Origin of the sequence: Stenotrophomonas sp. TWI819 (genome assembly GCF_039673075.1) — a bacterium.
GTDB lineage: Bacteria > Pseudomonadota > Gammaproteobacteria > Xanthomonadales > Xanthomonadaceae > Stenotrophomonas > Stenotrophomonas rhizophila_B.
On the sequence record NZ_JBDJKY010000016.1, the window covers coordinates 1 to 57,671 of the forward strand.

47 protein-coding genes and 1 tRNA gene (1 of these 48 running past the window's edge) are annotated in these 57,671 nt (G+C 66.1%); 18 read left to right on the forward strand and 30 right to left on the reverse strand.

Annotated features, from left to right (window positions below; genetic code table 11):
* Positions 1-247 precede the first annotated feature (247 nt).
* Complete coding sequence (gene sucD / locus ABE463_RS16860) at positions 248-1,123, reverse strand: succinate--CoA ligase subunit alpha (RefSeq protein ID WP_137190155.1); 876 nt, start codon at positions 1,121-1,123, stop codon at positions 248-250.
* 21 nt (positions 1,124-1,144) lie between these two features.
* The gene (gene sucC, locus ABE463_RS16865; protein WP_166923844.1) at positions 1,145-2,314 is read right to left on the reverse strand and encodes an ADP-forming succinate--CoA ligase subunit beta; all 1,170 of its coding nucleotides are present in this window, start codon (positions 2,312-2,314) and stop codon (positions 1,145-1,147) included.
* A 333-nt stretch (positions 2,315-2,647) separates the two neighbouring features.
* On the opposite strand from sucC, the gene ABE463_RS16870 reads away from it, so the two are divergent.
* Both ABE463_RS16870 and ABE463_RS16875 read left to right on the forward strand, forming a co-directional pair.
* Entirely contained in the window at positions 2,648-4,261 is a 1,614-nt protein-coding gene (locus ABE463_RS16870) for an ATP-binding protein (RefSeq protein WP_346468946.1), read from the forward strand.
* A gap of 72 nt (positions 4,262-4,333) precedes the next feature.
* Positions 4,334-5,722, forward strand: a complete 1,389-nt coding sequence (locus ABE463_RS16875; RefSeq protein WP_346468947.1) for a sigma-54 dependent transcriptional regulator — start codon at positions 4,334-4,336, stop codon at positions 5,720-5,722.
* Positions 5,723-5,813: 91 nt separating this feature from the next.
* Here the strand turns inward: ABE463_RS16875 and pilB are convergent, their stop codons facing one another.
* The 3 genes from pilB to ABE463_RS16890 form a co-directional block, all read right to left on the reverse strand.
* The gene (pilB, locus tag ABE463_RS16880) at positions 5,814-7,538 is read right to left on the reverse strand and encodes a type IV-A pilus assembly ATPase PilB (protein ID WP_346468948.1); all 1,725 of its coding nucleotides are present in this window, start codon (positions 7,536-7,538) and stop codon (positions 5,814-5,816) included.
* 14 nt (positions 7,539-7,552) lie between these two features.
* On the reverse strand, positions 7,553-10,672 hold the full coding sequence (locus ABE463_RS16885; protein ID WP_346468949.1) for a fused MFS/spermidine synthase: 3,120 nt from the start codon (positions 10,670-10,672) through the stop codon (positions 7,553-7,555).
* 220 nt (positions 10,673-10,892) lie between these two features.
* A complete protein-coding gene (locus tag ABE463_RS16890) occupies positions 10,893-11,333 on the reverse strand; it encodes a pilin (RefSeq protein ID WP_179460227.1) in 441 nt (146 codons plus the stop codon).
* 360 nt (positions 11,334-11,693) lie between these two features.
* Between ABE463_RS16890 and ABE463_RS16895 the strand changes: the two genes are divergently transcribed.
* From ABE463_RS16895 to coaE, 3 genes are read left to right on the forward strand one after another with little or no spacing between them, the layout of a single operon-like run.
* Positions 11,694-12,953 (forward strand): type II secretion system F family protein, encoded by a 1,260-nt coding sequence (locus ABE463_RS16895; protein WP_179460226.1) that lies wholly within the window; start codon positions 11,694-11,696, stop codon positions 12,951-12,953.
* Positions 12,954-12,960: 7 nt separating this feature from the next.
* Positions 12,961-13,824, forward strand: a complete 864-nt coding sequence (locus ABE463_RS16900; RefSeq protein WP_346468950.1) for an A24 family peptidase — start codon at positions 12,961-12,963, stop codon at positions 13,822-13,824.
* Positions 13,825-13,834: 10 nt separating this feature from the next.
* The gene (gene coaE / locus ABE463_RS16905; protein WP_346468951.1) at positions 13,835-14,446 is read left to right on the forward strand and encodes a dephospho-CoA kinase; all 612 of its coding nucleotides are present in this window, start codon (positions 13,835-13,837) and stop codon (positions 14,444-14,446) included.
* Between the two features lie 36 nt (positions 14,447-14,482).
* On the opposite strand, the gene ABE463_RS16910 is transcribed toward coaE, so the two are convergent.
* From ABE463_RS16910 to ABE463_RS16935, 6 genes are all read right to left on the reverse strand, one after another.
* Positions 14,483-15,805: a HAMP domain-containing sensor histidine kinase gene (locus ABE463_RS16910; RefSeq protein ID WP_346468952.1), complete on the reverse strand. Its 1,323-nt coding sequence runs from the start codon at positions 15,803-15,805 to the stop codon at positions 14,483-14,485.
* 4 nt (positions 15,806-15,809) lie between these two features.
* Positions 15,810-16,487 (reverse strand): response regulator transcription factor, encoded by a 678-nt coding sequence (locus ABE463_RS16915; protein WP_019183933.1) that lies wholly within the window; start codon positions 16,485-16,487, stop codon positions 15,810-15,812.
* Positions 16,488-16,495: 8 nt separating this feature from the next.
* A complete protein-coding gene (locus ABE463_RS16920; protein ID WP_346468953.1) occupies positions 16,496-16,969 on the reverse strand; it encodes a hypothetical protein in 474 nt (157 codons plus the stop codon).
* 227 nt (positions 16,970-17,196) lie between these two features.
* Complete coding sequence (rimK, locus tag ABE463_RS16925) at positions 17,197-18,090, reverse strand: 30S ribosomal protein S6--L-glutamate ligase (RefSeq protein ID WP_346468954.1); 894 nt, start codon at positions 18,088-18,090, stop codon at positions 17,197-17,199.
* A 149-nt stretch (positions 18,091-18,239) separates the two neighbouring features.
* Positions 18,240-18,313, reverse strand: a tRNA-Gly gene (locus ABE463_RS16930).
* A 124-nt stretch (positions 18,314-18,437) separates the two neighbouring features.
* Positions 18,438-20,267: an autotransporter domain-containing protein gene (locus tag ABE463_RS16935; RefSeq protein WP_346468955.1), complete on the reverse strand. Its 1,830-nt coding sequence runs from the start codon at positions 20,265-20,267 to the stop codon at positions 18,438-18,440.
* 205 nt (positions 20,268-20,472) lie between these two features.
* Here ABE463_RS16935 and thiS point away from each other — a divergent pair, with 205 nt between their 5' ends.
* The 4 genes from thiS to ABE463_RS16955 are packed head-to-tail and all read left to right on the forward strand — an operon-like array spanning position 20,473 to position 24,112.
* The gene (thiS, locus tag ABE463_RS16940; RefSeq protein ID WP_346468956.1) at positions 20,473-20,673 is read left to right on the forward strand and encodes a sulfur carrier protein ThiS; all 201 of its coding nucleotides are present in this window, start codon (positions 20,473-20,475) and stop codon (positions 20,671-20,673) included.
* Positions 20,674-20,711: 38 nt separating this feature from the next.
* Complete coding sequence (locus tag ABE463_RS16945) at positions 20,712-21,506, forward strand: thiazole synthase (RefSeq protein WP_121039307.1); 795 nt, start codon at positions 20,712-20,714, stop codon at positions 21,504-21,506.
* Positions 21,506-22,240 carry a tRNA (guanosine(46)-N7)-methyltransferase TrmB gene (gene trmB / locus ABE463_RS16950; protein ID WP_346468957.1) on the forward strand — a complete coding sequence of 245 codons (735 nt, stop codon included), beginning with the start codon at positions 21,506-21,508 and terminating at the stop codon, positions 22,238-22,240. Before ABE463_RS16945 ends, trmB begins: the two co-directional genes overlap by 1 nt.
* Before the next feature lie 24 nt (positions 22,241-22,264).
* Complete coding sequence (locus ABE463_RS16955) at positions 22,265-24,112, forward strand: SLC13 family permease (protein ID WP_346468958.1); 1,848 nt, start codon at positions 22,265-22,267, stop codon at positions 24,110-24,112.
* A gap of 120 nt (positions 24,113-24,232) precedes the next feature.
* On the opposite strand, the gene ABE463_RS16960 is transcribed toward ABE463_RS16955, so the two are convergent.
* A complete protein-coding gene (locus tag ABE463_RS16960; protein ID WP_346468959.1) occupies positions 24,233-24,580 on the reverse strand; it encodes a Rieske (2Fe-2S) protein in 348 nt (115 codons plus the stop codon).
* 177 nt (positions 24,581-24,757) lie between these two features.
* Between ABE463_RS16960 and ABE463_RS16965 the strand changes: the two genes are divergently transcribed.
* From ABE463_RS16965 to ABE463_RS16980, 4 genes are all read left to right on the forward strand, one after another.
* Positions 24,758-25,033 (forward strand): hypothetical protein, encoded by a 276-nt coding sequence (locus tag ABE463_RS16965; RefSeq protein ID WP_121039319.1) that lies wholly within the window; start codon positions 24,758-24,760, stop codon positions 25,031-25,033.
* A gap of 108 nt (positions 25,034-25,141) precedes the next feature.
* Positions 25,142-25,849, forward strand: coding sequence for a fumarylacetoacetate hydrolase family protein (locus ABE463_RS16970; protein WP_121039322.1), 708 nt, complete (start codon positions 25,142-25,144; stop codon positions 25,847-25,849).
* Positions 25,850-25,903: 54 nt separating this feature from the next.
* Positions 25,904-26,317, forward strand: coding sequence for a large-conductance mechanosensitive channel protein MscL (gene mscL / locus ABE463_RS16975; RefSeq protein WP_121039325.1), 414 nt, complete (start codon positions 25,904-25,906; stop codon positions 26,315-26,317).
* 146 nt (positions 26,318-26,463) lie between these two features.
* Positions 26,464-27,885: a M20/M25/M40 family metallo-hydrolase gene (locus ABE463_RS16980; RefSeq protein ID WP_346468960.1), complete on the forward strand. Its 1,422-nt coding sequence runs from the start codon at positions 26,464-26,466 to the stop codon at positions 27,883-27,885.
* Positions 27,886-28,209: 324 nt separating this feature from the next.
* On the opposite strand, the gene ABE463_RS16985 is transcribed toward ABE463_RS16980, so the two are convergent.
* The 7 genes from ABE463_RS16985 to ABE463_RS17015 form a co-directional block, all read right to left on the reverse strand.
* Positions 28,210-28,989 (reverse strand): TrmH family RNA methyltransferase, encoded by a 780-nt coding sequence (locus ABE463_RS16985; protein ID WP_346468981.1) that lies wholly within the window; start codon positions 28,987-28,989, stop codon positions 28,210-28,212.
* 52 nt (positions 28,990-29,041) lie between these two features.
* Positions 29,042-30,559, reverse strand: a complete 1,518-nt coding sequence (locus ABE463_RS16990) for an alanine/glycine:cation symporter family protein (protein WP_123730342.1) — start codon at positions 30,557-30,559, stop codon at positions 29,042-29,044.
* A gap of 129 nt (positions 30,560-30,688) precedes the next feature.
* A complete protein-coding gene (locus ABE463_RS16995; protein ID WP_346468961.1) occupies positions 30,689-33,814 on the reverse strand; it encodes an efflux RND transporter permease subunit in 3,126 nt (1,041 codons plus the stop codon).
* Positions 33,811-34,899, reverse strand: coding sequence for an efflux RND transporter periplasmic adaptor subunit (locus tag ABE463_RS17000; RefSeq protein ID WP_259259330.1), 1,089 nt, complete (start codon positions 34,897-34,899; stop codon positions 33,811-33,813). The genes ABE463_RS16995 and ABE463_RS17000 overlap by 4 nt, the downstream gene beginning before the upstream one ends.
* 245 nt (positions 34,900-35,144) lie before the next feature.
* Positions 35,145-37,202: a TonB-dependent copper receptor gene (locus tag ABE463_RS17005; RefSeq protein WP_346468962.1), complete on the reverse strand. Its 2,058-nt coding sequence runs from the start codon at positions 37,200-37,202 to the stop codon at positions 35,145-35,147.
* A gap of 70 nt (positions 37,203-37,272) precedes the next feature.
* A complete protein-coding gene (locus ABE463_RS17010) occupies positions 37,273-37,797 on the reverse strand; it encodes a hypothetical protein (RefSeq protein WP_346463999.1) in 525 nt (174 codons plus the stop codon).
* 184 nt (positions 37,798-37,981) lie between these two features.
* The gene (locus tag ABE463_RS17015) at positions 37,982-38,965 is read right to left on the reverse strand and encodes a LysR family transcriptional regulator (RefSeq protein ID WP_313219690.1); all 984 of its coding nucleotides are present in this window, start codon (positions 38,963-38,965) and stop codon (positions 37,982-37,984) included.
* A gap of 240 nt (positions 38,966-39,205) precedes the next feature.
* Between ABE463_RS17015 and cysK the strand changes: the two genes are divergently transcribed.
* Both cysK and ABE463_RS17025 read left to right on the forward strand, forming a co-directional pair.
* On the forward strand, positions 39,206-40,165 hold the full coding sequence (cysK, locus tag ABE463_RS17020; protein ID WP_121039348.1) for a cysteine synthase A: 960 nt from the start codon (positions 39,206-39,208) through the stop codon (positions 40,163-40,165).
* Positions 40,166-40,403: 238 nt separating this feature from the next.
* On the forward strand, positions 40,404-41,003 hold the full coding sequence (locus ABE463_RS17025; protein ID WP_346468963.1) for an O-acetyl-ADP-ribose deacetylase: 600 nt from the start codon (positions 40,404-40,406) through the stop codon (positions 41,001-41,003).
* Positions 41,004-41,007: 4 nt separating this feature from the next.
* On the opposite strand, the gene ABE463_RS17030 is transcribed toward ABE463_RS17025, so the two are convergent.
* The 8 genes from ABE463_RS17030 to gap form a co-directional block, all read right to left on the reverse strand.
* A complete protein-coding gene (locus ABE463_RS17030; protein ID WP_346468964.1) occupies positions 41,008-42,324 on the reverse strand; it encodes a M1 family metallopeptidase in 1,317 nt (438 codons plus the stop codon).
* 127 nt (positions 42,325-42,451) lie between these two features.
* The gene (locus tag ABE463_RS17035; RefSeq protein WP_088432708.1) at positions 42,452-43,456 is read right to left on the reverse strand and encodes a class I fructose-bisphosphate aldolase; all 1,005 of its coding nucleotides are present in this window, start codon (positions 43,454-43,456) and stop codon (positions 42,452-42,454) included.
* Positions 43,457-43,608: 152 nt separating this feature from the next.
* Positions 43,609-45,075 (reverse strand): pyruvate kinase, encoded by a 1,467-nt coding sequence (gene pyk, locus ABE463_RS17040; RefSeq protein WP_123730337.1) that lies wholly within the window; start codon positions 45,073-45,075, stop codon positions 43,609-43,611.
* Positions 45,076-45,288: 213 nt separating this feature from the next.
* On the reverse strand, positions 45,289-45,930 hold the full coding sequence (locus ABE463_RS17045) for an HAD-IA family hydrolase (protein WP_346468965.1): 642 nt from the start codon (positions 45,928-45,930) through the stop codon (positions 45,289-45,291).
* Positions 45,927-47,102 carry a phosphoglycerate kinase gene (locus ABE463_RS17050; RefSeq protein ID WP_346468966.1) on the reverse strand — a complete coding sequence of 392 codons (1,176 nt, stop codon included), beginning with the start codon at positions 47,100-47,102 and terminating at the stop codon, positions 45,927-45,929. The genes ABE463_RS17045 and ABE463_RS17050 overlap by 4 nt, the downstream gene beginning before the upstream one ends.
* A 146-nt stretch (positions 47,103-47,248) precedes the next feature.
* A complete protein-coding gene (locus ABE463_RS17055) occupies positions 47,249-48,667 on the reverse strand; it encodes a DUF3999 domain-containing protein (protein WP_346468967.1) in 1,419 nt (472 codons plus the stop codon).
* Positions 48,667-51,345 carry a DUF2339 domain-containing protein gene (locus tag ABE463_RS17060; protein ID WP_346468968.1) on the reverse strand — a complete coding sequence of 893 codons (2,679 nt, stop codon included), beginning with the start codon at positions 51,343-51,345 and terminating at the stop codon, positions 48,667-48,669. Before ABE463_RS17060 ends, ABE463_RS17055 begins: the two co-directional genes overlap by 1 nt.
* A gap of 179 nt (positions 51,346-51,524) precedes the next feature.
* A complete protein-coding gene (gap, locus tag ABE463_RS17065; protein WP_259259306.1) occupies positions 51,525-52,526 on the reverse strand; it encodes a type I glyceraldehyde-3-phosphate dehydrogenase in 1,002 nt (333 codons plus the stop codon).
* 200 nt (positions 52,527-52,726) lie between these two features.
* Here gap and ABE463_RS17070 point away from each other — a divergent pair, with 200 nt between their 5' ends.
* Positions 52,727-53,356 (forward strand): OmpW family outer membrane protein, encoded by a 630-nt coding sequence (locus ABE463_RS17070; RefSeq protein ID WP_265309077.1) that lies wholly within the window; start codon positions 52,727-52,729, stop codon positions 53,354-53,356.
* Between the two features lie 110 nt (positions 53,357-53,466).
* Here the strand turns inward: ABE463_RS17070 and ABE463_RS17075 are convergent, their stop codons facing one another.
* The gene (locus tag ABE463_RS17075) at positions 53,467-54,168 is read right to left on the reverse strand and encodes an aspartate/glutamate racemase family protein (RefSeq protein ID WP_346468969.1); all 702 of its coding nucleotides are present in this window, start codon (positions 54,166-54,168) and stop codon (positions 53,467-53,469) included.
* A 119-nt stretch (positions 54,169-54,287) separates the two neighbouring features.
* Here ABE463_RS17075 and ABE463_RS17080 point away from each other — a divergent pair, with 119 nt between their 5' ends.
* Positions 54,288-55,103, forward strand: coding sequence for a S1/P1 nuclease (locus ABE463_RS17080; RefSeq protein WP_346468970.1), 816 nt, complete (start codon positions 54,288-54,290; stop codon positions 55,101-55,103).
* A gap of 10 nt (positions 55,104-55,113) precedes the next feature.
* Positions 55,114-55,920: an MBL fold metallo-hydrolase gene (locus ABE463_RS17085; protein WP_346468971.1), complete on the forward strand. Its 807-nt coding sequence runs from the start codon at positions 55,114-55,116 to the stop codon at positions 55,918-55,920.
* Between the two features lie 58 nt (positions 55,921-55,978).
* Here ABE463_RS17085 and ABE463_RS17090 read toward each other — a convergent pair whose 3' ends face one another.
* Positions 55,979-56,548: a hypothetical protein gene (locus ABE463_RS17090; RefSeq protein WP_346468972.1), complete on the reverse strand. Its 570-nt coding sequence runs from the start codon at positions 56,546-56,548 to the stop codon at positions 55,979-55,981.
* On the reverse strand, positions 56,545-57,671 hold the 3' portion of the coding sequence (locus tag ABE463_RS17095; RefSeq protein WP_346468973.1) for a TonB family protein. It continues 85 nt past the right edge of the window; only the last 1,127 of its 1,212 coding nucleotides appear in the window; the start codon falls outside the window, past its right edge — the gene reads right to left on this strand; the stop codon is at positions 56,545-56,547. Before ABE463_RS17095 ends, ABE463_RS17090 begins: the two co-directional genes overlap by 4 nt.

Sequence of the window (57,671 nt, forward strand, 5' to 3'; positions counted from 1 at the left end):
TGCGTGTGGTGCCAAGAGGCTCTTTGTTGGCCGGGCGGGGGCCCGCCACCCACGCCTGCGGCGGCACCACGATGCGGCGCCGGCCCGCGCCCGGCACTACGTGGCGTGCTTGCCTTCCAGCGGCCGGGACCTACCGCTCCGGGTATCGCCTTGAACGCAGAAAGGCCGCCCGGAGGCGGCCTTTCTGTTTCGAGCAGCCGGTCAGCGGCCGGCTCTACAGACACGTGGCCGCTGCGCGGCCGCGGTCTTATTTCACCAGCTTGGCGATGGCAGCGCCCAGGTCGCCCGGCGAGCGGACGGTGACAACACCGGCAGCTTCCATGGCGGCGAACTTGCCCTCGGCGGTGCCCTTGCCGCCCGATGCGATCGCACCGGCGTGGCCCATGCGCTTGCCGGCCGGAGCCGAGGCGCCCGCGATGAAACCGACGACCGGCTTCTTCACGTGGTTCTTGATGTACTCGGCACCGGCTTCTTCAGCGTCGCCGCCGATTTCGCCGACCATGATGATGCCCAGGGTCTGCGGATCTTCGTTGAACAGCTTCAGGCAGTCGACGAAGTTCAGGCCGTTGATCGGGTCACCACCAATGCCGATGCAGGTGGACTGGCCCAGGCCGACTTCGGTGGTCTGCTTGACCGCTTCATAGGTCAGGGTGCCCGAGCGCGACACGATGCCGATCTTGCCCGGCATGTGGATGTGGCCCGGCATGATGCCGATCTTGCACTCGCCCGGGGTGATCACGCCGGGGCAGTTCGGGCCGACCAGCACGGTGTCCGGATGGGCACGGGTCAGCACGTTCTTGACGCGCAGCATGTCCAGCACCGGGATGCCTTCGGTGATGCACACGATGACCTGGATGCCGGCCGCAGCCGCTTCCAGGATCGCGTCAGCCGCGTACGGCGGCGGCACGTAGATGACCGACGCGTTGGCGCCGGTGCTCTGCACGGCGTCGGCAACGGTGTTGAAGACCGGCAGATCGATGTGGGTGGTGCCGCCCTTGCCGGGGGTCACGCCGCCAACAACCTGGGTGCCGTACTCGATCATCTGAGTGGCGTGGAAGGTGCCCTGCTGGCCGGTGAAGCCCTGCACGATCACCTTGGTGTTCTTGTTAATCAAAACAGACATTGGATTTCCTTCGGTGTCGGATCAGGCAGCGTTCTTGACAGCTTCGACGACCTTCTTGGCACCGTCGTTGATGTTGTCGGCCGGGATGATGGCCATGCCGCTGTCACGCAGCAGCTGCTTGCCTTCTTCCACGTTGGTGCCTTCCAGGCGCACCACGACCGGAACCTTGACGCCCACTTCCTTGACCGCGGCGATGATGCCTTCGGCAATCATGTCGCAGCGGACGATGCCGCCGAAGATGTTGACGAAGATGCCTTCGACCTTGTCCGAGGACAGGATCAGCTTGAACGCTTCGATGACGCGCTGCTTGTTCGCACCGCCGCCCACGTCCAGGAAGTTCGCCGGCTCGCCGCCGTTGAGCTTGATGACGTCCATGGTGGCCATGGCCAGACCGGCGCCGTTGACCATGCAGCCGATGTTGCCGTCCATGGTGACGTAGTTGATGTCCAGCTCCGAAGCGGTCACTTCGGTTTCGTCTTCCTGGGTCTTGTCGCGCATGGCAACCAGAGCCTTCTGACGGAACGCGGCGTTGTCGTCGCTGTCGAACTTGCCGTCCAGCGCGTACAGGTTGCCGTCGTCCAGGATGGCCAGCGGGTTGATTTCAACCAGGGCCAGGTCCTTTTCGTTGAACAGGCGGTACAGGTTCACCATGATGCTGGCGAACTGGCCGGCCTGCTTGGCGGTCAGGCCCAGCTTGAAGCCGAAATCACGGCCGTGGTAACCCTGCACGCCTTCAACGAAATCAACGTTGAGCGAGTGGATCAGCTCGGGGGTTTCAGCGGCGACCTGCTCGATCTCCACGCCGCCTTCCGAAGAGGCGATGTAGGTGATGGTCTTGGTGCCACGGTCAACCAGCACCGACAGGTACAGTTCCTTGACGATCTCACCGGCGGTGGTCACCAGCACCAGGTTGACCGGCAGTTCAACGCCAGCGGTCTGGTAGGTGGCCATCTTGGTGCCGAGCATCTTGGCCGCAGCGGCCTTCACGTCGTCGGTGGTCTTGCAGAACTTGACGCCGCCAGCCTTGCCGCGGCCGCCAGCGTGGATCTGCGCCTTGACCATCCAGGGGCCCTGGCCCAGAGCGTTGGCAGCGTCAACTGCTTCGTCCGGGGTCGCCGCGACCTTGCCGGCCGGAACGGGAATGCCGTACTCGGCAAGCAGCTGTTTTGACTGGTATTCGTGGAAATTCATGCGTCACCGTGGGAATAGGAACGACCGCACGCATCTCCAAGGCTCCCTCACGGGGGCGCCGGTAAGGACCGCGGCGGGCCCACTATTGTGGACGACCCGGCGCGCGCGCGCAAAGAAGTCAGTCCCAAGACACCCGCGCGGGGCCGTTTCCGGCGCAATTTCAGGCAGTTGCAGGCGGTGCCGGAAACAGCCGGCCGGCCCGCGCGGGGTTTCGCCGCGCAGGCGGTCCACCCGCTCGCCGGGCCCGGCCTTCACGCGCCCGGCCCCGGCCCGCCGCCCCCAAACCGGGCCGGACCCCCTACACTGGCCCGGTGCCAGAAGGGGAGTTCCGGCGTGTCACCCAGTGCTTCATTGATCGACCGCATCGAATCGATTCCGCGGCGCGAGCTGTATTTCTTCGCGCTGTACCGCCTGCTGATGGCCACCGTCATCGGCGCGCTGCTGTTCAGCCCGTTGAGCGGACTGGTCGGCGCCGCTGACCACCCCAAGCTGGCCACCATCGTGGCCAGTGGCTATCTGGTCGTGGCCGTGCTGGTGCTGCTGTTCGGCCGCAACGAGCGCTGGCTGCGCACCATCGTGGTGTGGAGCGTGGCCGCCGACATCATCGCCGCCACCCTGCTGGCGCATGCCCTGCCCGGTGCCAGCGCGGGCATCTCGATGTCGCTGCTGTTCAACATCGCTGCCGCGGCCACGCTGCTGCCGCTGAGCATGGGGCTGGGCCTGGCCGCTGCGGCCAGCGTCGCCACCGCCGGCGAATACATGTGGAAGCTGGTCGAAGGCGGTGATCCCACCCGCACCCTGGCCGAGCTGGCCATGTTCGTCACCAGCTACCTGGCCATTGCCTTCATCAGTTACCAGGTCGGCAACCGCGCCCGCATGAACCAGCAGCTGGCCAACCAGCGCGGCGACGAAGTGGCCAACCTGTTCCAGATCAACGAGCTGATCATCCGCCGCATGCGCACCGGCGTGATCGTCGTGGATGGTGCCAACCGCATCACCCTGGCCAACGAAGCGGCCTCCACCCTGCTCGGCGATGCCGACGGCAACAGTGGCAGCGGTCGGTTGGAGCTGGGCAGCGCCGCGCCCGAACTGAGCCGCCGCCTGCAACGCTGGCGCAACGGCTGGACCAACGAAGAACTGCCCCTGCAGCTTTCGCCGGACCAGCCCGAGGTGCAGCCGCGCTTTGCCCGCCTGCTCGCCGGGAGCGACCTGACCCTGGTGTTCCTGGACGACTCCACCGTGGTCTCGCGCCGCGCCGAATCGCTGACCCTCTCGGCGATGGGCCGCTTCTCGGCCAGCCTGGCCCATGAGATCCGCAACCCGCTCGCGGCGATCAACTACGCGGCCCAGCTACTGGAAGAATCGGCCGACATCGGTGATACCGACCGCCGTCTGCTGCAGATCATCGGCCAGCAGTGCCAGCGCACCAACGGCATCGTGGAAAGCGTGCTCGGCCTGGCCCGGCGCGAGCGCGCCAACCCGGAGAACGTGGACCTGGCCGCCTTCGTGCGCCGCTTCGTGCTGGAGTACAAGCAGGGCCTGTCGCTGGAAACCGACAGCGTGGAGCCGATCATCAGCGAGACTTCGGTGCATGCCCTGGTGGACCCGCGCCACCTGCACCAGATCCTGACCGTGCTGGTCCACAACGCGCTCAAGTACGGCCGCGTGGCCGAGGAGCCGGCGCGCGTGCGGCTGCGCGTGGCGCGCCAGGACCGCATCGCCATCATCGATGTGATGGACCGCGGCCCGGGCATTCCCGAGACCGTGGCCAGCCAGCTGTTCCGCCCGTTCTTCACCACCTCCGAGCACGGCACCGGGCTGGGGCTGTATATCGCCCGCGAGCTGTGCCGCGCCAACCAGGCCCGGCTGGAGTACGTCTCGGTGCCGGCCGGCGGCGCCTGCTTCCGGCTGATCCTGGCCGGCCCGCACACGATGATGCACGGATGAGGCGCGTGCACACCCGGCTGCCACCGTCAAACATTTGTCGCCAACGACCGCCCTCGGCTATCTTCCTTCCTTATGAATGACACCCGCAGCGCCCTCGTCGTCGACGACGAACGCGACATCCGCGAACTGCTGGTACTGACCTTGGGCCGGATGGGCCTGCGCATCAGCACCGCGGCCAACCTCGCCGAAGCCCGTGAGCTGCTGGCCAGCAATCCCTACGACCTGTGCATCACCGACATGCGGTTGCCCGACGGCAACGGCATCGAGCTGGTCACCGAGATCGCGCAGCACTTTCCGCGCACGCCGGTGGCGATGATCACCGCGTTCGGCAGCATGGACCTGGCGGTGGAAGCGCTGAAGGCCGGCGCGTTCGATTTCGTCAGCAAGCCGGTGGACATCTCCGTGCTGCGCGGCCTGGTCAAGCACGCACTGGAACTCAACAACACCGAACGTGCCTCCCCCGCGCCGCTCGCCCCCGAGCAGGCCGCGCGCCTGCTGGGTGATTCGCCTTCGATGGACGTGTTGCGCGCCACCATCGGCAAGGTCGCGCGCAGCCAGGCCCCGGTCTACATCCTCGGCGAATCCGGCGTCGGCAAAGAGCTGGTGGCCCGCACCATCCATGCGCAGAGCGCGCGCGCGCCCGGTGCCTTCGTGCCGGTGAACTGCGGCGCAATCCCGTCCGAGCTGATGGAGAGCGAGTTCTTCGGCCACAAGAAGGGCAGCTTCAGCGGCGCCCACGCGGACAAGCCCGGCCTGTTCCAGGCCGCGCATGGCGGCACCCTGTTCCTGGATGAAGTGGCCGAGCTGCCCCTGCAGATGCAGGTCAAGCTGCTGCGCGCGATCCAGGAAAAATCCATCCGCCCGGTCGGCGCCGCCACCGAGGTACCGGTGGACGTGCGCATCCTCTCGGCGACCCACAAGGACCTGGGCGAGCTGGTCGAAGATGGCCGCTTCCGCCACGACCTGTACTACCGCATCAATGTGATCGAACTGCGCGTGCCGCCGCTGCGCGAGCGCCGCAGCGACCTGCCCGCGCTGGCCGCCTCGATCCTGGCCCGGCTCGCCCGCACCCACGGCCGCCCGACCCCGCTGCTGGCGCCCTCGGCGCTGGAAGCGCTGGCCCAGTACCACTTCCCCGGCAATGTGCGCGAACTGGAGAACATCCTGGAGCGCGCACTTGCGTTGGCCGAGGAAGACCGCATCGGTGCCAGTGACCTGCGCCTGCCGCAGCACGCGCCGCGCTTTGGCGCCAGCAGTGCCGCGGCCACCACGCAGCAGGAGGCCGTGATCGACCTGCCCACCGGCAGCGGCGCCCTGCCCTCCTACATCGAACAGATGGAGCGCACCGCGATCCAGAAGGCACTGGAAGAAAACCGCTGGAACAAGACCCGCACCGCCGCGCAGCTGGGCATTACCTTCCGGGCGCTTCGCTACAAACTGAAAAAGCTCGGCATGGAGTAGCGCCACCCCATGGGTGGCTGCCCGGGATCATCGTCCCAGCAATGAAAAGGCCCGCATTCGCGGGCCTTTTCGCACGCTCAAACGGCGCCACTCAATCCTTGGTCACACGATTGATCTCGGCAAGCCCGGTCACACCCGCCGCTGCCTTGATCAACGCCGACTGGCGCAGGTCGTTCACACCCGCCTGCTGCGCGGCCTCGGCAATCTGCAGCGCATTGCCACCGGCCAGCACGATGGTTGAAATCTCATCGGTCATCGGCATCACCTGGTACAGACCGGTACGGCCCTTGTAACCCTCGGTGCACTCATCGCAGCCGACCGGCTCGAACAGCTTGATGCCCGCATCCAGCTGCGCCTGGGTGAAGCCTTCGGCCAGCAACGCGTTGGCCGGCAGCTCCACCGGACGCTTGCAGTTGTTGCACAGCCGACGCGCCAGGCGCTGAGCGATCACCAACGTCACCGAGCTGGTGATGTTGTAGGGCGCGATGCCCATGTTCATCAGGCGCGCGATGGTCTGCGGCGCATCGTTGGTATGCAGCGTGGAGAGCACCATGTGGCCCGTCTGCGCCGCCTTGATCGCGATCTCGGCCGTTTCCAGGTCGCGGATTTCGCCGACCATGATGATGTCCGGATCCTGGCGCAGGAACGACCGCAGCGCCGCAGCGAAGGTCATGCCGCGCTTGACGTTCTGCTGCACCTGGTTGACGCCGGGCAGGCGGATTTCCACCGGGTCTTCGGCGGTGGAGATGTTGCGCGTCTCGTCGTTGAGGATGCCGAGTGCGGTATACAGCGAGACCGTCTTACCCGAGCCGGTCGGGCCGGTCACCAGCACCATGCCGTAGGGCTTGTGGATCGCATCCAGGAACAGCTTCTGCTGGGCCGGCTCGTAACCGAGCTTGTCGATACCCAGCTTGGCCGCGCTGCCATCCAGGATACGCAGCACCACCTTCTCGCCGAACAGCGTGGGCAGGGTGCTGACGCGGAAATCGATCTGCTTGGTCTTGGACAGGTTGAGCTTGATGCGCCCATCCTGCGGCACCCGCTTCTCGGCGATATCCAGCTGCGCCATCACCTTCAGGCGCGCGGCGATGCGCTGGTTGAGCTTGACCGGGGCCTTGGCCACGTTCTTGAGCAGACCATCGATGCGTAGGCGCACGCGGTAGTCGTCTTCATAGGGTTCGAAGTGGATGTCCGAGGCGCCTTTGCGGATGGCGTCTACGAGGACTTTGTTGACGAACTTTACGACAGGGGTGTCGTCGCCTTTGGCGTCGACGCCGGAGTCGATCGACCCGCCTTCTTCATCGCCTGCGGAGACGTCCAAGTCCCCCATCTCGTCGTCAGTGCCCAGCGCCGAGCCAAGCGTGTCCTGCTTGGACTGCCACTGCTCCAGTGTGCGGCGGATCTGGTCCTCATCGACCAGGATCGGTTCCACCACCAGGTTGGTGTGGAACTTGATTTCGTCCAAGGAATGCGTGGGATTGCTGGTACCGACGAACAGCTTGCCGCCGCGCTTGAACAGCGGCAGTACGTGGTGCTTGCGCAGCAACTCCTCGCTGACCAATCCCATTGCGTTCTGGTTGTTGTCGAACGCTGAAACGTCCATCAGCGGCATGCCGAACTCAACCGCGTTGGCGGCTGCCAGCTGAGCACTGGTAACCAGCTTCTTCTGGGCAAACCACTGCGGCAGAGGGAGCCGCGCGGACGCAGCCTGCGTCATCGCTTCACGCGCGGCAGCCTCCTCAAGCACTCCATCCTGCACAAGACGACGGGCAATGCCAGTGATTCCGACCAGATTGGCTGACGTGACAGCGTTCATGTTCATCATTCCATTCAGTTCTGATGATGCGATTGACGAGGCTCATGCATATCAGACACGGGCGAGCCAAGTGCCGCCAGATATGTCAGCAGCCGCAATCGCCCACTACTGCGAGCATCCGGCGAGAGCTTGCTCCAGTACTTATCTTTCAGCTCACGCGCCTTTGAGGCGTTCCCCATAACCAATGCAGCGTGCTGCATGGCACCGAACACATAGTAGCCAGAAGTGCCGTCCGCCATAAGTTGCTTCCCATTCTCGCCCTGAAGCAATGCCTGGCCAAACATGAGAACGTCTTCGTGCCGACCGGCAGCCGCCGCAGACACTAGGCGCAACGCGTCGCCAGCTGAGCCCTCGTCCGTCTGGCACGCAAGCCATCGATCATTGTTCCACAGCGTGACACGCTCCGCTTCAGGCAAGTACGGGATCGTTTCCCAAGCCAGCGAAAAGATCAGGCTCGTCGCATCTACACCTGAGTCATTCAGCCTACATGCCGAGGCCACGCCCCGAAGCGCCTCAGCCTGCGTGAAATCGACGGCACTGGCCCACTTCCGCTCGACTTGAGACGCCCCGGTCATCACCAAGGACAGTTCAGCCGCCGCGCGTCGCTTGTCTAACAGACGAGATGGAAGCAAATTCTTCCTCTCGTCAAGCTCGCGGTGTAACGGGGGCGAAGAACCCAGAGCCTCTCTCATAGGCCAAGGAGCTGTCATCACTGCCTCAAAGTCACCTACCCTTGCCTGACGGAACCGAGCCGTCGGTGCGTTGAGCTTGAGAACGGGGAAATAGTCAGAGTTCTGAGATGATGGATACAGTGGAACAAATGCTCGCAACGCCTGATCATTCATCGCCAAAGTGTCCTCCAGATCCACCAAACCGTGAACTCCAATGCGAGCGAGCTCCGCACGCAGCATGGGCTGGTCAAAGACATCCGACGATAGTGCCGGCAGTTTACCCTTTGGGGTAGCCACAAGAATCAAGTCACCCTTGTTGGCAAGGTACGCGCGCACGTCAGAGAACTGCCCGACCATGCCTGCGAGCACCGAACTCACCAGCTCGGGAGTGATCTCATACAGCTGCAACCACTGCACAAATATGCCGTCTTCATTGAGATGACGCGGCACAAACGCATAGAACTCTTCAGTAAACAAGGATGCCGTCCCGCCAACCCAAGGATTGGAGGGCTCTGAGACGATTAGATCGTACTTGCGTGGACTGGCTGCGAAGTACGCCTTGGCATCATCGATCACAACATGTGAACGCGGATCTTCGAATGCACGCGTCACGCGATCGCCAAACAGCCGCGCACCTTGAATCATTGCCGGCTCTATTTCTACGGTATCCACTTGGCCTACGCGGCTGTCCCCAAGTAGCGTGTGTGTGGTCAGCCCCGACCCAAAACCAATCACACCGATGCGTTCATAGCCATCCCGCATCGCGAGTGGCAACGCACCAAGCAGGATCATCGTTGATTCGTCGCTGGTCGGCGCCTGATCCATCGAAACCGCCATGCCGGCGTCAACTTTTCCATTCGTAGCGACGGAGCGAATGGTACCGATTGCACTGTCATTCTCGTAAAGAGAAATTGTCGCCGTCGCACCGTCCCTAAAGTACAGCATTCTGGCAGATTCGCTGAGACGCGTACTGCCATGGCGGTAAACAGAGGAACTGAGGACGAGAGGATCAAAACGAACAAATGCAACAGCCGCAATGACGCCAGCGACACTAACTAGAGATGCACGAAGGGCCGGATGATGAAGGTAGGACGCGACGTTCGAACTACTGTACTGCAGCAGCCAAAGCCCCAACCCAAGGTCAACTGCCGCAGCCACGATCAATGCGTACTTCAAGCCCAACATAGGCATGAGAATATGCACCGCAGCCAGCACACCCAATATGGCGCCAACAGTGTTGAATGCATACGTCTGACCGATAGCCTTCTCACCGTGACCCGCCCGCAAGAGTGCGAGCGTGAGCAACGGAAGCGTCATACCCGCGAAGAATGCAGCGGGAAACATCACGAGCGCCGCAATCACTGCACTGGCCAGATTGTAGAGACCGTAGCCGTCCGCACTGCGGACAATAACTCGCATCAACCATCCCACCCACTCAAACGACTGGGCATACACAAACATCGAAGCGAGCGCAGCGAGGCCCATCCAAATTTGGACCCATCCAGCCACACGCAAGGGCGACAACATGCGGTCGGCGCGGTGACGCAGCCAGAAACCGCCGAATGCGATGCCTGCAATAAACGCAGCTAGCATCAGTTCAAAGGAATGCAGCGTCGTACCAAGTGCGAGCGAAAGCATGCGCACCCAAGTGATTTCGTAGACAAAGGAAGACGCTCCGGTCAAAGCGGCTACCAGCAACACCATGACTACGAGGCGAGAATTAGTCGGCGGTTCATTTGCAGAGGCCGAGAGAGCAACAGAAGTTGGCGTCGCAGCAATTACATTGCGACTCAAGGGGTACACCAGCACTGCTACTGCGAAGTTCAGCAGCCCTGCAGCCATGACTGTACCAGGCAAACCAACGGCAGGCAGAAGTAGATACGTTGAGGCTAGGGCACCACATGCTGCACCCAAACTGTTGGAAAAATACAAACCTGCGAGCACTTGGCCCTGCGCGTCCGGCTGCATCCGCATGTAGCCGGCGCTCATCAACGGGAAAGTCGCACCTAGCAGCACACACTGCGGGAGAACCAACACCGTCGCGAGCACCCAGCGGAAAGAAGACAGCGAAGCTCCCTCCAGTCCGGGCATGACCTGCGTGTAGGCCCAGCTAGTAACCGCCTGGAATATCTCATCAAATCCGAGACCAAGCGCACCGATGAGCAGTTCAATGATGGCGTAGACCAGAAGCGGCCTGCGCAAACTGCTACTGCGCCTACTCACCAGCCACGCGCCAACAGCCATCCCCCCCATAAACAGCATGAGGACCAGCGATTGGGCGTGGGATGAGTGACCGAGGAACAGGCCAAGGTACTGTGTCCAGATGGACTGATAAATAAGCCCTGCAAATCCCGAAAGAACAAAGATTGCGAGAAGCCAGTTACCTCGAGCATTGCTAAATCTGATCACAACTCCCCCATCAACACGTATTCTTGCCCCATACACGCAGCCCTTGCGTGCCATTCCCAAGCTTACGCTCATTAATCTGTAAGCTCGACGGTGGCTCTTCAACCGACGCTACCCGAGTCCTTCAGCAATCGCCAAAACCTGTATTCGAGCAACTGCAATTTGGCGGCTAGCTTCCCGCTCAATCAAATACACCGGCCACTCTGACTTCAAAAACAAGGAAAGGGGGCAAAGCCCCCTTTCCAGCACCACAATACTTGAGCTAACGAAGAAGCTGTTAGTCAGCCTTGGTAGCCGCGCCCTGGCAGCTACCCGGACGATACTTGCTTTCGATCGTACCTTCGCAGGTCCAGCTCGGCAGGACGCCATCTTCCAACTTCGTTGCATCCGGAGTCAGGGTGATGGTCTTGGTATCGATATCGTCAGAAATGTTCTGAGCGGTAGCAGTGATCGTCTTGCCGGTGGCATCCCATGCCAGCGACTTGACATACTGGGTTTCCTGGAAGTCTGGCACCCAAGTGGCAGGCGGCAACGCATTGTTGCTTGCGACGTACTCAGAGAGATCCGTACGCAGCGACGAAGCGGCGAGGATCACTTCCGAGACCTTGGCCTTCTTGGTGTAGTTCGAGTATGCCGGCAGCGCGATAGCGGCCAGGATGGCAATGATCGCGACAACGATCATCAGTTCGATCAGGGTAAAGCCCTGCTGCTTCTTCATGAGTACATCCCCTAGAGGTAGAAATATAGATAGGGCACTGGGCCATTGCCTAACCGGCGAACCGGGTGAGCGAGGCGGGCGCCCTGTGCGGGTGGATCGAAGCAGGTTGCGTGCCAACAGTGCCAGCAATGCTCCCCAGCATTCCCCGGCGCAATGATGGCACCAATCTTCAGGATTGGAACCCCCCTCACAACAATTTGCGACGCATCCGGCAATGTGACGTGCTGCGTCACCTTTTGACACCCTTGGTCGGCGCTCGTTGCCCGCGCTGGACACCGATGAGGACTGCCAACACTCCCCGGAACCAGCTACCATGCGGCGAGAAGCCCGCCTGGGGATGGTGTGGCTGGGGAGCCCTGTATGTCTGTCAGCCGTAGCGCGATCAAGAAAGAGCCCGTGGCGCGTAACACCATGGAGTTGAAGCCGTTTGTCTGGGAGGGGACCGACAAGCGGGGCATCAAGATGAAGGGCGAACAGCCCGCCAAGAATGCCAACCTTCTGCGCGCCGAACTGCGGCGACAGGGGATCATGCCAAGCATCGTCAAGCCGAAGCCAAAGCCCCTATTCGGCCCGGCCGGCGCCCCTGTAAATGCAAAGGACATTGCATTCTTCAGTCGCCAGATGGCGATCATGATGAAGTCGGGCGTACCAATTGTCAGCTCGCTGGAGATCATCGCCAGTGGCCATAAGAACCCCCGTATGAGGAAGCTGGTCGATACCGTACGTAACGATATCGAGGGCGGCTCCTCCCTGCACGAAGCCATCAGCAAGCACCCCGTTCAGTTCGATGAGCTGTATCGCAACCTCGTACGGGCGGGTGAAAGTGCCGGCGTGCTTGAAACGGTGCTGGATACCATCGCCACGTACAAAGAGAACATCGAAGCCCTGAAGGGAAAGATCAAGAAGGCGTTGTTCTACCCCGCCATGGTTGTAACCGTCGCCATCTTGGTCAGCACGATTCTACTGATCTTCGTCGTGCCTCAGTTCGAAGAGGTGTTCAAGAATTTCGGTGCTGAGCTGCCGGCCTTCACCCAGATGATCGTCTCAGCATCTCGCTTCATGGTGGCGTACTGGTGGGTCATGCTCGCTGTCGTGTTGGGGTCGTTGTTTGGCTCGATATACGCTTACAAACGCTCGCCAAAAATGCAGCACACCATGGATCGTCTGATCCTGAAGGTGCCTGTGATCGGCCAGATCATGAACAACAGTGCGATCGCCCGCTTCGCCCGCACCACCGCCGTGACCTTCAAGGCCGGCGTGCCACTGGTGGAAGCCTTGGGTATCGTCGCGGGCGCCACCGGCAACAAGGTCTACGAGGAAGCGGTGCTACGCATGCGCGACGACGTGTCGGTCGGCTACCCGGTCAATATGGCCATGAAGCAGGTCAACATCTTCCCGCACATGGTGGTGCAGATGACCGGCATCGGCGAAGAGGCCGGCGCGCTGGACACCATGCTGTTCAAGGTGGCCGAGTACTATGAGCAGGAGGTCAACAATGCCGTGGACGCCCTGAGCAGCCTGCTGGAGCCGATGATCATGGTGTTCATTGGTACCATCGTCGGCGGCATGGTGATCGGCATGTACCTGCCCATCTTCAAACTCGGCGCGGTAGTTGGATAACTAATCAATGGCATTTCTCGACCAGCATCCCATCCTCGGCTACCCCGCCGCGGCCGGACTGGGACTGCTGATCGGCAGTTTCCTCAACGTGGTGATCCTGCGCCTGCCCAAGCGGCTGGAGTGGGAGTGGAAGCGCGATGCGCGCGAGGTGCTGGAAGAACCGGACATCTACGAGCCGCCCCCGCCGGGGATCGTGGTGGAGCCGTCGCACTGCCCGCACTGCAAGCACAAGCTGTCCTGGTACGAGAACATCCCGCTGTTCAGCTGGCTGGCCCTGCGCGGCAAGTGCCGCCATTGCCATGCCCCGATCTCGATCCAGTACCCGCTGGTGGAGCTGCTGACCGCCGTGCTGGTGCTCGCCAGCGTCTGGCAGTTCGGCTTCGGCTGGCAGGGGTTCGGCGCGATCGTGCTGAGCTGCTTCCTGGTGGCGCTGTCCGGCATCGACCTGCGCACCCAGTTGTTACCGGATCAGTTGACCCTGCCCTTGATGTGGCTGGGCCTGATCGCGGCCAGCGACAACCTGTACATGCCGGCCAAACCGGCCTTGCTGGGGGCGTTGGCCGGCTACCTCTCGTTGTGGTCGGTGTGGTGGCTGTTCAAGCAGATCACCGGCAAGGAAGGCATGGGCCACGGCGATTTCAAGCTGTTGGCCGCCCTGGGTGCCTGGTGCGGGCTCAAGGGCATCCTGCCGATCATCCTGCTGTCGTCCATCGTGGGCGCCATCATCGGCTCGATCTGGCTGTACTCGCGCGGCCGCGACCGGGCCACGCCGATCCCGTTCGGGCCGTACCTGGCCATTGCCGGCTGGATCGTGTTCATGTGGGGCGAGCCGTTGATCAACGGCTACCTGAGCTACGCCGGCCTGCGTTGAGCGCCGCACGATGAGCCGCTTCGTGATCGGGCTGACCGGCGGCATTGCCGCCGGCAAGAGCGAGGTCAGCCGCCGCTTCGAAGCGCTGGGCATCACCGTGGCCGACGCCGATCTGGCTGCCCGCGCGGTGGTTGCACCGGGCAGCAAGGGGTTGGCTCGGATTGCCGCGCATTTCGGAACGAACATCCTGCTGGCCGATGGCCAGCTGGACCGTGCCGCGCTGCGCGCGCGCATCTTCGATTCGGCGCAGGAACGCCAGGCACTGGAGGCGATCACCCATCCGGCGATCCGCCAGCTGCTGCGCCAGACCTGCGAACAGGCCGACGGGCCGTATGCGATCGCCGCGATCCCCTTGCTGACCGAAGCCGGTGGCCGCCAGCAGTACCCGTGGCTGGACCGGATCCTGGTGGTGGACGTGCCGGTGGCCGTACAGCATGCACGGCTGATGCAGCGCGATGGCATCGATACCGCTCTGGCCGACCGCATGATCGCTGCCCAGGCCAGCCGCGAGGCGCGCCTGGCATTGGCCGATGATGTGGTGGTCAATGACGGGCACCCGGATCATCTGCAGGCGCATGTGGAGCGGCTGGATCGGGCGTATCGGGCGTTGGCGGCGCGGTAGATCTGGAGGCGCCGACCAACGGTCGGCCCTACCGTCTTACGCTGGGGAGAAGGTCAGCGTGGCGATGACGCCGCGCTCTGCGCCCGGGCGCACGTTGACCTGCCAGCCATACAGATCGCACAGGCGACTGACGATGGACAGGCCGATACCCCCGCCCTGCGAATGGCCCGCATGCGTGCCGCGGTAGCCGCGTTGGAACAGCTTGGCCGCATCCTCTTCGCTCAGGCCGGGACCGCTGTCGATCACTTCGACCGCGTTCTTGCCGACGCGCACGCGAACCGCGCCTTCCTTGGAGTACTTCACTGCGTTGCCGATCAGGTTGCCCAAGGCGACCGACAAGGCCGATTCCGGCGCATCGATCACCAGGTCGTGATTGCCTTCCAGGATCAGCTCCAGCGGCTTGCCGCCCAGCTGGGCGCGATGCGAATCCAGCAGTTGTTCGGAGACCCGGGCGACATTGCTGCTGCCCTGCCCGCGCTCGTTGCGCGAGAGCAGCAGCAACGCGCCGATCAGATCGGTGCATTGCTGCTCGGCACGCTGGATGCGCTGCAGGCGCTGCAGGACCTTGGGATCGAGATCGGGGCGGGTCAGCAGCAGCTCGGTGGCGCCGCGGATCACCGCCAACGGCGTGCGCAGCTCGTGGCTGACGTCCGCGTTGAATTCGCGGTCGCGCTGCACCACCTCGGTGAGCCGCGCGGAATAGTCGTCCAGCGCCTGGGCCAGCTGACCCACTTCATCGTCCGGGAAGCGCGGCGCCAGCGGCTCGGGCTCGCTGGTGCCACCGCGGTACGCGCGCAGGCGGGCGGCCAGATCGGATACCGGCTTCATGACCTTGGAAGCCGACCACCAGCCCAGGACGAGGGACAGGACGCTGAACACCAGGACAGAAATCAACAGCGCGCGTTTGAGCTGGGCCTCCCCGCGGGTGGCCTCGGTCATGTCGTACGCCAGGAAAAACCAGGCATCGTCGGCCTTGCGGACCGCCAATTTATAGGCGTAAGGCTTGCCCTCATCGTCCAGGCCGCTCACGTTGTGGTTGCCGTTCGGCAACGCCGCCCATTCCGCCCGTTCTACCCGCACACGGTCCAGCATTTCGCGCGGGTACGCGAAGGCCCGCATCTGCTGCACGGGCAGGTCCGGATTACGGGTACGGTCGGAATAGAAGCGCTTAGCGAACTCATCGATGTTGCGGTTCATCACGTCTTCGACGAGCTGGCTTTCCACGCGGGCGCGGGTCCAGTTGGTGGCGAACGCAAACAACGTGGTCAGGCAGAAGCCCAACAGCACGAACGAGACGATGATGCGGCTGCGCAGCCGGCGCCGGTATGGCGCGCGGCGGCGCTCCCCCTTCCCCGTCACCGGATCAGGCTTCCGGCGCGGCGATGCGGTATCCGATGCCATGACGGGTCTGGATCATCGGGACCTCGAAAGGCTTGTCGACCACGGCGCGCAGGCCGTGGATATGCACGCGCAGGGAATCCGAATCCGGGAGTTCTTCGCCCCAGACGCGGGTTTCCAGTTCCTGGCGGGTGACAACGGCCGGTGAAGCCTCCATCAGCGCCTGCAGGATCTTCAACGCGGTCGGGTTGAGCTGCAGCAGCTTGCCCTGGCGACGCACTTCCAGCGTGTCCAGGTTGTATTCCAGATCGCCGGTTTCCAGCACGCGGGTCTGCACGCCCTTGCCGCGACGCGACAGGGCGTTCAACCGCACTTCGACTTCCTGCAGCGCGAACGGCTTGATCAGGTAGTCATCGGCACCGGAATCAAACCCGGCCAGCTTGTTGTCCAGCGAATCACGGGCGGTCAGCATCAGCACCGGGGTCTGCTTGCGCGCCTCGTTGCGGAGCTTGCGACAGACCTCGATCCCATCCATGCCGGGCAGGTTGAGGTCCAGCACGATTGCGTCAAACTCATGGACGACGGCCAAGTGCAGACCGGTGACGCCATCGGCAGCGAAGTCCACGGTATGCCCGCGGTCTTCGAGGTAATCGCCCAGGTTGGCGGCAATGTCGCTGTTGTCTTCGATTACAAGGATTCGCACTGTGACCTCTAGTTGGAAAAACGACCGACGCGCTGCGCTTGGTCCATGCTGCTCTGGGACGTGCTCTTGATCCGTTCCCGCTGGGCGACCGTCATGCACTGCGTCTGCGGCATGTTGGAGCCCACCACGCGCTCACGCTTGCATATTAGACGGCTATCTTCGCGCGCCTGTGTCAAAACGGTGTTCACCACCTGCTGGTCGTTGAACAATTCCGTGCGGTTGGCCGCAGACAGGGAGGCCTCGCTGCCGCTCCGCTCGATGATGCCACGCATATGCCCCAAGGCTTGACGGACCCGGCTGCGCTGATCCACGGTGATTTCCGAGTAGGTCTCGCCGTTGGCCAGGTCCGCTTCTATCTTGGTGATCTGTTCAGCCATGGGCTTGCCCGGCTCAAAGATTTCCTTGTTCTTCGGCGCCGCTGCGGCGCTTCCCATTGCCAGTGCCAGTGCTGCGGCCGCCATGGCCATCGTCAAACGCTTCATGTCGAGCTGATCCGTGCTGTGAAGTGAACGCCGAATGTATGCCGGGCCTGCCAGTGGCAGCAAGTGCTGGAGGTCAGGGAGAAAAAGGCCCAGGCGTTTCCGCCTGGGCCTGAAGGTGTTTCCCGATTACCGTTCCTGCTGAGGAGGGCAGAGCTGCGGTTCGACAGAGCCTACGCCGGGGTCGATTAAACCGATGTTAAGACCTTCCCCTACTGCAGAAACCCCCGTCAACCCCTTGTATTAGCAGGCTTTTTCAACGAAACAACATGGTCGATGATGCGCCCGGCCAGGTCTTCCCGGCAGATCGCCTCGATGCCCTCCAGCCCCGGGGTGGAATTCACCTCCAGCACCAGCGGGCCACGGCTGGAGCGGATCAGATCGACCCCGGCCACGCCCAGGCCCAGCGCCTTGGCCGAGCGCACGGCCACCTGCTGCTCCGCCCGGCTGGCCTTGGCCGCGCGGGCACTGCCGCCGGCATGCAGATTCGAGCGGAAGTCGCCCTCCGGGGCCTGGCGCTGCATCGCCCCGACCACCTGGTCGCCCACCACCAGGCAGCGCAGGTCGGCGCCCTGCGCCTCGCCGATGAACTCCTGCATCAGGAAGTTGGCGTACAGCCCGCGCAGTGCCTCCACGATGCCGCGCGAGGCGCTGGCCTTCTCGGTCAGGATCACCCCCCTGCCCTGGGTGCCCTCGTTGAGTTTCACCACGTGCGGCGGCGGGCCGAGCATCGAGAGCAGATCGACGGTGTCGTCCGGGTTGTCGCCGAACACCGTGACCGGCATGTCGATGCCCTTGGAGGCCAGGATCTGGTGCGCCCGCAGCTTGTCACGGGCGCGCAGGATGGCATCGGAGGGATTGGGCGTGCGGGCGCCCATCATCTCGAACTGGCGCAGCACCGCCGTCCCGTAGCGGGTGACCGAGGCACCGATGCGCGGGATCACCGCATCCACCCCGGTGATCGGCCGCCCCTTGTAATGCATGGTGAAGCCGTCCGCCGCGATCCGCATGTAGCAGCGCAGCGGATCGAGGATGCGCACGGTATGGCCCCGCGCACGCGCGGCCTCCACCAGGCGACGCGTGGAGTACAGCTTGCTGTTGCGGGACAGGATGGCGAGTTTCATCGCGGCGCAGGGGGCGGGAAAGCGCGAAGCATAGCGCGGGGCCGGGATGGTGCGATGACGATCTTCGCGCGTTGTTTCAGCACGACAACCGTGCCGACAGCGGACGGAGAAGATTGAAAAAAGGGGATTCAGCAGAAAGGCGCGGCAGTTGGAGCGGGTGAAGGGAATCGAACCCTCGTCAGTAGCTTGGGAAGCTACAGCTCTACCATTGAGCTACACCCGCAAGGCGCGGCGTAAGTCTATTCGGGCGGGGGCATGAAAGGCAACGGGCGGCACTGGGCCGCCCGTTGTTTCTCGCTTTCCGCTGCCGTGCGCGGTGCCCGCGAACGGGCACTGCGCACGTGGGATCAGAAGCTGGCGCCGAAGCTGGCGAACAGCGACACGTCACGCGCACGCTTCTGCATCGTGGTGGTGCTCATGCCGATATTGCTGCTCAGGCCCCACAGGTTCAGGCGCGCACCCAGCACGGCGGTGGCGTAGTCACGGTCGAACTCCAGGCCCGGCACCTTGTACATGCCCACGTCCGGCATGGTCTGCAGCCAGGCGCTGGCCTGCTTGCTGTCCTCGAACTCGTGGTCGTAGGTGACCTGCACGTACGGCTTGACGTTGCCGCCATCGAAGCGGGCCTGCCAGCCAACGCGGCCGACGGTCGAATCCACATCCTGGTCGGCATAGCCCAGCGCCGAGGCGCTCAGGTTGGATTCGGTGTAGCCGTCCAGCTTCACCTTCTGCCAGATCACGGCGGCGACCGGACCGTGACGGAAGCCGCCTTCGGTGCCGAACTCGTAACCGGCGTTCAAGGCGGCGGTCAGGTTGCTGCCTTCCGGCGAACCCTTGTGGATGCGCGTTGCCGGGCCGAGCTGCAGCTTACGGGTCACGTCGTAGTCCAGCCAGCTGTAGCTGAGCTGGCCATTGACCCAGGCGCGCTCGCCATACCAGCCGGCGAACAGGCCCACGGTGGTGTCGGACTGGGTGAAGTCACCCTTGCTGTTGCCGAAATCGGCGTCCATGCGGCCATAGCCGGCGAAGCCGCCGACCACCATGCCGTCACGCGCCCAATCCACACCGAACAGGCCGGCCGGGGCCATGCCGTCGTACAGATCGGCGTGGGCGTAGCGCTGCATGTCGCCGCGCAGGTTGCCCCACCAGCTCAGGCCGTCGGCCGGACGGCCATCCACATGCCAGCTGACCTGGTCAGCGCGCGAGCGGCCGATGGTCTGTGCCGAGTGGGTCAGGATCTGCTGGTTGCGCGGGGCTTCCAGGATCGACAGCGTGTACTGGCCCAGCATCTCGTGCGTGGCCGTGGTCGGGTGCACGCCATCGGCGAACACGTAGCTGTTGGCAGCGTTCGGGGTGGCGTAGCTGGTCGGGTTGCAGGTCAGCGAGGACGCCGTGGTGCAGGCCGGGCTGGTCACGTTGACGAAGCCGTACTGCGCCGGGTTGGCGACGATTTCCTGCAGGATGTGGAAGGTGTCGACCGGGATCACCTGCAGGCCGGCAGCCTTCAGGCCACCGAACAGGGCGTCGTTGTAGGCCTTGGCCAGCGCGGTGCCGGCAGCCATGCCGGCCGGGCCACCGGCGCGGGCGCCCGGGGTCAGGCCGACGTCCGGAATGGTCGGGACGACGATGTATTCGGCGCCAGCCGCCTTCAGCGTGCCGACGATGCCGACCTGGTCGGTGACGGCGTTGGTGAGGGTGGAGACCAGCGGCGCGCCGGCCTGGATCGCGAACAGATCATTCGCACCGCCCCACACGGTGTACAGCGCGTTCGGATCGGCCTTGCCGCCGTTGGCCGCCAGGTACTGCGCGGTCTGGGTCTTGAGCGAGTACACCGGAATGGCCGGGGTACCGGCAGCCAGCACCTGGCTGGTGTCCACGCCGACGCGGGCGCCGCCGATGGCGTAGTTGTCACCGTTCTGGCCGTTGCCGTGGGCCGCACCGTTGGTGCCGTAGTAGTTGGCCACGTGCTGGGCCCAGGTCCAGCCCGGGTTGGTGGTGAACTGGCCGGTCACCGGCTGCACCGCGGCCGGCAGCAGCGGGCGGAAGTAGCCCGCATCGGTCAGGCTGTCGCCGATGAAGACGGTCTTGGTGTACGGCGACTGCGCCATGGCCGGCATCGCGGCCAGGGCGATGGCCACGGCCATGAGGGAACGGATCGGGCGTTTGCTGAGCAACATGAAAATTCCTTTAGGGTGGGGAAGACGGCGGACGTACGCCGGCGCACGGTGCCATGTTTCCACTGCACCTCGCCGGCATCACGCTGCGCTGCGGCATGACACCCGGCAGCCCGCCGCCCGGCCATCATTGGCCTGACGCTCGCGGCACCTCTGCCGCGGGGCGCATAGGGTACGCACAGTGGAGTGATTGCGGGACAATACCGTCATGAACATCCAGCTCAACGGCGAGAACCGCCAGCTTCCGCACACCGCCACCGTCCATGATCTGCTGCGCGGCGAAGACCTGCTCGAGCGCCGCGTCGCGGTCGAGGTCAACGGCGAGATCGTCACCCGCAGCCAGCACGCCAGCCATGGCCTGCGCGAGGGCGACGTGGTCGAGATCGTGCATGCGCTGGGCGGCGGCTGAGGCAGCATCGTGACGCGCGATAGGCGATAATTCGGGCCATGAATGCACCTGCCCCCACTGATTCGCTGGTGATCGCCGGCAAGACCTATGCTTCCCGCCTGCTCACCGGCACCGGCAAGTTCAAGGATCTGGAAGAAACCCGCCTGGCCACCGAGGCCGCGGGCGCCCGGATCGTCACCGTGGCGATCCGCCGCACCAACATCGGGCAGAACCCGGGCGAGCCGAACCTGCTCGACGTGCTGCCGCCGGACCGTTACACCATCCTGCCCAACACCGCCGGCTGCTACACCGCTGAAGACGCCGTGCGCACCTGCCGGCTGGCCCGCGAGCTGCTGGACGGCCACAACCTGACCAAGCTGGAAGTGCTGGGCGACCAGAAGAGCCTGTACCCGGATGTGGTGCAGACCCTCAAGGCGGCCGAGCAGCTGGTCAAGGATGGCTTCGAGGTGATGGTCTATACCTCCGATGACCCGATCCTGGCCAAGCGCCTGGAAGAGATCGGCTGCGCGGCGGTCATGCCGCTGGCCGCGCCGATCGGCTCGGGCCTGGGCATCCAGAACAAGTACAACCTGCTGCAGATCATCGAAGACGCCAAGGTGCCGATCATCGTCGATGCCGGCGTGGGCACCGCCTCCGATGCGGCCATCGCGATGGAACTGGGCTGCGACGGCGTGCTGATGAACACCGCCATCGCCGGCGCGCGCAACCCGATCCTGATGGCCAGCGCGATGCGCAAGGCCGTGGAAGCCGGCCGCGAGGCTTTCCTGGCCGGGCGCATTCCGCGCAAGCGCTACGCCAGTGCGTCCTCGCCGATCGACGGGTTGATCGGCTGATGACCAATCCTTTCGACAGCGCCGGTGCCAAGGCACCGCCCAAGCCCTTCACCATCACCGAAGGCCGCCGCGAGGTCCGCAGTTTCGTGCTGCGCCAGGGCCGCTTCACCCCGGCCCAGCAGCGTGCATTCGATGACCGCTGGCCGCGCTTCGGGCTGGACTTCACCGGTGAGCCGCGCGATCTCGATGCCACCTTCGGGCGTGATGCGCACAAGGTGCTGGAAATCGGCTTCGGCAATGGCGCCGCACTGCGCTTCGCTGCGCAGCAGGATCCCAGCCGCGATTACATCGGTCTGGAAGTCCACGCCCCCGGCGTGGGCCGCCTGCTCAATGCCCTGGCCGACGACAACGCCGACCACGTGCGCCTGTACCACCACGATGCCGTGGAGGTGTTGGAAAAGGAAATCGCCGATGGCGCGCTGGATGAAGTGCGCATCTATTTCCCGGACCCGTGGCACAAGAAGCGCCACAACAAGCGTCGCCTGATCCAGCCCGGCTTTGCCGACCTGCTGGTGCGCAAGCTCCGCGTGGGTGGCCGCCTTCACTGCGCCACGGACTGGGAAGACTATGCCGAGCAGATGTGGGACGTGCTCGACGCCACTGCCGGGCTGACCAACCGCGCCGGCCCGCGTGGGCAGGTGGAGCGGCCGGAATGGCGCCCGCAGACCCACTTCGAAACCCGTGGCCAGAAGCTCGGCCATGGCGTGTGGGACCTGTTGTACGACCGCACCTGATCCGACAAGGAACCGCGCCACCCCATGGATACCGCGCTGACGCTGACTACCGACATGAAGCTCGTCCTCGGGCTGGTCGGCTTCACGATGGCGATGTTCCTGTTCGAGCGCATCCGCGCCGACGTGGTGGCATTGGTGGTGCTGGTGGTGCTCGGCGTCACCGGCCTGATCGCCCCGGAAGAAATCTTCGGTGGCTTCTCCGGTAACGCGGTGATGAGCATCATCGCCACCACCATCCTCGGCGCGGGCCTGGACCGCACCGGGGCGCTGAACCGGTTGGCGGCCTGGCTGCTGCGGCGCGGGCATGGCGTGGAAACACGCCTGCTGATGATGACCACCGCGATCGCCGGCTTGAACTCTTCGTTCATGCAGAACCCCTCGGTGATGGCGTTGTACCTGCCGGTCGCCTCGCGGCTGGCCGCGCGCACCGGGCTGACGCTGCAGCGCCTGCTGCTGCCGATCGCCGCGGCCATCGTGATGGGCGGTGCGCTGACCATGGTCGGCAACTCGCCACTGATCCTGCTCAACGATCTGCTGGCCTCGGCCAACAACAACCTGCCCTCGGGCCTGGCCACCATCGAGCCGCTGCGCATGTTCGCGCCGCTGCCGATCGGTGTAGCCCTGCTGATCGCCTCGCTGCTGTACTTCCGCTACTTCGGTGATCGCAAGCTGGTGGAGGAAGAGACGCTGGCCAACGACGGCGTCACCCCGTCGCGCACCGAAAGCTACTTCGCCAAGACCTACGGCATCGAAGGCGATGTATTCGAGCTGGTGGTCACCGCCGAGAGCCCGCTGGTCGGCATGACCCTGGGCGAGGCCGAGAACGTGCACGATGCGCCGCTGCTGCTGGCGCTCAAGACCGGCAACGACACCCGCCTGGCGCCGCCGGCGGAAATGCGCATCTGGGTCGGCAGCGTGCTGGGTGTGATGGGCGCGCGCCAGCAGGTCAGCGATTTCGCACAGAACCAGTTCCTGCGGATGTCCTCGCGGTTGAAGCACCTGGGTGATCTGTTCAACCCCAGCCGCGCCGGCATTTCCGAAGCGGTGGTGCCGCCCACCTCCGACGTGATCGGCAAGAGCGCTTCGGATCTGCGCCTGCGCAAGCAGCGCGGCATCAGCCTGCTGGCGATCAACCGCGACAAGCAGGTGATCCGCGAAGACGTGCGCAACGTGGCCCTGCGCGCGGGTGACATGCTGGTCTTCCACAGCATCTGGACCGACCTGGCGCAGGCGGCCAAGAGCCGCGACTTCGTCGTGGTGACCGATTACCCCAAGGGTGAGCAGCGCCCGCACAAGTTCAAGATCGCGATGAGTATCTTCGGCCTCACCATCCTGATCGCGCTGACCTCCAAGCTACCGGTGGCGCTGACCCTGATGACCGGCGTGGCCGGGATGCTGCTGACCGGCGTGCTGCGCATGGACGAGGCCTACGCCTCGATCAACTGGAAAACCGTGTTCATGATGGCCGGGCTGATTCCGCTCGGCTGGGCAATGGACAGCAGCGGCGCGGCGGCGTGGATCGCCGGGCACACCATCGACCGCCTGCCGACCGGCATCCCGGTGTGGGTGCTGGAAATCGCGCTGGCGTTGTTGACCACGATGTTCTCGCTGGTGATCAGCCACGTGGGCGCAACCATCGTGATGGTGCCCATCGCGGTGAACCTGGCGCTGGCCGCAGGGGGCAGCCCGACCGCGTTCGCGCTGATCGTGGCGCTGTCGGCCTCGAACAATCTGATGACCGCCTCGAACCCGGTGATTTCGATGATCACCGGCCCGGCCAACTACACCCCGCGCGAGCTGTGGCGGGTCGGCGCCCCGCTGTCGTTGATCTATACGGCGGTCGTGGTGCTGATGATCAACCTGATGTTCTAGGGCGTGCCGGCCAGCGGCCGGCTCGCCCGATGCGGCCAGTAGTGCCGGCCGCTGACGGCATCGGAGGCGTAGCGACCAACGGTCGCTACCTACCGATGGCCCCCGGCCCACCGGTCGTTGTCACGCCAGCCAGACCTGGCCGTCGCGCACCTGGACGGGCACCGCGCGCAGGCGATCACCGCGGCACGGCCCGGCTACGCAGTCGCCGTTGTCCAGCGAGAACGAGGCGCCATGCGCTGCGCAGACCAGATGGCCTTCCTTGCTTTTCAGGAACTGACCCGGCGCCCAATCCAACCGGCGGCCCGCGTGTGGGCAGATGTTCAGCCACGCGCGCACCTGGTCGCCCGCGCGGTACAACACCAACGATTCACTGTCGCCATCGATGCTGGCATCGGTTTCAGCGAAACCCCCGTCGGCCATGGCGTCCAAGGCGATGAGGGCGGTGGCGGTGGTCTCTGGAACGGACATGGCATCTACAACAGGCAGTGGAGGCACAGTGTCTCACGCGCTCATGTCACTGGCTCCCGGATGAATACAAGTCATTGATTTGCAATGCGCGCGGGGTACGTTTAACGCTTTTTTCACTCAGTCACAAAGGCCAGCACGGATACTCGTCCACTGCTGACCTCAGCCAAAAAGAGTGCCATGTACAGCCGCATCTTCCAGTTCAACCAGTTCCGTGCCCTGTTCGCGCCGCGCAAGCCGCGCCACCCCTTGGTGCGCGTCGCGGTCGGTCTGTTGGGCCTGGCGATCCTGGCCGCGCTGGTGTTCGTGGGTGTGTTCGTGGGCGCGGCGATGATCATCGCCGGTCTGGCATGGAAGCTGCTCGCCCAGCGCAAGAGTGCGCGCACCGTTCCGTCGCAGGTCGTGGACGGCGAGTACCGGGTGGTCCGCAAGCAGGCCTTGCCGATGTCGCGTTGATCGACGCGCATTCCTCCTGATGACGGCCGCGCCCTGCGCGGCCGTTTCTGTTTCTGGCGGCGGGAAAACGCTCTAGACTGCGGCGAAACCTCTCCACAGGACGCGCGCATGACCGATGTAATTCCCACGCCCGAGCAGCCCCGTATTCCGGTCGCTGGCGGCGGTACCTTCCCGGTGCGTCGTATCTACTGTGTCGGCCGCAACTTCGCTGATCACGCGCGCGAAATGGGTGCGGCCGTGCCGTCTGCCGACGATCGCGGCCGCCCGATGTTCTTCAGCAAGCCGGCCGATGCGATCGTGGTCGGCCATGACGATGTGATCCCCTACCCGCTCGCCACCCAGGACCTGCACCACGAGGTGGAACTGGTGGTGGCGATCGGCAAGGACGCGCCTGCCGGCGAGTTGCCGGTCGACCAGGCCGAGGCGCTGGTGTTCGGCTACGGCGTCGGCCTGGACCTGACCCGGCGCGATCTGCAGGCGCAGGCCAAAGCCAAGGGCCACCCGTGGGATCCGGCGAAGGGGTTCGATCAGTCCGCCCCGGTGAGCGAGCTGGTGCCGGCCGGCGAAGTGGGCGATCTGGCCGCGCTCAACCTGTCGCTGGAGATCAATGGCGAAGTGCGCCAGCAGTCGCTGCTGGACCAGATGATCTGGAACGTGCCGGAGATCCTGCATGAGCTGTCCAAGCTGTGGGCGCTGCGCGCAGGCGATCTGGTGTTCATGGGCACGCCCTCGGGCGTGGCCGCGTTGAAGCCGGGCGACCGTTTCAGCGCGCGCCTGGAAAACGTGGCCGAGCGCCACGGCATCATCGCTGGATGACATCCACTGCGTTACGCTGCGGCGTCTTTTTCCCCACTGCGACAGGAGAGCCCGATGGGTGTACTGACTGAGTTCAAAGAATTCGCGATGCGCGGCAACGTCATCGATCTGGCCGTCGGTGTGGTCATCGGCGCGGCGTTCGGCAAGATCGTCACCGCACTGGTGGACAAGATCATCATGCCGCCGCTGGGCTGGATGATCGGCCGGGTGGACTTCTCCGAGCTGGCCTGGACCCTGGCCCCGGCCCGGATTGCCGCCGATGGCAAAGAGATTCCGGCGGTGGTGATCGGCTACGGTGACTTCCTCAACACCGTGGTGCAGTTCGTGATCGTGGCCTTTGCGATCTTCATGGTCGTGAAGTTCATCAACCGCCTGGCCCGCAAGAAGCAGGCCGAGCCGGCCGCCCCGGCCGCGCCGAGCGAAGAAGTGCTGCTGCTGCGCGAGATCCGCGACAACCTCAAGCACTGAGGCGGCACTACCCATCGAAAGCCCCGCTCCGGCGGGGTTTTCGCTTTTGGAAAACAGCATTCGCCGGAGCATGACCTACCGCCCATGTGCGTCCGGGAGAGGCTGGTAAGCTCGGACGCTTCCGCCCCGTTTCCCGGAGTTCGTCCATGCGTCGCCGCGTCCTTGCCATCGCATCTTCCCTCGCCCTGCTGGCCGCACCCGCGTTCGCGGCGACCGGCATCACCACGCTGCCGCCCAAGTCGCTGGCCACCGCTGCCGAGCTGCGCGAGCAGGCGCTCAAGGACGACACCGGCTGGAAGGTGGTCGAGTCGCTCACCACCGAGATCGGCCCGCGCCTCGCCGGCAGTGAAGCCGACGCACGCGCCGTGGCCTGGGCGGTCGCCAAGTTCACGTCGCTCGGCTTCGACAAGGTCTGGACCGAACCGGTCACCTTCCCCAAGTGGGAGCGCCGCAGTGAGCACGCTGAAGTGATCGGCAAGCATGCCCAGCCGCTGACGATCACCGCCCTTGGCGGCAGCCCGGGCGGCACGGTGGAGGCCGAAGTCGTGCGCTTCGCCGATCTGGCCGCGCTGCAGGCCGCGCCGGAGGGTTCGCTGAAGGGCAAGATCGCCTTCGTCGATTACCAGATGACCGCCTACCGCGATGGCCGCGACTACGGCAACGGCGGCGCCGTGCGCAGCAAGGGCCCGTCCGAGGCGATCCGCAAGGGCGCGATCGGCTTCGTGATGCGGTCGGCCGGTACCGATTCGCACCGCGTGCCGCACACCGGCATCACCCGCTTCGATGACGGCCTGACCCCGGTGCCGGCCGCCGCGCTGTCGGTGCCCGATGCCAACCAGCTGGCGCGCCTGGTCGCGCTCGGCAGCACCACGCTCAAACTCAGCCTGGATTGCGGCTGGGACGGCAAGGCGACCTCGTACAACGTGATCGGCGAGATCACCGGGCGCAGCCTGCCCAAGGAAGTGGTGGTGATCGGCGGTCACCTCGATTCCTGGGACCTGGGCACCGGCGCGGTGGATGACGGCGCCGGCGTGGGCATCACCATGGCGGCCGGCCATCTGATCGGCCAGCTCAAGCAGGCGCCCAAGCGCACCATCCGCGTGATCGCCTTCGCCAACGAGGAGCAGGGCCTGTACGGCGGCAAGGCGTATGCCGAAGCGCACGCCAAGGATGTGGTACTGCACCAGCTGGCGGCCGAGAGCGATTTCGGTGCGGGCCGCATCTACGCCTTCAACACCGGCTCGCCGAACCCGGCCAACTCGCGCGAGGCCACCCGCCAGATCGCCGAGGTGCTCAAGCCGCTCGGCATCGAGTACGCCGCCGACAAGGGTGGCCCGGGGCCGGACATCGGTCCGCTGGCCGCCAAGGGCGGCGCGTGGGCGTGGCTGGCGCAGGATGGCAGCGACTACTTCCATCTGCACCACACCGCCGACGACACGCTCGACAAGATCGACCCGGCCGCACTGGCGCAGAACGTCGCGGCGTATACCGTGTTCGCGTATCTGGCGGCCGAAGCCGAGGGCAGCTTCGGCAGCGAAGCCAAGCCGACCACCCCGCCGAGCGAATGATCCCGACACGCAAGTGATAGGTACCGACCGCTGGTCGGTACAAAAAAAGCCCGGTCGCACAGCGACCGGGCTACCGGGACACATCACACCCCACGCGGTGAGCGCCGCTAGACCCTCGCGGTCCGGACAAGCGGATCGCCGCGCTGCGGGGGTGTCTCTCCTCACCCACGCAGCACAGCGCCCGCCCGGCACTGTGCGCAGTTTTCACTGCATGCACTATGCGATTAATCCGAAAGCGATGTAGTCACGACGAGTTCGGTGAAACCGATCACACCGTGGGTAGCGCGAATGATGACGCGCGTCCCCGAAACATGCCGGCCATGGTCAAACGCGACTGCGCCCGAACCACTGCGCCAACAGTACCGCCGTTGCCGAGGCAACGTTGAGGCTTTCCACCGCACCGGTACCGGGAATCGATACCTGGTGGTCGCAGTCCTGCGCCAATTCGCGGTCCATGCCTTCGCCTTCGGCGCCCATCACATAGACCAGGCGCGACGGCAGCGCGCTGGCAAACAGATCTTCGCCACCGTCCACCAGCGTTGCGGCCAGGCTCAGCCCGGCTGCACGCAGCTGGGCCATGGCTTCAGGCAGTTCCGGCAGGCGCACCAGCGGCACCGATTCAGCGCCGCCCTCGGCCACGCGCGCGGCCGCACCGGACAACGCCAGCGTGGAACCCGGCGGCAGCAGCAGCCCGGCCACGCCGAAGTGCGCCGCCGAGCGCAGGATCGCGCCGAAGTTGTGCGGGTTGCCCACGCCATCCAGCCACAGCGCCAGCACCGGCTTGTCGGCCGGCAGCGTGGCGAGCCACTCCTCCAGCTCCAGCATCGGCGCCCGCAGCACATCGGCCACCAGGCCTTCGTGGTGCGTGGTCGCGGCGAGCTTGTTCAGATCCCCCTCTTCCACCACGCGGTAACCGACGCGATTGGCCACGCACCACTTCAGCACCGGCTGCATGCGCGGAATCAGCGCCTCGGTCAGGTACAGCTTGCGCAGCGCCTGCGGGCGATGCTCGAACAGGGCCTGCACGGCATTCCAGCCGTACAGGCGCAGCTCGTCGTTGCCACGGCCGGGCGGCGGCGGGGTGCCACCTTCGCGGGGGGGCAGCGGCGTGGCGCGCGGCGGCCGTGCGGACGGACGGCGCGCATTCTTCCAGGGATCATTCACTACGGGACAGCTCCAGCTTGCGTTGACGCCAGAAATCGGCGTTCTTGATGCCCAGGGCATCGGGGTCGAAGGTCGGATCCAGGCCGAGCTTCTTTTGACGCTCATAGTCGCGCAGCGCCAGCATCGCCGGCTTCTGCACGATCAGGATCGCGATGATGTTCAACCACGCCATCAGGCCCACGCCGATGTCGCCCAGCGCCCACGCCAGCCCGGCGTTGTGGAAGGCACCGAAGATCACCATGCCGATGATGCCCAGGCGCAGCAGCAGGACGGTCAGCGGGCGCTTGGCGTTGTTGTTGATGTAGGTGAGGTTGGTTTCGGCCATGTAGTAATAGGCCATGATCGTGGTGAAGGCGAAGAAGAAGATCGCGATCGCCACGAACGCGGCACCGAAGCCCGGGATGACGGTTTCCACCGCCGCCTGGGCGTAGCCCGCGCCTTCCGCAATACCGGCCAGGCCGGCGAACACGGGCGCGGCACCGGGCACCGGCGAGTACACGTTGTAGGTGCCCGCGGCCAGGATCAGGAAGGCGGTGGCGGTGCACACCATCATGGTGTCGAAGTAGATCGCGAAGGCCTGCACGTACCCCTGCTTGGCCGGGTGCGAGACCTCCGAGGCGGCCGCCGCGTGCGGGCCGGTACCCTGGCCGGCCTCGTTGGCGTAGATGCCGCGCTTGACGCCCCACTCCACCGCCAGGCCCATCATCGCGCCGAATGCTGCGTGGGCACCGAACGCACTGCTGAAGATGATGTTGAACATCTCCGGCACGCGCTCATAGTTGAGGATCATGATGACGATGGCCATCAGGATGAAGCCGGCGGCCATGAACGGCACCACCACCTCGGCAAAACTGGCGATGCGCTTGACGCCGCCGAAAATCACCACGCCCAGCAGCAACGCGACCACGACGCCGATGCCCAGCTTGAGCGCCTGCACCGATTCCATGCCCATGACCTGGCCGTCCAGCGGCCCGCACAGGGCACCGCCACGGCAGGCGTTGATGATGCTGTCGGCGATGGCGTTGGCCTGCACGCCCGGCATCAGGAAGCCGGCCGCGACGATGGTCGCCATGGCGAACGCCAGCGCGTACCACTTCAGGCCCATCGCTTTTTCGATGTAGTACGCCGGGCCACCGCGGTAGCGGCCTTCGGCATCCTTGGTCTTGTAGATCTGCGCCAGGGTGCACTCCACGTACGACGTGGACGCACCGAGGAAGCCCATCACCCACATCCAGAAGATCGCACCGGGGCCGCCAAAGGCGATCGCGGTGGCGACACCGGCGATGTTGCCGATGCCCATGCGGCCGGCCATGGACATGGCCAGGGCCTGGAACGAGGACACGCCGGCATCGGATTTTTCACCCTGCACGGTCAGGCGGCACATCTCCACGAACCCGCGGATCTGCATGAAACGGGTGCGGGCGCTGAAATACAGGCCCGCGGCAAGACACAGGAAAATCAGAGCCTTGCTCCAGATGATCCCAGTGATGAAATGGACTACTTCTTCCACGCGCTCTCTCCAGTCGGCGGAAACAAAAGGAACGTCCCCGTCGGCTGGGACCCGGTCGATTCTCCACGATCCGGGCCGCACTGCGTAGTGGCAATTTCAATGAATGGGCGGCATTGCCGCCCATTCGGGTCAGGCATGGCCACCGACCGAGGGAGTTTCCGCTTCCTGGCGGGCGAGTTCGCGGGCCACGGCTTCCGGCGAGCGGGTGTACGGGGCCAGCAGCGAGTAGAACGCCGGCACCACGAACAACGACAGGAAGGTGGACACGGTCACGCCGAAGATCACCACCACACCGATCGTGCCGCGGCTGGCCGAGCCGGGGCCTCCGGCCACCACCAGCGGGATCGCACCGACCACGGTGGCGATGGAGGTCATCAGGATCGGGCGCAGGCGCACCATCGCCGATTCGACGATGGCCTGGTGCACGTTGCGGCCTTCATCGCGCAGCTGATTGGCAAATTCCACGATCAGGATGCCGTTCTTGGCCGCCAGGCCCACCAGCATCACGATGCCGATCTGACTGAACAGGTTGATCGTGCCGCCGCTGACATACAGCCCCAGCAACGCGCCGAGCACGCCCAGCGGCACGGTCAGCATGATCACCAGCGGATGGATGAAGCTCTCGAACTGCGCGGCCAACACCAGGAACACCACCAGCAGCGCCATCGCGAAGGTCAGCAGCACGGCACTGCCGGCGTTCTGGTACTCGCGCGATTCGCCCTTCCAGCTGATCTGTGCGTGCTGCGGCAGCTCTTCGCTGGCCACCTGCTGGGCCCAGGCGATCGCCTCGCCCAGCGGGTAGCCCGGGGCCAGGCCGGCGCTGATGGTGATCGAGCGCAGCCGGTTGAAGCGGTTGAGGCTGCCGGCTTCGGCCACTTCGCTGAGCGTGACCAGGTTGGACAGCGGGACCAGTTCGCCGCCGCTGGCACGCACGCGGATCGCCGCCAGATCGGACGGCGACGCGCGGCCTTCGCGCCCGGCCTGGACCAGCACGTCGTACTCCTCGCCGTTGTCGACGAAGGTGGTGACGCGGCGCGAGCCCATCATGGTTTCCAGCGCGCTGCCGATCGCGGTGACCGACACGCCCAGATCGGCCGCGCGCTGGCGGTCGATGTTCACGCGCATCTGCGGGCGGGTTTCCTTGTAGTCCGAGTCCGTGCCGACCAGGCCGGGGTTGTCGGCCATGCGCAGCAGCATGCGGTCGCGCCACTGCGCGATTTCCGCGTACTCCGGGCCACCCAGCACGATCTGGAACGGCTGGCCCTGGCTGCGCACCAGGCCACCACCGACCTGGGTGCGCACGCGCACGCCACGCAGATCATTGAGGTGGGTCTGCAACTCGGCCGCCACATCCGGGGTGGAGACATCGCGTTGGCGCCAGGGCTGCAGGAACACGCTGATGCGGCCGGTATGCATTTCCTCGCTGGAGCCCCAGCCGCCGGGCACACGCGGGTTGGCGCGCACGATCGGCTCATCTTCGCCGACGAAACCGGAGACGATCTTTTCGACCTGCTGGACCTGGCCGACGGTGTAATCGAAGCCGGCCCCTTCCGGGCCATCGATCATGATCTGGAACGAGCCACGGTCTTCGGCCGGGGCCAGTTCGGACGGCAGCACCTTGAGCAGCAGCGCGCTGGCCAGCAGCGACAGGATCATCACCACGATGTAAACCCAGGTGCGGGTCACATGCGCTTCCAGGAAGCGCCCATAGGCGGCCGACAGGCGATCCAGATTGCGGTTGATCACCCCGTGCAGGCCCTTCGGTGCCTGGCCGGTATGCGGCTTGAGCAGCTTGGAGGCCATCATCGGGGTCAGCGTGAGCGACACGAACGCCGACAGCGCCACGGCCGCGGCCAGCGCGACGGCCAGCTCGCGGAACAGGCGACCGGTGTTGCCTTCCAGGAAGCCGACCGGCAGGAACACCGCGACCAGCACCGCGGTGGTCGCGATCACCGCAAACGCCACCTGGGTAGTGCCGCGTTTGGAGGCGACCAGCGGCGGCTCGCCCAGATCGATGCGGCGCTGCACGTTCTCCACCACCACGATGGCGTCATCCACCACCAACCCGATACACAGCACCAGCGCGAGCAGGGTCAGCAGGTTGATCGAGAAACCGAAGGCGTACAGCGCGATGAAGGCGGCGATCAGACAGACCGGCACCGTCACCGCGGGAATCAATGCGGCACGGAAACTGCCGAGGAACAGCCAGATCACCGCCAGCACCAGCAGCATCGCCTCGACCAGCGTGGCGTACACGCGATCTACCGCGGCCTCGATGAAGGTGGTGTTGTCGAAGGCCACGAAGATGCGGGTGCCTTCCGGCAGCGTGCTGCTGATCCGGTCGGCTTCGGCGCGTGCTTCGCGGGCGACGTCCAGCGCGTTGGCGGTGGAGGTCTTGACGATGCCCAGGCCGATGTTCGGTTCGCCGTTGCTGCGGTAGTACGCCCGGCGCTCGGACGAGGCCAGTTCGATCTTGGCCACATCGCCCATGCGCACCACGTACCCGTCGGCGCCCTTGCCCAGCGGAATGCCGGCGAAGTCTTCGGGTTTGACGTAGTTGCGCTCCACGCGCAGGGTGAAATCGCGGTCGGCCGATTCGATGCGGCCGGCCGGCAGCTCCACGTTCTCGTTGCGCAGCGCACTTTCCACATCGCCCACGGTCAGCCCGCGCGCAGCGAGCTGGTCGCGGTCCAGCCAGATCCGCATCGCATAGCGCTGACGGCCACCGATACGCACCTGGGCCACGCCATCCAGGCTGGAGAAGCGGTCGACGATGTAGCGGTCGGCGTAGTCGCTCAGCTCCAGCGTATCCATCGAGGTCGAGCTCATGTTGAGCCAGATGATGGGGTCAGCGTCGCTCTCGACCTTGGCGATTTCCGGTGGTCGCGCCTCTTCGGGCATGCGGTCGGCAACACGGCTGACCGCATCGCGCACGTCGTTGGCGGCCGCTTCGATATCGCGGTTGGAGGTGAACTCGATGCTGACCTGCGAGCGCCCGTTGGAGCTGCGCGCGTTGATGGTATCGATACCTTCGATGCCGGCCAGGGCATCTTCCAGCACCTGGGTGATGCGGCTCTCGATGACCGCCGCCGACGCGCCGGTGTAATCGACCGAGACCGACACGATCGGCGGATCGATCGCAGGCAGTTCGCGCAGGGTCAAGCGCGTGAACGACATGAAGCCCAGCACGACCAGCAGCAGGCTCATCACCACGGCGAAGACCGGCCGCTGGATGGAAATGTCGGAGAGTTTCATCCGGCGGTGTCCGGCTGGGTGGCAGGTGCCGGTGCAGGGGTCGCGGGCGCGGCCTCATCGGCCTGCACTTTCAGGCCCGGGCGCAGCTTGCCGGTGCCGTCCACCACGATGCGGTCGCCCACGGCGAGGCCTTCGCGGATTTCCACCACACCACTGCGGCGCCCACCGGCGATGATGTCGGCGCGTTCCACGGTCTGGTCCTGCTTGACCCGGAACACGTAGGAATCGCGACCGACCTGGACCACCGCGATCTCCGGGATCACCAGTGCCTGGCGCTCGGGACGGAACATGCGCACATCCAGCAGCATGCCCGGGCGCAGCGCGTGGTCGGCATTGATGAAGTCCGCGCGCACGGTAACCGCGCGCGTGCCGGGATCGACACGGGTATCGATGGTGGCGACCTCGCCTTCGAAACTGCGGCCGGGGTAGGCCACGCTGGTGGCAGTGACCTTGTCGCCGTTGCTCAGCGAGGCCAACTCGGCCTCGGGCACCTGGAAGTCCACGTGCATGCGCTCGATGTCGTCCAGCGTGGTGATCGCGGTGCTCGGCGTGACCAGCGAGCCGGCGCTGACCTGACGGATGCCGAGCACGCCGGCGAACGGTGCGCGCACCCGACGGTCGCCGATGTCCGACTGCATTTCGCGCACCCGCGCCTCGGCGGCATCGCGGATGGCGCGCTGCGTATCCAGGGTGGAGCTGGCCACCAGCTGCTGGGCCGCCAGTTCGCGCTGCCGCTTGTACAGCTGATCGGCTTCCTGGAAGGTCGCCTGGGCCTGCAGCAGGGCCGCTTCCTGGGCCTGGCCGCGCAGGGTCACCAGCGGCGTACCGGCGCTGACCTGCTGGCCACTCTCGAAGTGGACCGTCTCGATGATTTCGCTGACCTTGGCGGTGACCGTCACCGACTCGCGCGCCTTGGCCGTGCCCAGCGCCTGCAGGGTGTCGCTCCATGCCGAGGTCTGCACCACCTGGGTGGTGACCGGTACGGCGTCTGCCTGCCGGCGAGCGGCCTCGTCTTTACTGCCACACCCAGCCAATGCGACCAAGGCGATGCCAGCGGCGAAGCGCGCTGCGATGCGTCCCAACATGTAATGCGATCCCGGTTGTTTCTCGACCGCCGAGTGTATAGAGGGCCCGGGTGAAGACATATGTGCCAAGCGTTTACCGGCGTCTTCACATCTGCCGGTGGCGGGCGAAAGCCCTTTCGTGCTGGGGGGCAGCGGACGTGTATCGCCATGTATCGGCGCATGTCGAAATGCGCGCCGCGGTGCTGCCCTGTCGTGGCTGGCGCAGCAGGCGCCGGGCGAGGCGTGCCCCCGCCCGGCAGCCGGCCTCAGTACCGGTAGTTCACTTTCAGCCACGCGGTGCGGCCGGGCTCATTGATCCGTACCGGATCGGCCGGGAAGCCGAAGTCGGCGCTGCCGGCCAGGTTCAGATGCTCGTTGTAGGCGCGGTCGAACAGGTTGTCGACGCCTGCACTGACCAGGAGCGCCTCGTTGACCCGATAGCTGGTGTTCAAGGCCAAGGTGGCGAAGCCGGCGCTGGGGCCGAGATCGCGGGCGACCACGTTGCCCTGCCCGGCCGCCACCCGGCCCTGGCGGGAGACCGCACGTGCCAGCGCGCCCACGGTCCAGCGCTCGCCTTCCCAGGCGGTGCTGAGCCGGGCTTCCAGCGGCGGCATCTGCGGCAGCGCGCGGCCGTCACTGCGGTTTTCGCCCCAGGCATAGGCCAGCGTGCCGCCGAGTTTCCACTGTTGTGCCAGCTGCCACTCCGCGCCCGCCTCGGCGCCGGCGATGCGTGCATCCACGTTGGTTGCCTGGCTGGTACTGCCCATCATGCCGCCGTCGCGGTAGGTGAACAGGATGTAGTCCTGAATACGCCCGGCATACGCCGAAACCCAGGCATTGAGGCGATCGGTGCGGTACTGCAGGCCCAGATCGAGCTGGGTGGTTTTTTCCGGCTGCACGCCGGTAAACGCGTTGACCGCCCCAGCCGGGCCGAGAGTCGGCGAGAACAGTTCCCAGTAGTCGGGCATGCGCTCGCTGTGCCCGACACCGGCGTACCAGGTCAGGGCGGGGGCGATGTCGCGCTCGAGCCGGACGAAGCCGCTGCCCAGGGTCTCGCGCCGGGTCTGCCCGGCGGTGGGATTCGGCATGGCCATCATGCCGGCGGTCGCGCGCTCGTCCTTCACCTCGGCACGGTCGATGCGCAGGCCACCCACCCAGCGCTGCGCTGTGCCCTCGCCCAGGGTGATCTCGGTGAATGCCCCGAGGTTCTCGAAGCGCGCATCGGTGCGCCACGGCTGCTGCCGGTACGTGTTGCGCCCCATCGCATTGCGGCTGCGGTGACGGCTGTCCTGCGCGTCCACGCCAGCCACGATGGCGATGTCCTGCCAGCGCCATTCCGAGGCGATGCGGCCCCCGGTGGTGCGGCGATCGACATTGGAGCCCATCGGCATCGGCATGCTGCTGGCCGGGTTCGGCGTGCGCAGCGTGTAGTTGTCCATCACGTGGTCGGCGTCGTTGTAGTACAGGTTCGCCTGCAGCCTGTCCCATGCGCCGGGCAGGTTGTCCTTCTCGAAGCGCGCAGCGTAGCTGGTGCGCTTGAACGAGGCACCGTCCATGCCGCGTCCGGCATAGCGCGCGATCGCATCGCCGGTGCCGGCCGACAGCTCCAGCACGGTATCGGCATCGGGTGTCCAGCCGACCGCGACATCGCTGTTCCACTTGCGCCACCTGGACGGCACCACGTCGCCGTTGCCGTCCTTGTAGTCGTCCGATTCTGAGCGGTTGCCGTTGACGCGCACGTAGCCCGGCGAGGCGCCGGCGGTGAGATCCAGCACCTGGTCATTGCGGTTTCGCGAGCCGACCAGCGCGCTGGCGTTGATATCCACGCCGGGCTGATCGAACTGCGGGGTATCGCGCTCGAAGCGCACCGTGCCGGCCGAAGCGCCGGCGCCCCAACGCACGCTCTGCGGCCCCTTGATGATGGTCAGCCGATCGAAGGTCTCCGGGGCGATGTAGGACAGCGGGTTGTCCATGCGCGAGGGGCACGCACCGATCAGATTGCCTTCGTTGCTGACGATGTTCAGGCGCGAACCGAACATGCCGCGCAGCACCGGATCGCCGTTGGTGCCGCCGTTGCGGATCGCCGAGAAGCCGGGAACCGTCTTCAGATAGTCAGCGCCATCGCTGGCCGGCACCGGCTGCCGCGGCAGGCGCGGATCGGTGACCCAGTGCAGCGGCGAGGAGGGCGCGGTGGCGGTGACCACCAGCGTATCGAGCGTACGGGCGTCGTCGTTGGCGGCATGCAGCGGTAGCGCGACCAGGGCCAGCGACAGGGAAACAGACAGGCGCGTCAGTGCGCCCGCGCTGCGGGAAGAAACAGTCATGGTGGAACTCCAGAAAAGCACGCAGGCACGCGCCGCCATCACGGCGACACGGGCAGAAAGGGCGGTGGTCTCAGGAGAGCGCGGGGGGGCCGCGCGCGGCGTGGGCCGGCCAGCGCAGGCTGCGTGGCGTGCCCACCGCGCGCAGGACGCGTGGTGCGATGACCGGCAGCGCCGGCAGCAGCAGGATCAGCACCGCCAGCCACGGCATCAGCCGCGAGGCCATCATGCAGTACTCGCAGGCATCGCCGTGCCCGGCATGCTCGCTCATCGGTGGCGACGATGCGGGGGTGTCGTGGGCGCTGGGCAGGGCGTGCATCGGCATGGGCTGCATCGCCATGTCATGGCGCGCCATGTCGTGCTGCTGCATGTCGTGGTGGTGCACGTCGCGCTGCGCGATGTCGTGCGGCATGTCGTGCCCGGCGTGGGCATCGGGCGGCACGGGCATCGCGTGGGTCATGCCGGTCGGCATCAGCGTCACCGGCGCCTCGGCATGCGCCTGTTGCCAGCGGCTGACCAGCGGCGCCAGCGCCATCAGCAACGTCGCCACGAAGGCAAGCTGCAGAAAGACGGCATACGGGCGACGACGGACGTTCACCCCGTCATGGTAGCGCCCGAGCGTTGGCCGGCCGACCCGAAGCCCTGCGACCAACCGTCGCAGCGGCCCTTTCGAAGCGCCCACCGACCCCCTCAACCGCTCTGGAGAAAAGCCCCCTTCTGTTGAAGGGGGCGCGCCAACGGCGCGGGGTAGAGGGGGAATGCGCGGGCAGCCATCACCGTCGCTAGACGGTGATGGTCTGCGTCAGCGATTCCCACGTCGGCGGCAGCGGCCAGTTGGCTTCCTGGTTGCCGTCGATCACCCGGCGCAGGTCGCGGGTATCGATCTGCGGGGCGAGCACGTGCACCAGCTCCAGCGCGTAATCGCGCAGCACGCGGTCACGCGGCAGCACCGCCCAGGCGATGCACTCGTCGATCGGCGTCGGGGCCGGCCAGGACCGAAGGTCTTCATCGCTGGCGTTGACCGCCATTTCCGCCAGCAAGCCCACGCCGAGACCGGTGCGCACATACGTCTTGATCAGGTCCGCATCGAGGGCGGTCAAGGCGATGTCCGGGGTCAGCCCGGCGCTGGCGAAGGCGCGCTGCAGCGAGGAGCTGCCGCGGGTGGAGGATTCGTAGCTGATCAGCGGGTGGCTGGCGAGCGCCTGCAGGTCCGGCGCGGCGCCCGGGCGGTCCAGCGCGTGCCCGCGCGGCACCAGCACCAGCCGACGCCAGCGGTACAGCGGAATGGCCAGGCCGGCAGTGGGTTCACCGCCGGCGGTGCTGATGATGGCGATGTCCGCGTCGCCCTGGCTGAGCAGGTCCAGCGCGTCGCTTTCGGCAGCCTGCTGCAGATGCACGCTGACCTGCGGGTAGGCCTGCTTGATCCGCGCCACCGCCGGCGGCAGCACGAAGCGCGCCTGGGTATGGGTGGTGGTGAGCACCAGCTGGCCCTGGCTTTCACGGCGCTGGTTGGCGGCATACGTGCGGATGTTGTTGGCCTCGCCAAGCACGGCGCGGGCGCGGCCGATCACTTCCACGCCAGCCGGGGTCACCGCTTCCAGGCTGCGGCCCTTGCGCACGAACAGGAGAAAGCCGAGTTCATCCTCCAGCTGCTTGAGCTGCTTGGACAGGCCGGGCTGGGTGGCGTGCACACGGGACGCCGCCAGCGTGATGTTCAGCTCGGCGTCGGCGATGGCGACCAGGTAGCGAAGTTGGGTCAGCGTCATGGGCGGGCGATACGGCGCATGGAGAGGGGGCCATCCGACTGTAGGGCAAATGCCGTCACCAGCTTATAACCAAACGTTGTTTAAGAAGGTAATCAGGTCATTTCGCGCGGTCATATGCCAGCGGTACGGTCTGACCGACCCCGGCCCGGCCGCGCGCGGGCGCCTTGCGCCGCCACCGGCCCGACCCTTTCCCCCTGCCGCACGGCCCCCGGGCGGCAACGACTTCTCCGGAGCATCCCCATGGCCCTGTACGACTCCATCCTGGACACCATCGGCAACACCCCGGTGGTGCGCCTGCACCGTCTCGCCCCCGAGCACGTCACCCTGTATGCCAAGGTCGAGTCGTTCAACCCCGGCGGCTCGGTCAAGGACCGACTGGCGCTGGCGATCATTCTCGACGCCGAGGCCAAGGGCCTGCTCAAGCCCGGCGATACCATCGTGGAAGCGACCTCGGGCAACACCGGCGTGGCGCTGGCGATGGTGGCCGCCGCGCGCGGCTACAAGTTCGTGGCCACGATGGTGGAGACCTTCTCGATCGAGCGCCGCAAGCTCATGCGCGCCTATGGCGCCAAGGTGATCCTGACCCCGGCCGCCGAGCGCGGCTCGGGCATGGTGCGCCGGGCGAAGGAACTGGCCGAGGAACATGGCTGGTTCCTGGCCAGCCAGTTCGCGAACCCGGCCAATCCTGCGTATCACCGCAACACCACCGCACCGGAAATCCTGCGCGACTTCGCCGGCAAGCGGCTGGACTACTTCGTCACGGGCTGGGGCACCGGCGGAACCCTGACCGGCGTCGGCGAGGTGCTCAAGGTGGCCCGCCCGGAGACGCGCATCGTTGCCACCGAGCCGGAAGGCGCCGCCCTGCTCAAAGGCGATGAGTGGAAGCCGCACAAGATCCAGGGCTGGACCCCGGACTTCGTGCCGGAGGTGCTCAACCGCGGTGTCTACGATGAACTGCTGACCATCGACGACGCCCGCGCGATCGAGACCTCGCGCCGGCTGGCGGCCGAGGAAGGCATCTTCGTCGGCATCTCGGCCGGTGCCACGGTCGCCAGCGCGCTGGACATCGCCGCCAAGGCCGCACCCGGCGCGGTGATCCTGGCGATGCTGCCCGACACCGGCGAGCGCTACTTCTCCACCCCGCTGTTTGCCGATATCAACGAAGGCTCCGACGACGACTGGCTGGCCGGTCTGCCCTGATCTGCCCGTTGGTCCGTAGGAACGAAGCGCCCGCCCACATCGGCGGGCGTTTTGCATGGGGCGCTTCATCTGCGGTGAAGCGATCCGGCGGCATCGTGTGAAGGTCAGCCAGCGCTCGGGCGGGTCGCACTGCCTGAGACGACGATGACGCAGCCTAGATGTCCTGCCGGGTAACGTGCAGGTCAGGCACGTCATTCCGTTGTATGGACCCGGTAACAGTCAGTAAGGAGCGGTACGCATGAAGATCGAAGTGTGGCAGGGCGACATCACGACCCTGGCGGTGGATGCGATCGTCAATGCGGCCAACGAATCCCTGCTCGGCGGTGGTGGCGTGGACGGCGCGATCCATCGTGCGGCCGGCCCTCAGCTGCTGGAGGCCTGTCGCGCCCTGCCGGAGATCCGCCCGGGCATGCGCTGCCCGACCGGCGAAGTGCGCGAGACGCCAGCGTTCGAGCTGCCGGCGAAGCATGTGTTCCACACCGTCGGCCCGGTCTGGCAGGACGGTCTGCGCGACGAGCCGGCGCTGCTGGCCAACTGCTACTGGAAATCGCTGCAACTGGCCGAAAAACTGGATCTGGAATCGATCGCCTTCCCGGCGATCAGCTGCGGCGTGTTCGGCTATCCGCTGCACCAGGCCGCGCACATCGCCGCCACCGAGACCCTGACGTGGCAGCGCTCGCATCGCCAGCCGCGCCGGATCATCCTGGTGGCGTACAACGCGGCGACGTACAAGGCCTACCAGTCGGCGCTGGCCGCGCTGGGGCAGCCGGTCGAGCCGTCAACCTCGGCGATCTTCGCACCGCTGCCGTTGGGGTTGCCGCCGGCGGCAGCGCACTGACGCGTCAACCGACGCCGTAGACCCACTGCGCGAAAGACGGCTGCAATGATCGGCCGGCCGCGGTTTCCATCGCACGCTGGAAATCGGCGGTCACCACCGACCGCCCATCATTGGCCTGCGTGTACGCACGGATGCCGCGCCAGAACGCGGCCTCGCCCATTTCGCCGCGCAGCAGGTGCAGTACGTACGCGCCCTTCTGGTACACCACCGCGCGGTCATCGCCGGTCGGCGCGCTCCAGTCCGCGTACACCAGCGCATGATCCGCGCCCTTGGCACGCAGCGCGTCCAGCCGCGTGCGCCAGATGGTGACCTGCGCCTGGTAGGCCGCCTCTCCCTGCGCCTGCTGGAGGTAGGCGGCGGTCATGAAGTTGGCCATGCCTTCGTTGAGCCAGAAATGTTCCCAGCCGGCGCAGGTCACCCGGTTGCCCCACCACTGATGCGCGGCCTCGTGCGCCATCAACGCGGTTTGGGCGGGGTCTTCCAGCAGTTGCTGGCCGTAGCGCTCGGACATCAGCGACAGCCCGGCCATTTCCTGCCCGATCGTGTGGGCCACCAGCGCCTGCTGATAGTCGCCGCGATACGGCAGTCCCGCGCGTTCGGCGAAGAAATCCAACATCTCGCCCGTAGCGGTGAACACGCGCTGCAGCTGCCCGGGCGAGCGCTCCCTGGACAGGAACCGCAAGCCGGTCGCGCCATGTTGCTGTGTGGCTTCGTGATAACGGCCTGCGGTGAAGCCGTAGACATACCCCGGCATCGGCGTCTCCAGCTGCCAGCGATGTTCGATGCGCCCATCGGGAAGCGTGCGCAGCGGCAGCGCGCGACCGGTCCCGGCGGCCAACAGGCCCGCCGGCAGGGTCACGGACAGGGCCAGCGTGGCGCGCTCGTCGGGGGCATCCACCGAGGGCATCCACTGACTGGTCGAAAAGATCGTGTAGACCTCGTCGCGCTCGGGCGCGAATTCCAGGCCATACGGCGGTTCGCCGTGATAGCGGATCGTCACGCTGGCGGTATCGCCCCGCGCAAGTGGTTCGGCCAGCGTGATCTGCACCTTCGCCTCGTCCTGCGCGAAGGCCAGCGCGCGATCACCCTGCATCACCGCCGTCACGGTGAGCGCGCCGCTGTCCAGGGTCACTGCGCGCAGCGCCTGCTCAGCGTTGAAACGCAGCGTCAGCTGGCCGGTGACGCGCTTGTGGGCGATGTCGGGCACCAGTGCGACATCGTAATGCAGCACATCGAAGCCACGCGGCGTTGATGCGTGCGCCGCTGCGCTTGCCAGCAGCCATGGCACCACACACAGCGAGACACCGAGACGAACGACCATGAGATCCATCCACACGAAGGTGGATCGCATCGTGCCAGAGCACGCGCACGTTTGCGCACCGCCCTATCGCGCAAACAAAAACGCCGGCACAAGGCCGGCGTTTTCGTTGACGGTGGTCAGGCGTGAATCAGCCGTTCCACTTGCCCAGGGCGGCCTGGCCGTTTTCCTTGGCGCGATCAAACACGGTCTGCTGTGCCTTGGCGACGTTGGCCTTGGTGTCCTTGGCCCACAGCTTCAGCGCGGCCTGCTGCATGGCACGGCCGTAGGAGAAGCTCAGCGGCCACGGCAGGTTGCCCATCTGGTTCATGGCGTTCAGATGCGCGGTGGACTGCTCATCGCTCTGGCCACCGGACAGGAACACCACGCCCGGCAGGATCGCCGGCACGGTGCTCTTGAGGCACATCACGGTCGACTCGGCCACTTCCTCGACGTCGGCCTGCTCTTCGCAGCCCTTGCCGGAGATGACCATCGAGGCCTTCAGGATGGTGCCTTCCAGCAGCACGTTCTGCTGGTACAGCGCGTCGAACAGCGAACGCAGGGTGGCTTCGGTGACTTCGTAGCAGGTCTCGATGTCGTGGTCGCCGTCCATGATCACTTCCGGCTCGACCATCGGCACCAGGCCGCATTCCTGGCACAGCGCCGCATAACGGGCCAGCGCGTGGGCGTTGGACTCGATGCAGGTGCCCGACGGGATGCTTTCACCGATGTTGATGACCGCACGCCACTTGGCGAAGCGCGCACCCAGCTTGTAGTACTCCTGCAGGCGCTCGCGCAGGCCATCCAGGCCTTCGGTGACCAGCTCGCCCGGGCAGCCGGCCAGGGCATGGGCGCCCTTGTCGACCTTGATGCCCGGAATGATGCCCTGGGCGGCCATGTACTTGGCGAACGGGACGCCGTCCTTGGTGGACTGACGGATGGTCTCGTCGTACAGGATCGCGCCGGAGATGTGCTCGTTCAGCTTGGGCGTGGTGAGCAGCAGTTCGCGGTAGGCGCGACGGTTCTCCTCGGTGTTCTCCAGGCCGACGCTGGCGAAGCGCTTGCCGATGGTGCCGGTGGATTCGTCGATCGCGATGATGCCCTTGCCCGGGGCGACCATGGCCTGTGCGGTTTCAGCCAGCTGTTCGATGCTCATGTACTTCCTGTGGCGGGTGCGGGAAAACGCCAATTATAGACCCCGCCTCCCGTGAACTGGCCGTCCACGAAATCTGGAAACGATTCCATCTGAAACGACGAACCCGCGCGGCCGTGAAGCCACGCGGGTCCGGGTGTTGCGCGGCGGGTCGGTTAGAGCTCGCCGAGACCGCTCGCACGGCCGTCTTCGCCGACTTCCAGCAGGCGCAGCGTGTTGGTGGCGCCATGGGTTTCCATGTGCTCACCGCTGGTGAAGACGACGCGGTCACCGCTCTGCAGCTGGTTCGCTTCGAACAGCAGGCGGATGCTGCCGCGCGCGGCTTCGCGCGGGGTCAGGCCGCGGCTGTCGAAATTGATCGGGAACACATCGCGCATCAGCGCCATCTGGCGGCGGGCGCCGTCATGGCGGGTCACCGCGAACACCGGTGCCGAGGCACGGAAGCGCGACAGGTAACGCGCGGTGCCACCGGATTCGGTCATCGCCACGATCGCGCGCACGCCCACGTGCTGGGACAGGAACATGGTGGCCATGGCGATCGCCTGGTCGGCCCGTTCCAGGTTGCGCGGCGAGGCGCCGAAATCGGTCTCGGTCTGGAACTGGCGTTCGGCACCCAGGCAGATGCGGGCCATCGCTTCGACCGCCTTGACCGGGTACATGCCGGCGGCGGTTTCAGCCGAGAGCATCACCGCATCGGTGCCATCGATGACCGAGTTGGCCACGTCCAGCACTTCGGCACGGGTCGGGATCGGGCTTTCGACCATCGACTGCAGCATCTGGGTCGCGGTGATCACCACCTTGTTCTGCGCCAGCGAGGCCTTGATGATCTTCTTCTGCAGGCCCGGCAGTTCGGCATCGCCGATTTCCACGCCCAGATCACCACGCGCGACCATGACCACATCGCTGGCGTCGACGATCTCTTCGAGGTTCTCGATCGCTTCGGTGCGCTCGATCTTGGAGACCAGCGCGGCGTAGCAGCCGTGCGACTCGGCGATCTCGCGCGCGTCGTTCATGTCCTGCGCGTTGCGGCAGAAGGAAACGGCGATGAAATCCACGCCGATCTTGGCCACGATGCCGATCAGTTCTTTGTCGCGCTCGGTCAGCGCGCCCAGCGACAGGCCACCGCCCTGCTTGTTCAAGCCCTTGCGGTCGGACAGCACGCCATCGTTGAGCACCGTGTTGATGATGCGCTCGCCCTGCACTTCGATCACCTGCAGCTGCATCAGGCCATCGTCGAGCAGCAGCACGTCACCGGCGACCACGTCCTGCGGCAGGCCGAGGTAGCTCACGCCGACCTGGGTGGTGTCGCCCGGCGGCGGGGTGGCCGAGGCAACCAGGTCGAAGCGGTCGCCCGCCTTGAGCTTGATCTTGCCTTCGGCGAAACGCTCGATACGGATCTTCGGGCCCGGCAGATCGGCCAGGATGCCCACTTCCACGCCCACGCGGGCGGCCGCGGCACGCACATCGGCGGCGCGCTTGGCCTGGCCGGACGGGTCACCGTGGCTGAAGTTGAGGCGAACCACGTTCACGCCGGCGCGGAAGAGATCCTCCAGCACGCCCGGCGGGTCGGTCGCCGGTCCGAGGGTGGCAAGGATCTTGGTGCGACGCTGACGCTCAATCATGGTTAATGGGCTCCCGTTAAAGGAGTGAAATTAGCACACCCATCACGTCCCATGAATACGATTACACCGCTGGCACGCTTGGGTTTCGCTATTGTCCTGCAGACAGCCCGAGACGACCGGGCGGACAGTCGTTTGACCGCCCGGCGGCCAGCGCCAATCGCGGCGGGGCTTTGCGCAGGACATGCGGCGGCGTACGGATCGCCGCCGCGGCCCTCAATCGATCAGGCTGAGCAGGTCGTCCGGTGCCTGCGCGAGATGCGCCGCCCCGGCCGCCGTGAGCTCTTCGGCACCGCCGAACCCCCACAACACGCCGATATTGCGCAGACCATGATGGCGGGCGCCTTCGATATCCATGCGCCGGTCGCCGATCATCCAGCACTCCGCAGGGGTCAGCGACAGCCGCTGCAGGGCCTCGGCGACCAGCTGCGGCTTCTCGCTGCGGCTGCCATCCGGGGTGGCCCCGATCACATCCTCGAAGCAGTCGCCGAACGGCAGGTGCTCGACGATGCGACGCGCGTGCGGCTCGTTCTTGGCGGTGACGATCGCCAGCCGATGGCCGCGTTCCTTCAAGGCCTGCACGACCTGGCCGATCCGCGGGTAGACCTCGTGCTCGCGCCAGCCGACCACGTCGAAGCGCTCGCGGTAATACGTCACCGCCTGTTCGACCTGGGCCGGATCGTTGAACAACGGCGCGAAGCTGGTGCGCAGCGACGGCCCGATCCAGCGCCGCAGGTCTGCCTGTGGCGGAACCGGCAGGCCCATCTGGGTGAGCGCATGCGCCACGCACCCGGTGATCCCGACGGCCGAATCGATCAGCGTGCCGTCGAGATCGAAGAACAGCACATCGCGGCTCACGAGCCGCGGGCCTCCAGCGCGGCGACGGCCGGCAGGGTCTTGCCTTCCAGGAACTCCAGGAAGGCACCGCCACCGGTGGAGATGTAGCTCACCTCGCCCGCGATGTCGTACTTGTCGACCGCGGCCAGGGTGTCGCCGCCGCCGGCGATCGAGAACGCCGGCGAGGCCGCGATGGCACGGGCCAGCGCCTCGGTGCCATGGCTGAAGGCCTCGAACTCGAACACGCCGACCGGGCCGTTCCAGACCACGGTGCCGGCCTTGGCGATCAGGCCAGCGTAGTGCTGGGCGGTATCCGGGCCGATATCCAGGATCAGGTCATCCTCGGCCACGTCGGCGACGGCCTTCACCGTGGCGTCGGCGTCCGGCAGGAACTGCTTGGCCACGACCACGTCGGTCGGCAGCGGGATGTCGGCGCCACGCGCCTTGGCATCGGCCACGATCTTCTTCGCGGTGTCCAGCAGGTCCGGCTCATACAGCGACTTGCCGACCGAGTAACCGGCGGCCGCGATGAAGGTGTTGGCGATGCCACCGCCGACGATCAGCTGGTCGACCTTGCCGACCAGGCTGGAGAGCAGTTCGAGCTTGGTGCTGACCTTGCTGCCGGCCACGATCGCCAGCAACGGCGGGGCCGGGGCGAGCAGCGCCTTGGCCAGCGCGTCCAGTTCGGCCATCAGCAGCGGACCGCCAGCGGCGACCGGAGCGAAGCGGATCACGCCGTGGGTGGAGGCCTGCGCGCGGTGCGCGGTGCCGAAGGCATCCATGACGAACACATCGCACAGCGCGGCGTACTTCTTCGCCAGCGCTTCATCGTCCTTGCCTTCGCCGACATTCATGCGGCAGTTTTCCAGCAGCACGATGGAACCCGGTGCGACGTCCACGCCATCGACCCAATCACGCACCAGCGGCACCTCGACACCCAGCAGCTGCGACAGGCGCAGCGCCACCGGGGCCAGCGATTCGGCTTCACTCCACACGCCTTCCTTCGGACGCCCCAGGTGCGAGGTCACCATCACGGCGGCGCCCTTCTCCAGCGCCAGCTTCAGCGTCGGCAGCGACGCGGTGATGCGCTGCTCGGAGGTGATCTGGCCGTTGTCGATCGGCACATTCAGATCCTGGCGGATCAGCACGCGCTTGCCGGAGAGATCGAGGTCGGTCATGCGAACGATGGACATAAGCAACTCTTTGGCTCTGAAGAAGGAAGGGCGCCGTGCGGCGCAGACGATCATTGTCCCGGCTGCGCGGGTGCATCGCAAATTTAACGGGGACGGTGGTAGTTAAGCGAATGCTACTTAACAGGGACGGAGGTAGTTAAGCGCGCTTAACTACCCCCGTCCCCGTTAAAACGCGGCTGACGCAGCAGGCTCACCGCGAAGCCACCGACGATCAGCACGCCGATCACCAGCAGCGCCCACAGCAGCCACTGTTTCCAGTCGCGCTGCGGGGCCACTGCGGCATCGCCAGCGAGTACTTCCGGTGCGCCCTGCACGCTTGCCTGCGCCGGTTGCCACTGCGCACCATGCTGCTCGCGCAGCTGCGCGATCACCGTGGCCACCGGCGCATCCTGGCGCTCGGCGCGCACGCTGCCAGCGGCGACCGCAAACGGGGGCTCGCCCTGGCTGAGGAACACCAGCGCTTCGGGCTGGTAGCCGAGCTTGAGCGTCGGTGCCGGCATCGACTGCGGCTGGCCGGCCACCAGCTTCCAGTAGCGGTCACGCGTGCTGCGCGTGAGCGGCTGGGTCTGCGATTGGCGTCGGTCGGCGGCGTCCTGCAGCTGATAGGCCACCCACGGGCCGGCGCGCACCTGCCACGGTTGGTCGGCATCGTCGCGGCTCAACAGCGTCCACTGCACCACGCTGTTGTCGGCGGTGGCGATATCGGCCTGCGCGATCGGGAAGCGCCCGTCCAGCTGGTACTCGAATTCGCCGGGTTTGCCGGCGGTACCGGTCAGCGACTGCCAGCGCCACGCGATCGCCTGCGCGGCCGGCGCCAGCTCGGCCTGCACCGTGGACAGCGCCGGCAAGGCATCGGCGCCGATCGGCAGGATGCGGAAGTACTTGGCCTGGCGCGCGATCTCGATGCGGCGCTGCTGCAGGCGGCGACCTTCGTGCTGCAGGTCCACCAGCGGCACGTCGTCGGCGATTCGCAGCCAATCGCGCAGATCGTTGCTCATCTCCACGCGAACGCGCGCCTGTAGTGGCGACTGTGTCTGCCAATCCAGGCGCAGCGCCTGCACGCCGGTCTTCAGCGCGCTGGTATCGATCAACCAGCCGGCCGGTTGCCCGGCCGCGCCACCGCGTCCCAGCCGCGCTTCCACCCGGCGCACGCTGCCGTCGGTATTGCGCTCGGTCAGCAGCTGCAGATCATCACCGGAGGTGCCGGCCATCGGCGGCAATGGGAACCAGGACAGCGTCTGCCATTGCGGCGCCTGCGCCAGTGGCTGGTCGGCAGCCAGCAGCGCCGAGGGCAGTGCCTGGCCTTGTGCGTTGAACACCTGCACGTCGGCCAGGCGTGGCGACACCGCGGTACGGTAGACGCCATCGTCGAGCGTCAGCCGGTAGGCACCGGCCTGCGGCTGCGCGAGCTGCAGCGGCCACTGCTGGCGATAGGCCTGGCGGTCATCGGCGACCTGGGTCTGGGTCTGGGTCTGGGTCTGGGTCTGGGTCTGGGTCTGGGTCTGGGCCTGCGCCAGCGCCGGAAGCGCCAGCGCGGTGAGGAGGATCAGCGGGCGAAAGGTCATCAAGACTGTGGCTCCACGGCGGGGTCCGGCGCGCGCGGCGGCGCCGGTGCCAGATAGCCCACAACCGTGCACAGCAGGCCGTAGGCGATGAAGGAAGAAATGCCGAGCAGGTTGCCCAGATGCTGGCGGTCGATCAGCACCAGCTTGGCCAGCACCACGCCCATCAGCACCGCGCCGACCAGCCACAGCACGCGTTGCCCGCGGCGCGAGCCCCACACCCAGCTGATCACGCCGAGCACGCTCCACACCACGGTCAGGCTGGTCTGGGCGAGGGTCGAAGACCACAAGCGCTCGTTCCACGGCACCCCGCCCCAGTGATGCACGGCGTGCAGGGTGATGCTGGTCAGGGCGACAAAGCCGGCAATCGCCAGCAGCGGTATGCGCATCGCACGCAGGCCATCCGGCGCCTGCGCGGACCACAGCCAGCGCGCGGCGAGCACCAGAACGGCGAGCTGCGCCAGTTCCACCGGGTTGAGCAGCGGCAGCCACGGCAGTGGTGCAGCGCCGGCCGGGACCAGCAACAGGCCCGCCCAGCTCACGCCAAGCACCGCGAACAACGTGCCCTGCAGCGGCGTGCACATCGGATCGAAACGTCCGCCGAGCGGCACCGTCAGCCAGCGCCAGCGCAACAACGCCACTGCGGTGACGAGCAGCCACGGCAGCAGCATCAGGGCCAGACCCCACCCCTGTGCGAGCGCGAAACGGTCGGCCAGCCACAGGCAGGCCAGCGACACCACGGACGGCCACAGCAACCACCACAGGAACTGCGCCGCCAGCGACGTGCGGTCCTCGCCAGCGCGCAGACACCACAGGCTGCGCACGCCCAGCAGCGCGAACACCGCCCAGGCCAGCGCGCCATAACCGGCGAACGGCTGGTCATGCACGTCCGCCTGCCACAGCGCCAACGGGAACGCGGCCAGCACCATTGCCAGCGTGGTGAGCACCAATGCGCGTGCCGGCCAACGCCGATGCATCTCGGCGGCCAGCCACCCGGTGACGGCCGCGGCGATCAACAGCGCATCAGGTTCGCTGCGGTGCGCGACGAACCGCAGGATCTCGTGGGTGACACTGCCCAGCCACCACAGCAGGCCCCACAGGTAGTAGACGATGGCCGGTGCATCGCGCTGCGCACGGCGATAGCTGAAGGCCGCGGCAAAACCGGCCAGCGCCAGCAGCAGGCCACTCATGAAGGTCGGGTTGGCGATGGCCGTGGCGTCCAGATGCCAGTAGTCCGCGCCGACCACGAAGCCGAACGCGGCCCCCAGGGTCAGCAACGCACCGGTGATCTGCGGCAGCCATCGCTGCTGGCGCAGCCCCAGCCAGGCCAAGGCGGCCCCTTCCAGCGCGAACACGCTGGCGGTGGCCCGTGCAGACAGCGCCAGCGGCACCGCCAGCGTCGCAAAGCCCACCGCGAGTACCGCATGCGACTGCCCCAGCGCGGCATAGCGCTCGCGCTTGATCAGCGCCCACGCCAACCCCGCATACAACGCGGCCAGTGCCAGCGAGCACAACGCCAGCAGCAGGCGATCGTCATGCAGCAGGCCGGCCTGCAACGAGAACGCAATCAGCGGCGTGCCGAACACCAGGCTGCCATCGATCAGGTCGCGCTTCTCCGCGCTCTGCCGACGCGCATAGAGGATCGGAATCAGCAGGTAGAAGGCGAAGAACAGCAGCAGGAACGGCTCGGTGCTGGCGAACTTGTCCGCGCTGTACTGGAGCACGCCCCAGGCCGTACCAATGCCGAAGGTGAAGGCAAAGCCGAGCAGGTTCAGCGCGCGCCACGGTCGCCACCAGGCAATCGCCAGGATCGCCGCATTGAGCACCGCGTAATACGAGAACAGCGCGACATGGTTGCCGCTGCCGGTGGACAGCCAGATCGGCGCCATGAAGCCGGCCAGGATGCCGAGCACGGCCAGCGTGCGCGAATTCTGCACCACCGCCAGCACACCCATGCCAGCGACCAGCAGCACACTGAGCGCGAACGCCGGTGCGGCGGGAATCAGGTCGTAGCGTTTGAACGCGGCGAAAATGGTCAGCAGCAGGATGCCGATTGCCCCGCCCTGCAGCGCCAGCGCGAACAGGCGCCGGGTATCGCGCTGCACCCAGCCGAACACCAGCCCGGCCAGCGCCGCCAGCGCGATGGCTGCCAGGCGCAGCTCGATCGGGGCGTTCAACCAGCCTTGGTCGCTGGCGTACTTGAGCAGGGCGGCCACACCGGCCAGCAGCACCAGCATGCCGATCTTGACCGGCACGTTGCCCTCGGTGAACCACTGCTTGAGGGTGCCGAGGATGCGCTCGCCGATGCCGGGGCCTGGTGGTTCGACCGGTGCCACCGGCGGCGCGGGCCGGGGCGGCAGCGGGGGCGGCAGCGGGGGCGGCAGGGTGGCTGCCGCTGCGGGGGCATCGACGGCGTCCGGGGTCTGGACGCGCGTCTCGACCGCTGGACGCATGGCGAAGTCCAGCGGCTCGGCCACGGTGTCCACGGATGCAATCTCCGCCCACCGCAGCGGCCTTTCCGGTTCGGTCGGCGCCGGCGCGGCGTCCCAGGCAGACCCGGCCGCGCGATGTTCCAGCGCGGCCACGCGACGGCGCAGGCCCGCAATCATCACCAACGCCACGATCAGCAGCAGCGGGATCGCCAGCAGTACCAGCACCAGCAGGACAATCAGAGCTTCCATTCCAGGCCATCCTCAAGAGGGCCGCCACGGCTGCACCCGACAGGCACAGTGCCGGCGGCACGCGGGCCATGCTAATGGATCGGCGGCGGTGGCGGGATCAACGCCCTGACTGCCCCCCTGAAACGACAGACCCCGGCACGGGGCCGGGGTCTGTGGAATGACGCAGGCGCAGCGCTGGCTTACGCAGCGACGACCTTGACCATTTCCAGGCACTTGTTGGAGTAGCCCCATTCGTTGTCGTACCACGACACCAGCTTGACGAAGGTGCCATCCAGCGCGATGCCGGCATCGGCGTCGAACACCGAGGTGTGGGTTTCACCGCGGAAGTCGGTCGCCACGACCTTGTCTTCGGTGTAGCCCAGGATGCCCTTCAGCGCGCCTTCGCTCTGTGCCTTCACTTCGGCGCAGATCTCGGCGTAGGTGGCTTCCTTCTCCAGCTCGACGGTCAGATCGACCACCGACACGTCCGAGGTCGGCACGCGGAAGCTCATGCCGGTCAGCTTCTTGTTCAACTCCGGAATCACCACGCCGACGGCCTTGGCCGCACCGGTGGAGGACGGAATGATGTTTTCCAGGATGCCACGGCCACCGCGCCAGTCCTTGTTGGACGGGCCATCAACAGTCTTCTGGGTGGCGGTCGCGGCGTGCACGGTGGTCATCAGGCCACGCTTGATGCCCCACTTGTCGTTGATGACCTTGGCCAGCGGGGCCAGGCAGTTGGTGGTGCACGATGCGTTGGAGACGATCGCCTGGCCGGCGTAGGTCTTGTCGTTCACGCCGAACACGAACATCGGGGTGTCGTCCTTCGACGGTGCCGACAGGATCACCTTCTTGGCGCCCGCATCGATGTGCTTCTGCGCGGTTTCCTTGGTCAGGAACAGGCCGGTGGATTCGATGACGACGTCCACGCCGACGTCGTCCCACTTCAGGTTGGCCGGATCGCGTTCCTGGGTCAGGCGGATCTTCTTGCCGTTGACCAGCAGGTCGTTGCCGGAAACTTCCACGTCGGCCTTGAAGCGGCCATGCACGGAGTCGTACTTCAGCATGTACGCCAGGTAGTCCGGCTCCAGCAGATCGTTGATGGCGACGATTTCGATGTCATTGCCGAAGTTCAGCACGGCCGAGCGCAGCACGTTGCGCCCGATGCGACCGAAACCGTTGATGCCAACCTTGATTGCCATGTTCACAAGCTCCTGCAGCCGCGACGGTGCGGCGCCGATGGAAAGGGGCGTTCATTCTAGCAGGGCCGGAACCGGCCCGGCCCGAGGCAGACGAATGGGAACCGGTTACAACGGTAAATACCCGGATTGATCCGGATCAAGGCGCGCAGGCGCATGGACGGGAAAACTGGCGCCATTCCAACCCGCCACGAGACCGTCTCATGCGCAAGACCTCCCCCCTCCTGCTCTCCAGCCTGGCCGCCGCCCTGGCGCTGGCCGCCGCCCCCGCCATGGCCCAGTCCAAGGGTGACTGGACGATCGGTGCCGGCGTGCACCAGGTTGCCCCGAAGTCCAACAACGGCTCGCTGGCCGGCGGCACGCTGAAGGTCGATGTCGACAACGACATCAAGCCGACCATCACCGGTGAGTACTTCATTGCCGACAACCTGGGCATCGAGCTCCTGGCCGCGCTGCCGTTCAAGCACGACATCAACATCGCCGGGCTGGGCAACGTGGGCAGCACCAAGCACCTGCCGCCGGTGGTGTCGCTGCAGTATCACTTCAACAGCAAGGGCAAGGTGTCCCCGTTCCTGGGGGCCGGCATCAACTACACCACGTTCTTCAGCGAGAAGACCGGCGGCGCGTTGGCGGGCAGCAAGCTGAAGATGGAAGACTCCTGGGGTCTGGCCGCCCATGCCGGCCTGGATTTCGCGATCAACGACAAGGGCTCGCTGCGCGTTGATGTGCGCTGGATGGACATCGACAGCAAGGTCAAGCTCGATGGCGAAAAGATCGGCACCGTCAACATCGATCCGCTCGCTTACGGCGTGTCGTACGTGTTCAAGTTCTGATCGGCGGATCAGAACCCAACAAGGCAACACCCTCGCAGCAAGACAATTTCCCCGGCTTCGGCCGGGGTTTTTTTCGTTCTTCTTCCAGCTGCGGGGCGTGACGCTCGCGGTTACCCTGCAGAGAGCAGATGCCGCCCCGCCGCCTGCGCATGCAGCGTGGTCGTATCGAACACCGGCACCGTTGCATCCTGCGCGCCGACCAGCAGCATGATCTCCGTGCAGCCCAGGATGATGCCCTGTGCACCGCGGTCCACCAGTCGCTGCATCACCGCCCGGTAGGTCTCGCGCGATGCCGGCAGCACCTGCCCCTGCACCAGCTCGTCATAGATGATCCGATGCACCGCCGCGCGGTCATCGGCCTCGGGAACCAGCACCTCCAGGCCGTGCGCCTGTGTGAGCCGCCCCCTGTAGAAATCCTGCTCCATGGTGAACGCGGTGCCCAGCAACCCCACCCGTTGCAGCCCGGCGGCCTTGATCGCCTCGGCCGTAGGATCGGCGATGTGCAGCAGCGGAATGGCGATCGCCGCCTGCACCGCCTCGGCCATGCGGTGCATCGTGTTGGTGCAGATCACGATGGCCGTCGCCCCCGCGCCCTGCAGGCGCTGGGCCGCATCGATCATCCGCCGGGTGGCGGCGTCCCAGTTGCCGGCATGCTGCAGTGCCTCGATCTCGGCGAAATCGAACGACCACAGCAGGATCCGGCCCGAGTGCAGGCCGCCCAAGGTGTCGCGCACCTGCGCGTTGATCAGGCGGTAATAGTGGGCCGAGCTTTCCCAGCTCATGCCGCCGATCAGGCCAACGATGTGGGCCATGGGGACCTCCGGATTCTGCCCGATGCGGGCACCCGGCGAGCCTAGCCCACGCCGACGGACGCTGCAGCCGGCCAGATCCCGGCAAGCCCGCGCGCGGTCAGCCCGCTAGAATGCCGCGGATGAAAATGCCTTCTCTGCTCCCGGCCACCGTGCTCGCGCTGGCCCTCACCCTTGTTTCCACCGATGCCCTGGCCTGGGGCGCGCAAGGCCATCGGCTGGTGGCGCGGATCGCCGAAACCCGGCTGACCCCGCAGACCCAGGCCGAAGTCGACCGCCTGCTCGCTGCCGAACCGGATCCGACGCTGCACGCCATCGCGCCCTGGGCCGATGAGCTGCGCGCCAAGGATCCGGACCTGGGCAAGCGCTCGGCTGGCTGGCACTACGTCAACATTGGCGAAGACAAGTGCCACTACAACGTGCGCAAGCACTGCAAAAACGGCAACTGCGTGGTCGAGGCACTGAAGGCGCAGACCAAGATCCTGCGCGACCGCAGCAAGCCCGATGCAGAGCGCGCGCAGGCGCTGAAGTTCGTCGTGCATTTCGCCGGGGACATCCACCAGCCGATGCATGCCGGCTACGGCCAGGACAAGGGCGGCAACGATTTCCAGGTGCAGTTCAACAACCGCGGTACCAACCTGCACTCGCTGTGGGACAGCGGCATGCTGAACGAGCAGCAGCTGGATGACGACCAGTACCTCAAGCGTCTGCTCGCCCTGCCCGAGCCCAAGCTGGCCAAGCGTTCCAACATCGATGTCGATGCCGTCCAATGGGCCGAAGCCAGCTGCCGCATCGCCATTGCACCTGGCGTTTACCCGGACAAGCGTACGCTGGGCCCCAGCTATTCGGCGACCTACCGCCCGGTTGCCGAGAGCGAGTTGCGCGTGGCCGGTGAACGCTTGGCCGTGCTGCTCAACGACACTCTGGGCAAACGCTGAGGTCAGCACCATGTCACTGCACGTCGCCAGTTTCTTCCACCCGGACAGCCACACCTTCAGCTACGTGGTGCACGACCCGGCGACGTTGCAGGCGGCGGTGATCGACCCCGTGCTGGATTACGACCCGGACACCGATGCACTCGGTGCCGGGCCGCTGCAGCCGCTGCTTGCCCATGTGCGCGAGCACGCTCTGCAGGTGCGCTGGCTGCTGGATACCCACGCGCATGCCGACCATGTCAGCGCCGGGCGCTGGCTCAAGACGCAGTGGCCCGCAGCGACCTTGGCCATGGGCCAGGGCATCGTGCAGGTGCAGCGTACCTTCGCGCCGCGCTACGCGCTGGATGTACCCACCGATGGCTCGCAGTTCGACCATCTGTTCGCTGACGGCGAGCGCTTCACCCTCGGCGATGTCGACGCCGAGGTGATCGCAGTGCCGGGGCACACCAGTGACAGCGTCGCCTATCGCATCGGCGATGCGCTGTTCACCGGCGATTCGCTGTTCATGCCCGACGGCGGCACCGCCCGCTGTGATTTCCCGGGCGGCGATGCGCGGCAGCTGTATCGGTCGATCCAGCGGTTGTTTGCATTGCCCGATGCGACCCGCGTGTTCATCTGTCACGACTACGGCCCCGGCGGCCGCGAGGTCGCCAACCAGACCACCATCGGCGAGCAGCGCGCGCACAACATCCACCTGCGCGATGGCATCAGCGAGGCGGACTTTGTCGCCACCCGCCAAGCCCGTGATGCCACTCTGCCCGAGCCGAAACTGATGCAGCCCTCGGTCAAGGCCAACCTCCAGGGCGGTCCGGAAAGGTAGCGCCGGCCGCTGGCCGGCCCCCCCCTGTTGCCCGGTTGGCACAGTACGCGTTACCTGTTCAGCGTCCTTGCCGGCGCACCACGTGTTGCCCTTTCACGATCTCGAACGTGAAGCCGTACAGCAGGCTTACCGGCACCGGTTCGATGCGCTCGGCGCCTTCGCAGTCTCCCCGATCCGTCGGCACGCGCTGCGGGGGAAAATGACAGACCGCTGCGGGGGTGTAGCGCCACATCGCCACCGCCTCCTGCGCCGCCTGCATGAGCGGCGCGTTCTCCGGCGTATTGCCGGCCGCGCATTCGCCGCGATCACTCAACGGCACACTGCGCTCCACCCTGCCCTGGGCATCGATCACCACCTGCAGGCACACCATGGTCGGTGCCAGCTCGCGCCGAGGATCGCGTTCCCCGACCACCGGATCGGGCGCGGCGTAGAGCTGCGGCATGCGGTAGCCCTCGGTGGGGCCGAGCTGATACGTCCCCACCTGCGCGCTCCCGTTCGTGCCCGCGCTGGCTTGCAGACGCTGGTGGTCCACGTTCTCGGCACGAGTGTCCACCGTGGTGATCTGATCGTGCCCTGCACAGCCCGACAGAAGCAGCAAAGACAGCGCCGTTGCCACCTCCCGCCTCATCGCGCGGGCTCGTCGTCATCCATGGCGAAGGTGACAGGAATCTTCAGCGCCGACGCGACCGCTTTGCCATTCTTGATCGCTGGCTCGAAGGTCCACTGCTCCGCGGCAGCCACCGACGCCGCATCGAAGATGCCCGCCGGGGTGGCCTCCAGCACGCGCACGCTGGTGGCCTTGCCGTCGGCGTCGACGTTCACCTGCAACACGACCTTGCCGACGATGCTCTGCTCGAAGGCAATCTTCGGATAGGACGGTGGCGGCATCATGCGGGCAGTCGCACCGCGATCGGCCGGCATGTCGACCTGTCCCATCCCGCTGACTGCAGCCGCTGCGCTGCCCTGGCTGGCCCACGCCACTGTGCCCAGACCCACACACAACCCGACCACCAGCACCTGCCCGGCCATCCACGGCAATGCGTTCCGCTTGTGTTCCTTCAACATGGAAATACGCTCCTTCAACATCGGTTGGCTGCGCCAGTGGCAGGCCATCGGGGCAACCGGGTGGACCAACTGCGCCTTCAGCAACGCGTTGGCGTAAAGCCGGCGCAGGGCCGGATGCGGGTCGACCGTGCGTGCGTCGCAGGCCAGTTCCTGATCCCGCAGGAACCGGCGCGCCACCCAGGGCAGCAACGGGTGGAACCAGAACACGCAGCGCAGCAGGGCCAGCGCGGCGTTTGCCCAGGGATCGCCATGACGGCGATGGCTGTGTTCATGGCGCAGGATCAGGTCCTGCTCGGCGGGGCTGAAGCGCTGCTCGAAGTCGGGGCCGACCACGATCCGCGGCCGCCACAGGCCAATCAGCGCCGGCAGGCCCGGGTCGCCACTGGCCTGCCAGCTGCCATCCCCGCGCAGTTGCAGCTCCCCCAGCGCATGTTCAAAACGACGTTGCGCGCGCCAGCTGAGGCCAGCCATCGCCACTGCGCCCAGCAGCCACACCGCCAACAGCAGCAGCGGCCACTGCGAGGCATCGCTGGGCACGGCCGGCGCGCGCAGGGCCGAGGCCATGACCATCACCGGCTCTATCTCAGTGATCGGCAGCCGTGGCAGTGGCAGATAAGGCACCACCAGCATCAACGGCAGCACCCACCAACTGCGATACGCCAGCGCCGCGCCGCCCAGACGCAGCA

Bases quoted from the DNA above. Each gene is read 5' to 3' on its own strand.
- ABE463_RS16945 (WP_121039307.1), top strand. From the start codon at position 20,712: ATGAATGCACCTGCCCCCACTGATTCGCTGGTGATCGCCGGCAAGACC.
- ABE463_RS16885 (WP_346468949.1), bottom strand. From the start codon at position 10,672: ATGGCACGCAAGGGCTGCGTGTATGGGGCAAGAATACGTGTTGATGGG.
- ABE463_RS16895 (WP_179460226.1), top strand. From the start codon at position 11,694: ATGTCTGTCAGCCGTAGCGCGATCAAGAAAGAGCCCGTGGCGCGTAAC.
- ABE463_RS17015 (WP_313219690.1), bottom strand. From the start codon at position 38,965: ATGACGCTGACCCAACTTCGCTACCTGGTCGCCATCGCCGACGCCGAG.
- sucD (WP_137190155.1), bottom strand. From the start codon at position 1,123: ATGTCTGTTTTGATTAACAAGAACACCAAGGTGATCGTGCAGGGCTTC.
- ABE463_RS17080 (WP_346468970.1), top strand. From the start codon at position 54,288: ATGAAAATGCCTTCTCTGCTCCCGGCCACCGTGCTCGCGCTGGCCCTC.
- ABE463_RS16900 (WP_346468950.1), top strand. From the start codon at position 12,961: ATGGCATTTCTCGACCAGCATCCCATCCTCGGCTACCCCGCCGCGGCC.
- sucC (WP_166923844.1), bottom strand. From the start codon at position 2,314: ATGAATTTCCACGAATACCAGTCAAAACAGCTGCTTGCCGAGTACGGC.
- ABE463_RS17050 (WP_346468966.1), bottom strand. From the start codon at position 47,102: ATGTCCATCGTTCGCATGACCGACCTCGATCTCTCCGGCAAGCGCGTG.
- ABE463_RS16875 (WP_346468947.1), top strand. From the start codon at position 4,334: ATGAATGACACCCGCAGCGCCCTCGTCGTCGACGACGAACGCGACATC.
- cysK (WP_121039348.1), top strand. From the start codon at position 39,206: ATGGCCCTGTACGACTCCATCCTGGACACCATCGGCAACACCCCGGTG.
- thiS (WP_346468956.1), top strand. From the start codon at position 20,473: ATGAACATCCAGCTCAACGGCGAGAACCGCCAGCTTCCGCACACCGCC.
- ABE463_RS16970 (WP_121039322.1), top strand. From the start codon at position 25,142: ATGACCGATGTAATTCCCACGCCCGAGCAGCCCCGTATTCCGGTCGCT.
- ABE463_RS17005 (WP_346468962.1), bottom strand. From the start codon at position 37,202: ATGACTGTTTCTTCCCGCAGCGCGGGCGCACTGACGCGCCTGTCTGTT.
- ABE463_RS17025 (WP_346468963.1), top strand. From the start codon at position 40,404: ATGAAGATCGAAGTGTGGCAGGGCGACATCACGACCCTGGCGGTGGAT.
- ABE463_RS16920 (WP_346468953.1), bottom strand. From the start codon at position 16,969: ATGAAGCGTTTGACGATGGCCATGGCGGCCGCAGCACTGGCACTGGCA.
- pyk (WP_123730337.1), bottom strand. From the start codon at position 45,075: ATGATTGAGCGTCAGCGTCGCACCAAGATCCTTGCCACCCTCGGACCG.
- ABE463_RS16980 (WP_346468960.1), top strand. From the start codon at position 26,464: ATGCGTCGCCGCGTCCTTGCCATCGCATCTTCCCTCGCCCTGCTGGCC.
- pilB (WP_346468948.1), bottom strand. From the start codon at position 7,538: ATGAACGCTGTCACGTCAGCCAATCTGGTCGGAATCACTGGCATTGCC.
- ABE463_RS17030 (WP_346468964.1), bottom strand. From the start codon at position 42,324: ATGGTCGTTCGTCTCGGTGTCTCGCTGTGTGTGGTGCCATGGCTGCTG.
- ABE463_RS16935 (WP_346468955.1), bottom strand. From the start codon at position 20,267: ATGTTGCTCAGCAAACGCCCGATCCGTTCCCTCATGGCCGTGGCCATC.
- ABE463_RS17090 (WP_346468972.1), bottom strand. From the start codon at position 56,548: ATGAGGCGGGAGGTGGCAACGGCGCTGTCTTTGCTGCTTCTGTCGGGC.
- ABE463_RS17085 (WP_346468971.1), top strand. From the start codon at position 55,114: ATGTCACTGCACGTCGCCAGTTTCTTCCACCCGGACAGCCACACCTTC.
- mscL (WP_121039325.1), top strand. From the start codon at position 25,904: ATGGGTGTACTGACTGAGTTCAAAGAATTCGCGATGCGCGGCAACGTC.
- gap (WP_259259306.1), bottom strand. From the start codon at position 52,526: ATGGCAATCAAGGTTGGCATCAACGGTTTCGGTCGCATCGGGCGCAAC.
- ABE463_RS16890 (WP_179460227.1), bottom strand. From the start codon at position 11,333: ATGAAGAAGCAGCAGGGCTTTACCCTGATCGAACTGATGATCGTTGTC.
- ABE463_RS17060 (WP_346468968.1), bottom strand. From the start codon at position 51,345: ATGGAAGCTCTGATTGTCCTGCTGGTGCTGGTACTGCTGGCGATCCCG.
- ABE463_RS17035 (WP_088432708.1), bottom strand. From the start codon at position 43,456: ATGAGCATCGAACAGCTGGCTGAAACCGCACAGGCCATGGTCGCCCCG.
- ABE463_RS16995 (WP_346468961.1), bottom strand. From the start codon at position 33,814: ATGAAACTCTCCGACATTTCCATCCAGCGGCCGGTCTTCGCCGTGGTG.
- ABE463_RS17000 (WP_259259330.1), bottom strand. From the start codon at position 34,899: ATGTTGGGACGCATCGCAGCGCGCTTCGCCGCTGGCATCGCCTTGGTC.
- ABE463_RS16965 (WP_121039319.1), top strand. From the start codon at position 24,758: ATGTACAGCCGCATCTTCCAGTTCAACCAGTTCCGTGCCCTGTTCGCG.
- coaE (WP_346468951.1), top strand. From the start codon at position 13,835: ATGAGCCGCTTCGTGATCGGGCTGACCGGCGGCATTGCCGCCGGCAAG.
- ABE463_RS17070 (WP_265309077.1), top strand. From the start codon at position 52,727: ATGCGCAAGACCTCCCCCCTCCTGCTCTCCAGCCTGGCCGCCGCCCTG.
- trmB (WP_346468957.1), top strand. From the start codon at position 21,506: ATGACCAATCCTTTCGACAGCGCCGGTGCCAAGGCACCGCCCAAGCCC.
- ABE463_RS16955 (WP_346468958.1), top strand. From the start codon at position 22,265: ATGGATACCGCGCTGACGCTGACTACCGACATGAAGCTCGTCCTCGGG.
- ABE463_RS17055 (WP_346468967.1), bottom strand. From the start codon at position 48,667: ATGACCTTTCGCCCGCTGATCCTCCTCACCGCGCTGGCGCTTCCGGCG.
- ABE463_RS16960 (WP_346468959.1), bottom strand. From the start codon at position 24,580: ATGTCCGTTCCAGAGACCACCGCCACCGCCCTCATCGCCTTGGACGCC.
- rimK (WP_346468954.1), bottom strand. From the start codon at position 18,090: ATGAAACTCGCCATCCTGTCCCGCAACAGCAAGCTGTACTCCACGCGT.
- ABE463_RS17075 (WP_346468969.1), bottom strand. From the start codon at position 54,168: ATGGCCCACATCGTTGGCCTGATCGGCGGCATGAGCTGGGAAAGCTCG.